Here is a 55,449-nt window from a genome sequence, read left to right as displayed (position 1 = left end):
GCCCGCATGGCCGCCGTCCTGCGCAAGGCCCTTCGCTCCCATGTGAGCATGCCGACCGAGCCCGTCGTCGTCGTGCGCGGATCCCGGCGCTGGCGCGTTCCCGCCTACGAACTCGAAGAGATCGTCGGGGAGTTGCTCGCCCGCGACATTCGGTACGGGGCCGCCCGCGACGCCCTGCCTCAGCGCATCGCCCACGCCGTGCTCGTCCGCATGGAGCAGGCCGGAGAGGCCCCGGACGACCGCGTGCAGGATGCCGTCGCCCGCAACGCCGCCGTGAAGGCCGCCGTCAAGGCCGTGTGGCCGCCCGTCGATCCCGCCAAGCTCGTGCTGCGGCTGCTCTCCGATGCCGATTTCCTCGCCGTGCACGCGGAGGGGATCCTCGACGCCGACGAGCAGAAGCTCATCGTCTGGGCCAAGCCCGCGCGGAGCCTGAAGGCCGTCAAGTGGTCCGCCGCGGATGCGGTGTTGATCGACGAGGCGAGCGATCTCGTCGCCCGGACGCACTCCCTCGGGCATGTCGTCCTGGACGAGGCGCAGGACCTCTCCCCGATGCAGTACCGCGCCGTCGGGCGCCGCTGCACCACCGGATCCGCCACCGTGCTCGGCGATCTCGCACAGGGCACCACCCCTTGGGCCACCCGCAGTTGGGAGCAGGCCCTCGGCCATCTGGGGAAGGGCGACGCCGTGGTGGAGGAGCTCACCGCGGGGTTCCGTGTGCCTCGGGAGGTGATCGCGTTCGCCTCCCGGCTGCTCCCCTCCATCGCCCCCGGCCTCGCCGAGGTCAAGTCCGTTCGTGAGTCGGCGGGTTCACTCGTGGTGCGGCCCGTGGAGGACCTCGACGCCGCCTCCCTCGAAGCCTGCGTCGATTCGCTGCGGCAGGAGGGGTCCATCGGGCTGATCGCCGCCGACGCGCGCGTACCCGCGCTCGCCGAAGCCCTCGACGCCGCCGGGATGACGTACCTCTCGCCCGGTGCGGAGACCACCCCCGACACCCGGCTCACCCTCGTGCCCGCCTCCCTCGCCAAGGGACTTGAGTACGACTATGTGGTGCTCGACGAACCCGCGGCCGTCGTCGACGGCGAGCCCGACGAGCGGACCGGGCTCAGGCGGCTCTACGTCGCCCTGACCCGTGCCGTCTCCGGACTCACCGTCGTGCACTCGGCCGCACTTCCCGAGCAGCTCGCCCTCGCCCGCTAGGCGAGCGGGGCGCGGGTCACTCGCTTGCCTTGGACCCGTCCGCCGGGGCGCCGGCGGACGGCAGGTGCGTGACGACGAGCACGAGGCCCGCGAGTGTCACGACCCGCGTGGCCGCGTCCAGGCCGTTCCAGTCCTCCGACTGCCACATGGCGAACCATTCGCCGCCGATCCCGATGAACCCCGCCCCGAACAGGACGAGGAGCATCAACAGGCCTATGGTGCCGACCCGTTGGGCTCTGCGCAGTCCCTGCGGGCGGCGCAGGGCACCGGCCCACAGGGCCGTCGCCGTGAGGAGGACCAGCGCGGCCAGGGTCTCCCAGACGATGATCCCGACGTACGCGGCGTCCTGGAGCGCGGTGGATCCCACCGCGCGCCACATCAGGTCGTCGTCCTTGAAGGTGGTGTCCATCGCGAGGACATGGCGGACGAACTGTTGGTTGCTGTCGAAATCGGTGATGTTCCCGAACGCGACGAGCGTGATGTAGAGCGCCACCGTCCCGGTGAGCAGCGTCGCGGCCACGGGCAGCGCCCCGGCCGCGAGCATCCGCTCCGCGGGACGCGCCTTTTCTGCTGGTGTCGTCATGAAGTTCTCTCCCCGTGAGCCCGGTTGTATCGCGTCCCGCGGAGAATACGATCAAGCGGCCCGCGGGACGAGATCAGGCGTCCACCGCTGTCCGCCACTGAGCGACGGCCTCGGCGGAGACCGGTGCCGTCCAGCCGTGCGGCCGCGATGCCCCGCCGATGTGGAACGCGTCGACTCCGGCGGCCTTGAGCCGCGGGAGGTGGTCGAGGCGGAGGCCGCCGCCGACCAGGATCTGCTGCTCGTAGCCCGGTTCGCCGGACCGTGCCGCCTCGGCGAGCAGCGTGGGCAGGCCGTCGTCCACGCCCGTCGCCGCGCCCGCGGTGAGGTAGGTGTCGAGTCCCGGCAGGTCCGCGAGCTGCTTGCGCAGGGCGTCGCGGTCGGGGGTCCGGTCGACGGCCCGGTGGAACGTCCAGCGGCAGCCGTCGAGCGCGCCCACCACCGACTCGACCGCGGCCAGGTCGGGGCCGCCCGTCTCGTCGAGGAAGCCGAGTACGAACTCGTCGGCGCCCGCGCTCCTGAGCTCGCGCGCACGGCGTACGAGATCGGCCACGTCGCCCGCGGCGAAGCCGTCCGCCAGGCGCAGCATCACGCGCAGGGAGATGTCCACGGCGGCGCGGATCTCGGCAAAGGTCTCGCGGGACGGGGTCAGGCCGTCCGCGGCCATGTCGGTGACCAGCTCGAGGCGGTCGGCGCCTCCGGCCTGGGCGGCGACGGCGTCCTCGGCGTCGAGGGCGATCACCTCCAGGACTGCACGCTTGCTCATGGATGTCTTCCTTCGGGTCCGGGGCCGCGGGGGCGGGCATCGCAGAAGTCTCCGAAGCCGCCGCACATAGGTCTAGTCCAATTACCCAGCCTACGCGCAGATCACCCCGGCGCGACCCAAGCGCACCGGGGTGATCGTAGAGACATGTACACGTCGGCCTTGCCGCAGGTTCGGGCAAGCGGCCCCTCGGCGTTCAGCTCAGCGGCTTGAACCCCCTCAGGCGCAGGCTGTTGCCGACCACGAAGACCGAGGAGAAGGCCATCGCGGCGCCCGCGATCATCGGGTTCAGGAGGCCCGCGGCGGCCAGCGGCAGCGCGCCCACGTTGTAGGCGAAGGCCCAGAACAGGTTCGACTTGATCGTGCCCAGGGTGCGGCGGGAGAGGCGGATGGCGTCCGCCGCCGCCCGCAGGTCTCCTCGTACGAGCGTCAGGTCGCCCGCCTCGATCGCGGCGTCCGTGCCCGTGCCCATCGCAAGACCCAGGTCGGCCTGGGCAAGCGCCGCCGCGTCGTTCACACCGTCGCCGACCATGGCCACGCTGCGGCCCTCCGACTGGAGGCGCTTGACGACGTCCACCTTGTCCTGCGGCATGACCTCCGCGATCACGTCCTGCGCGGCGATGCCGACCTCGGCCGCCACCGATGCCGCGACCGCCTTGTTGTCGCCGGTCAGGAGGATGGGCGTGAGGCCGAGGTCACGGAGGCGGCGGATCGCCTCCGGGCTCGTGTCCTTGACCGCGTCCGCCACCTCCAGGACCGCGCGGGCCTCGCCGTCCCAGGCGACCGCGATGGCCGTACGTCCCGCCGCCTCGGCCTTGGCCTTCGCGCGCTCCAGCTCCACGGGGAGGCCGATGGCCCACTCCGCGAGCAGCGCCTCGCGGCCGACCAGGACCGCGTGCCCCTCGACGATGCCCTGGACGCCCAGGCCCGCCACGTTCGCGAAGTCCTCGGGGACGGGGAGCGTGCCGACCTGCCCGGCCGCGCCGGTGGCCACCGCCTGGGCGATGGGGTGCTCCGAGGAGTGCTCCAACGCCCCTGCGAGGCGCAGGACTTCGGCCTCGGTGGTGCCGTCCGCGACGTGCGTGGCGAGCAGCGTCATCTTGCCCGTGGTGACGGTGCCGGTCTTGTCCAGGACGATCGTGTCGACCTTGCGGGTCGTCTCCAGGACCTCCGGGCCCTTGATCAGGATGCCGAGCTGGGCGCCGCGTCCGGTGCCGACCATGAGCGCGGTCGGCGTCGCGAGGCCCAGGGCGCAGGGGCAGGCGATGATCAGTACGGCGACCGCGGCGGTGAAGGCGGCCGTCAGGCCGGAGCCGTTGCCGAGCCAGAAGCCGAGGGTGGCGACGGCCAGGGCGATGACGACCGGCACGAAGACGGCCGAGATCTTGTCGGCGAGGCGCTGGGCCGCCGCCTTGCCGTTCTGCGCGTCCTCGACGAGCTTGGCCATCCTGGCCAGTTGGGTGTCCGCGCCGACACGGGTGGCTTCGACGACCAGGCGTCCGCCCACGTTCAGGGTGGCCCCGGTGACCGCGTCGCCCTTGGCGACCTCGACCGGCACGGACTCGCCGGTGAGCATGGAGGCGTCGACGGCGGACGCGCCCTCGACGACCTTGCCGTCGGTGGCGATCTTCTCGCCGGGCCGGACGAGGAAACGGTCGCCGACCTTCAAGTCGCCCACAGGGATGGTCTCTTCACGCCCTCCGTCCCGTAGGACCGTGACGTCCTTGGCGCCCAGCTGGAGCAGCGCCTTCAGGGCCGCACCCGCCTTGCGCTTGGAGCGTGCCTCGAAGTACCGCCCGGCCAGGATGAAGGCGGTGACGCCCGCCGCGGCCTCCAGGTAGATGTTCCCGGCGCCGTCCGTGCGGGAGATGGTCAGCTCGAAGGGGTGCGTCATGCCGGGCGTGCCGGCCGTGCCGAGGAACAGCGCCCACAGCGACCAGATGAACGCGGCCGACGTGCCGACCGAGATCAGCGTGTCCATCGTCGCCGCGCCGTGCCGCGCGTTCGTGAAAGCGGCCTTGTGGAAGGGCCAGGCCGCGTACGTCACGACCGGCGCGGCGAGGGTCAGCGAGAGCCACTGCCAGTACTCGAACTGCAGGGCCGGGATCATCGCCATCGCGACGACGGGCACGGAGAGCAGGACCGCCGTGATCAACCGCTCGCGCAGGGGCCGCAGTTCGTCGTCGGCCCGCCGCTCGTCGTCGCCCGGGTCCGACTCCTCGGCGCGGGCCGGGGCGGGCTCCTGCGCGGTGTAGCCGGTGGCCTCGACGGTGGCGATCAGGTCCTGTACGGCGATGTCCTGGCCGCGGTAGCTGACCTTGGCCTTCTCGGTGGCGTAGTTGACGGTCGCCTCGACGCCGTCCATGCGGTTGAGCTTCTTCTCGATACGGGCGGCGCACGAGGCGCAGGTCATGCCACCGATGGCGAGCTCTACTTCGGCGGTGGAGGCCACCTCTGGGGTGCCGGGTGTGGTGGACATGTCTGCGGGCTCCTCATGTCGTGGGCGGATGGATACCTGGGGCGGGTACCGGTGACGAGATCCATATATACCCCTGGGGGGTACCGAGCGCAAGAGGGGCCCCGGGCTTGACTTCATACCCTAGGGGGGTATCTTCGGAGGCGTAAGGAGAGACCGCTCGCACCGGTCGCCTCTCCCGCCCCTTCGCCTCATGGGAGTCGTCATGAACACCGGACTGAAGATCACCGCCTTCGCCGCAGCCGTCGCCGCGACCTTCGGCACCGCGTACGGCGTGGGCCAGGGCGTCGACCCCGTGACCGCGGAGAAGAAGCCCGCGAGCGAGCACGGCGGGCACACGGGCGAGAAGGAGAAGCCAGGAGGGACGGAGACCGGCACCGGGCACGCGGACGCCGTGCCCGGCGGCCTGCAGATCTCCGAGCGCGGCTACACGCTCGACCTGAAGACCTCGCGCGTCGACGCCGAGAAGCGCGAGGAGCTGCGGTTCGCGGTGGTCAAGGACGGCGCAGGCAAGGACGGCCGGGGCAAGAACGTCACGGCGTACGAGACGGAGCACGACAAGGAACTGCACCTCATCGTCGCCTCACGCGACCTGACGACCTACCGCCACCTGCACCCGACCCGCGCGGCGGACGGCACCTGGTCGACGCCGGTCGAGCTCCCGGAGGCGGGCGGCTACCGCGTCTTCGCCGACTTCAAGCCCGAGGGCGCGAAGGAGGGCCTGACACTGGGGGCCGATCTCGCGGTGGCGGGGAAGTACGAGCCGAAGGGCCTCCCCGAGCGCAGCGCGAAGGCCTCGGTCGACGGCTACGAGGTGAGCCTCGACGGCGAGCTGAAGCCGGGGAAGTCCGCCGACCTGACCCTGAACGTGGCGAAGAACGGCAAGCCGGTCACCGACCTCCAGCCCTACCTCGGTTCGTACGGCCACCTGGTCGCCCTGCGCTCCGGCGACCTGGCCTACCTCCACGTGCACCCCACCGGCGAACCGGGCGACGGCAGGACGAAGCCGGGGCCGGGCGTCTCCTTCGCGGCGACGGCTCCGAGCCCCGGGTCGTACCGCCTGTTCCTGGACTTCAAGCACGAGGGGAAGGTGCGGACGGCGGCGTTCACCGTGACGGCGGGCAGCGCGGGCGAACCCGCGTCGGAGCACGACGGCGCCTCCGAGTCCGGCGAGCACGGGCACTAGGCCTGGGCGGGGGCGGACCGGGCCCCCGCCGACCCCCGCCCAGGGTGCTCGGCTTCAGCTGAAGATCGTGGACAGCTCGCTCTCCCTCGCGCCCGCCAGTTCATAGCGTGTCCCCGTCAGCGGGCGCCCCGCGTAGAGGCGGATCAGGGTCGGGGCGTCGCCGATGTAGCGGGCCGGGGGGTTGGTGCCGCCGGGCGTACCCAGGAGCAGTGGCTCGTCGCGGCCGTCGATGTCCGCGTGCAGCGGCACCGCTTTCACCACCCTGCTGCGCTCCGCGAGCAGCACCAGCGCGTCCGGGAGCCCCGCACCTCCGTAGGCCCCCGGCCTCCCCCACGCCGCGCGGACATCGCCCGCGTGCACCCACTCGCCGAGCGCGATCCCGTCCATGCGCCCCTTCGCGCGGGCCATGATCGCGCCCGCCTCCGTCATCCCCCGCTCCAGCTCGTCCACCACACGGGAGTTGGACCAGTCGGCGCGCTCGGCGATGTCGCGGTCGTTGGACTCCGGCGAGTACACACCCTCCTCGAAGCGGTTCTCGACCACCCGCATCAGCGCGGAGCCGCAATGCGCGAGCACATGCCGCACCGTCCAGCCGGGACAACAGGTCCTGATGTCGAACGCGGAGTCGTCGGCTTCCCTCAACAGCGGTATCAGGGCGTCGCGTTCGGTGCGCAGGAGGCGCTCCGGGCGCTCGGGGTCGTACGTCTCGTCAGTCCTCGTGGTCGTCATGTCGGCAGCCAATCGCGCACTGCCGCACATGGCAACGGCGCAACATCCACGCCATACCCCCAAGGGGTATAGCGGCATCTAGAGTCACCCCATGGCCGACAACGACAACGACGACAAGGAACTCCGCGCCCGCTGGCAAGCGACCCTGCTCCGCGCGAGCGACGGCGCCCCCGACCCCGCGCCCTACGCGGACAACCTGCTCGCACGCTGGGCCGAGCCGCAGCGGCGGTACCACACCACCGCCCACCTGACGGCGGTCCTCGACCACATCGACGTACTGGAAGAGCACGCGGACGACCCCGATCTCGTGCGGCTCGCGGCCTGGTTCCACGACGCGGTGTACGCGCCGGACCGCTCCGAGAACGAGGAGCGCAGCGCCCGCCTCGCCGAACGCGCCCTCCACGAGGCCGGGTTGGCGCCCGGGGCCACGGCCGAGGTGGCCCGCCTCGTCCGTCTCACCGTCACTCACGACCCCGCCGACGGCGACCACAACGGCGAGGCGCTGTGCGACGCCGACCTGGCGATCCTGGCCGCGGCCCCGGACGCGTACGCGGCGTACGCCGCCGCCGTCCGCGAGGAGTACGCCTTCGTGCCGGACGAGGACTTCCGCGCGGGCCGGGCGGCGGTGCTCCGCCAACTCCTCGCCCTGCCGCGACTGTTCCGCACCCCGCACGGCACGGCCGAGTGGGAGGGCCCCGCGCGCGCGAACCTGGCGACGGAAATGGACCTGCTCGGCGCCTGACGCTCCCGTACGCTCGGCCCATGCTTTCCATGGGTGGGGACCAGCTGGACGAGGCCGTGGCACACGCGGCGAAGGTGCTGCGTACGGCGGTCGGGCTCGACTGGAGCGCCAAGGCGGGCGGCCTCGACTGGAGCTGCCTGGAGACGGCCGAGCACATGGCGTGCGATCTCGTCTCGTACGCGGGGCAGCTGACGGGCCGGGCGACGGACGGGTGGGTCCCCTTCGAGATCTCCTTCGACGAGGGCTCGGGCCCCAAGGACGCGGTCAGCGTCATCGAGTCGACGGGCGGCCTGCTCTCGGCGGTGGTGCGGACCACTCCGCCCGGGGTCAGGGGCTACCACCCCTACCCCTCAGGCAGCGCGGACGCGGTGGGCTTCGCGGCGATGGGCGTCGCGGAGATGCTGCTCCACACGTACGACATCGCGCAGGCGCTCGGCGTCGAGGCGGAGCCGCCTGCCGCGCTCTGCGAGGCGGTGCTCGCCTGGCTCTTCCCGGAGGTCACGCCCGCGCGTACGCCCGCGGACCAGTGGGCGACGCTGCTCTGGGCCACGGGCCGCGGCACTCTGGCGGGGCGCCCGAAGCGGGAGCGCTGGCGCTGGCACAACTCCCTGTCGATTCCCGCGGGGCGGATCGTCCTGCGGGAGGTGTCCCCCGCGGCGGCGGCCGATCTCGCCGCGGGCGGCACGGGTGGTCTGACGTGGATCGAGGGCGGGCCCTTCGACGGGACGCGGACGGCTGCGGAGATGGTGACGAAGGCGTACGCGTCCGGGGTCCACCGGCCCGAGTGGGGGATGTTCGCGCTGGTCCGCGCGGAGGACGAGGTCGCCGTCGGCGGGATGGGGTTCCATGGGCCGCCGGACGAGGAGGGTGTGGCGGAGGTCGGCTATGACCTGGTGCCTGCGGCGCGGGGCCGAGGTTATGCCTCGGCGGCTCTGGACTCCCTCTCCGGGCTGGCTCTGGCCCGGCCCGGGGTGACGGCGCTCCTGGCCGTGGTCGAGCCCGAGAACACGGCCTCGCAGCGGGTGGCCCTCCGGGCGGGGTACGTCCGTGCCTCTGACCGCGAGGACCTCCAGGCGTACCTGCGCCGAGCCTGAACCGCCGCTCCGCGCCGGCCCCTTCCCACCCGATCACCCCGCATCCACCCCTGGACGAACAAACCTTTCCCGCCCACCCACCCGTGATCCCGCATCCGACCCTGCACGAACAAACCTTTCCCGCCCACCCGCCCGTGAGCCCGCAGCCGACCCTGGACGGACCAGCCTTTCCCGCCCGTGATCCCGCATCCGACCCTGCACGAACCAGCCTTTCCCGCCCGTGAGCCCGCAGCCGACCCTGCACGAACCAGCTTTCCCGCCCACCCGGCCGTGAGCCCGCAGCCGACCCTGGACGGACCAGCCTTCCCGCCCACCCGGCCGTGAGCCCGCAGCCGACCCTGCACGGACCAGCGTTCCGCCCTCCCGGCCGTTGCCCGGTAGCCGGGAGCGCACGCGAGGGGACGTGGCGGTATGTCCGCCCGGAGCACGGCTCCCGACACTCCAGCAGCGAAGCAACCCCGCGGCCACCGGACGATAGCGAGGACGGACATACCGGCACGGCCCCGCACCCAAAGACGGAGCAGCACCGCAGCAGCCCCACGCACCCGCAGACGGCCACGCACCCAAGGGGACGGGCCAGCATGTCCACCCGGAGCACGGCTCCCAGCACTCCCCCACCCACGGACCAGACCCGCAGCCCGCCAACCGGTGCCGCACCACCGGCCCAGGAATGCCAGCCCCACCCCAAGCGTTCACCACGTTATGCCGACACCTGACCCAAAGGCCCCCGCCCCCAAGGCCCCCCGGCCAGCGACCCGCATGCCCATAGCCGTCTACATCCTCGGCCTGGCCGTCTTCGCCCTCGGTACGAGCGAGTTCATGCTCTCGGGGCTCCTGCCCCCCATCGCGGACGACATGGACGTCTCCATCCCCCGCGCCGGCCTCCTCATCTCCGCCTTCGCCATCGGCATGGTCGTCGGCGCCCCCCTCCTCGCCGTGGCGACCCTCCGCCTCCCCCGCCGTACGACCCTCATCACCCTCATCACCGTCTTCGGCCTGGGCCAGGTCGCCGGTGCCCTCGCGCCCACCTACGAGATCCTCTTCGCCTCCCGCGTCGTCAGCGCGTTCGCCTGCGCCGGGTTCTGGGCGGTCGGCGCGGCCGTCGCCATCGCGATGGTGCCGGTCAACCAGCGCGCCCGCGCCATGGCGGTGATGATCGGCGGACTGTCCATCGCGAACGTCCTCGGCGTACCCGCAGGCGCGTTCCTCGGCGACAACTTCGGCTGGCGGTCCGCCTTCTGGGCGGTCGGTGCCGCCTCCGCCATCGCCCTCGTCGGCGTACTCACCCTCATCCCCCGCATCCCTCTCCCCGCCGAAAAGCCCCGCCTGAAGCAAGAGCTCTCCATCTACCGCGACCGCCAGGTCTGGCTCTCCATCGCGATCACCGCGCTCGCCGCGGGCGGCGTCTTCTGCGCGTTCTCGTACCTCTCCCCGCTCCTGACGGACGTCGCAGGCCTCGACAAGGGCTGGGTCCCGACCGTCCTCGGCCTCTTCGGCGCGGGCGCGCTCCTCGGCACGGCGATCGGCGGCCGCATCGCGGACGCGCACCTCTTCGGCGTCCTCCTGAGCGGCATCGCGGCGTCGACGGTCTTCCTCGTGGCCCTCGCCCTCTTCTCCGGCACGGCGGCCGTGGCGATCTCCCTCTCGTTCCTCCTCGGCGTCTCCGCCTTCTACACCGCCCCGGCCCTCAACGCCCGCATGTTCAACGTCGCGGGCGCCGCGCCCACCCTCGCGGGCGCGACCACCACGGCCGCGTTCAACCTGGGCAACACCGGCGGCCCCTGGCTCGGCGGCACGGTGATCGACCTCGAGCTGGGGTACGCCTCCACGGCATGGGCGGGCGCGGCCATGACGGCGATCGCGATCGCGGCGGTCACCGTCTCCCTGCGGCTGCACCGCAGGACACCCAGCCGCGTGGTCACGACCTCTTCAGTCGAAACCGAGGCCCAAGCCCACGCCGAAACCGAAGCCCACGCCGTAACCGAAGCCCAAGCCGAAGCCACCCCCCAAGCTCAGGCCCCCTCACTCCAGGGGCCTTAGGAACCGCCGCTCGTAGCGCCGGATGCACCCCGTCCGGCGAGCGAGCTCGATGGCCTCCTGGCACTCGGCGTCGGTCGCGCTGTCGGTGCGGTACCGCTCGTACGCGGCGAAGCTCGGGAAGGAGAAGAGGGCGTACGCTATGTCGCTGTCGCCCTCGCTGGGCAGGAAGTAGCCGTGGTGGTCGCCGCCGAAGCGGTTGACCAGGACGACCCAGCGGCGGCCGTACTCCTCGAAGTCGTCGATGCGGTCGGGATCGATCTCGTACTTCAGGTGAATCGTGATCATGCGGGTCACCCTAGGGTCGCCCAGGGCTCAACTCACCCCAGGCTCAACTCACCCTAGGCTCAGCTCACCCTAGGCGGGCCTGCCCTTGGGCCTCCGCAACCCCGCATCCGTCAGCCTGCGCACCAGCTCCTTGGAGCCGATCTCGACCGCGCCCGCGCGCACCGCGTCGTCGTAGCGGTGCGAGGGCAGGTCGTAGTGGTCGCGCTCGAAGGCGCGCCTGGGAGCGCCGATGCCCGCCGCGAACGCGTGCAGTTCCTCGTACGAGGCGTCGCTGACCAGGTGCGACCACATCCGGCCGTGGCCAGGCCAGGTCGGCGGGTCGATGTAGACCGTCATGCCGGGCCACCCTGCGGCCGTCCCGCGGCCTTCCGCGCCCCGCGAGGACCCCTCACGTCAGGCCGCCCACCGGCGCAACCACCACGCCCGCCTTGCCGCACACCCAGTGCGGGTCGGGGCCCAACTCCGGTTCCACGTCCAGGGCGTGCGGGTCGCCCGTGCCGCAGACCGGGCACAGCGGCCAGCGGCCGTAGCGCTCCAGGAGCGCGTCCTGGACGTCCTGGGCGACGAGCCCCGCGACGTACTCGACGCCCTCGGGCCACTGCTCGGCCCACCAGCGGCGGTGCGCCACCGACTCCTCGACCAGCGAGACGACCTCGGCCTGGGCGACCTCGCGGGTCACCAGGTCGGCGAGGACAAGTGCACGAGCGGCGTGCAGCGCCTGCTCCAGGGGGTCGATCGCGTCCATGCAGCCATTGTCCACCCCACACGCAACTCACCCGAAGATCCATCCGAGATCGGACCAGAGCTCCATCCGAGATCGGACCAGAGCCCCACCCGAGATCGGACCGGAGCGCGTCCGAACCGGGCCAGAAGATCATCCGAGATCGGGACCAAAGGGCTCTTGACCCATCACGCGTCCGAAAATATCTTTCAAGCGTGACCAACAACGTGAAGGAAATTTTCGCGGGCGCGGCGCCCCCCGCCCCGGCCGCCCTCGCGGCCAAGGTGCGGACCCTCGCGCCGTCCATGACCCGCTCCATGCAGCTCGTCGCCGAAGCCGTCGCCGGCGATCCCGCGGGCTGCGCCGCCCTCACGGTCACCGGCCTCGCCGAGCTCACCGGCACCAGCGAGGCCACGGTGGTCCGCACCGCCCGCCTCCTCGGCTACCCCGGCTACCGCGACCTTCGGCTCGCCCTCGCCGGACTCGCCGCCCAGCAGCAGTCGGGCCGCGCGCCCGCCGTCACCGCCGACATCGCCGTCGACGACCCGATCGCGGACGTCGTGGCGAAGCTCGCGTACGACGAGCAGCAGACCCTCGCCGACACCGCGGGCGGCCTCGACACCGTCCAGCTCGGCGCCGCCGTCGCCGCGCTCGCCGTCGCGCCCCGCGCCGAGATCTACGGCGTCGCCGCCTCCGGCCTCGTCGCCCAGGACCTCGCGCAGAAGCTGCTGCGCATCGGCCACATCGCCCATGCGCACTCCGACCCGCACCTGGCCGTCACGAACGCCGTCACGCTGCGCTCCAAGGACGTGGCGATCGCGATCACGCACTCCGGGTCCACCGGTGACGTCATCGAGCCGCTGCGCGTCGCCTTCGAGCGCGGGGCGACGACCATCGCGATCACCGGGCGCCCCGGCAGCCCCGTATCGCAGTACGCGGATCACATACTGACCACCTCCACCGCCCGCGAGAGCGAGCTCAGGCCCGCCGCGATGTCGTCCCGCACGAGCCAGCTGCTCGTCGTGGACTGCCTGTTCGTGGGCGTCGCCCAGCGGACGTACGAGACGGCGGCCCCCGCCCTCGCCGCGTCGTACGAAGCGCTCGCGCACCGGCACAGCCCGCGCGGCGGCAGCCGCTGACCTCCCCGCCCCCAGGGCGCCCAGCGACCAGGGCTCCCCGCGACCGACCGCCACCCCCGCCGCACACGAAAGAGCCGCACCTCATGACCTCCACGACCGACGCCACCCCCTCCCCCGCCCCCGGAAGCGGATCCGGGTCAGGGTCCGGGGACACGTACGGCGAACTCCGCGCCCAGCTGGACACCCTCACCACCGAGGCGTTCCGGCCCGAGCTCTCCGAGATCGACCGGCAGCCCACGCTGGAGATCGCGAAGATCATGAACGGCGAGGACGCCACGGTGTCCGCGGCCGTCGCCGAGCAGCTCCCGGCGATCGCCGCCGCCATCGACGGCACCGCCGAGCGCATGGCCCGCGGCGGACGGCTCATCTACGCGGGCGCGGGCACGGCGGGACGCCTCGGAGTGCTCGACGCATCCGAGTGCCCGCCCACCTTCAACACCGACCCGGCCGAGGTCGTCGGCCTCATCGCGGGCGGCCCGAGCGCCATGGTCACGGCGGTCGAGGGCGCGGAGGACAGCAAGGAGTTCGCTGCCGAGGACCTGGACGGGCTCCGGCTCACGGCGGACGACGTGGTCGTCGGGATCTCCGCGTCCGGCCGCACCCCGTACGCGATCGGCGCGGTGGAGCACGCGCGCCGCAAGGGCGCGCTCACCATCGGGCTCTCCTGCAACGCGGACAGCGGGCTCGCGGCAGCCGCCGACCACGGCATCGAGGTCGTCGTCGGGCCCGAACTCCTCACCGGCTCCACCCGCCTGAAGGCGGGCACGGCCCAGAAGCTCGTCCTCAACATGCTGTCGACGATCACCATGATCCGCCTCGGCAAGACCTACGGAAACCTGATGGTGGACGTACGCGCCTCGAACGAGAAGCTGCGCGCCCGCTCGCGACGGATCGTCTCCCTCGCCACCGGTGCCTCCGACGAGGAGATCGAGACGGCCCTCGCAGCCACCGACGGGGAGGTGAAGAACGCCATCCTCACCATCCTCGGCGGAGTCGACGGCCCCACGGCCGCCGACCTGCTCGCCTCCTCGGACGGCCACCTCAGGGCCGCCCTCGACACCTCGCGCACGACCAGCACGACCCGTACGACCAGCACGACCAGCACGACCAGCACCCGTACCACCTGACCCCGAGCCGCTGGAAGAACAGCGCCACCCCGCACGCACAGCAAGGCACCCCGCACCATGGCAACTGACAAGAACCGCGCCACAGCCGCCGCGATCCTTCCCCTCGTCGGCGGAGCCCAGAACGTCACCTCCATCGCCCACTGCATGACGCGCCTGCGTCTGAGCCTCGCCGACCGCTCCCTGGTCGACGACGACGCCCTGAAGGCGCTGCCCGCCGTGATGGGCGTGGTCGAGGACGACACGTACCAGATCGTGCTCGGCCCCGGCACGGTCGCCCGTGTCACCCCGGAGTTCGAGGCACTGGTGGAGGAAGGCAGGTCGCAGGCGCCGGCAGCGGCCCCCGAACACGTCCTGACCGCCGACGAGTTGGCGGCGCAGGGTGCCGAGATCAGGGCGGCGAGGAAGGCGAAGAACTCCACCCCCTTCAAGCTCTTCCTTCGCCGCATCGCGAACATCTTCGTGCCGCTGATCCCGGCCCTGATCGGCTGCGGCATCATCGCGGGCATCAACGGCCTGTTGATCAACCTGGAGTGGCTGCCGGGCATCACCCCGGCGCTCGCGGCCATCGCCTCCGGGTTCATGGCGCTGATCGCGGTGTTCGTGGGCTTCAACACGGCGAAGGAGTTCGGCGGTACGCCGATCCTGGGCGGCGCGGTCGCGGCGATCATCGTGTTCCCGGGTGTCGCGAACATCGAGGCGTTCGGCCAGAAGCTGTCGCCCGGCCAGGGCGGCGTGCTCGGCGCACTCGGCGCGGCGGTCCTGGCGACCTACATCGAGAAGTGGTGCAGGAGGTGGGTCCCGGAGGCGCTCGACGTCCTGGTGACCCCCACCATCACGGTCCTGCTCTCGGGCCTGGTCACGATCTTCGGCCTGATGTTCCTGGCGGGCGAGGTCTCGACGGGCATCGGCACGGCGGCGAACTGGCTCCTGGACAACACGGGCGCGTTCGCGGGCCTGGTCCTCGGCGGTCTCTTCCTGCCCCTCGTCATGCTGGGCCTGCACCAGGCGCTGATCCCCATCCACACCACCCTCATCGAGCAGCAGGGCTTCACCGTCCTGCTCCCCATCCTGGCGATGGCGGGCGCGGGCCAGGTCGGCTGCGCGATCGCGGTCTACAAGCGCCTCAAGCACAACAAGTCGATCCGTACGACGATCAAGTCGGCGCTCCCCGCAGGCTTCCTGGGCGTGGGCGAACCCCTGATCTACGGCGTCTCGCTCCCCCTCGGCCGCCCCTTCATCACGGCGTGCGTGGGCGGCGCGGCGGGCGGCGCGTTCATCGGCTTCTTCTCGATGATCGGCGAAAAGGTCGGCTCCACGGCCATCGGCCCGTCGGGCTGGGCCCTGTTCCCCCTCCTCGACGGCAACAAGGGCCTTGGCCTGACGATCGCGATCTACGGCGGCGGCCTGCTGGTCGGCTACGTGGTGGGCTTCTTCGCCACGTATTTCTTCGGCTTCAGCAAGCAGATGCTGACCGAGCTGAACGTCGACTCGACCGCCCACGAGCAGGTCGTCGCGGGTTCCCCCGCCGCGACCGCGGACCCGGCCGACCCGGCCAAGTCGCCCGCGGCGGTCTGAGACCCCGGCACCGACAGGCGGCACCCCGCACGACGGGGTGCCGCCTACGCCGTTCCCCCCACCGGCCGCCGCAGCAGATAGACCCCCGCGGACGAGACCAGCACCGCCATGCACGCGATGAACACGAGCCCCGCCCCCTCAAGGCCCATCGGACCCGTCAGCAGCCCCACCCCGATGACCGGCAGCGAGATGCCCGTGTACGCCACCACGAACAGCGTCGAGATCACCGCCGCACGCCGGTCCGCGGGAGATGCCTCGGCCACCGCCGACAGCGCCCCGCGGAACGCGAGACCCTGACCGCACCCGCCGACCACCGCGCTGAGCACCACCAGTGACAGCAGATCCCAGTGCAGCGCGCCCGCGAGCAGCGCCAGGCCGGCGAGGAGTCCGGCGCAGCCCAGTGGCAGTGACCGCCCCACCCCGACCCGGCCGGTCGCCAACTGCCCCGCGGTCGAGGCGAAGAAGGCCAGCGCGACGACAAGCCCGCTCACCGCGTGGTTCTCCACGTCCAGGGACTCCGCGAGGAACGCCGGGCTGACCGAGGTGAACACCCCGAACAGCGCGAACCCCACGAACGAGGCGATCCCCGCGGGCACGAACACCGCTCGCACCTGCGGGGGCACCCCGGGCCGCTGCGGCCGTACCGTGCTCAGCGGTCGCGTCTGCCGCACCGTCTCCGGAAGCCGCAGCAGGACGACGGCCGAGACGGCGACCAGTGCGAGGTGCACGACGAACGGCAGGTACAGCGGCCAGGCGGCGTACTGCGCGAGCACACCGGCGAGCAGCGGACCGCAGCCGAGGCCGCCCATGTTGGCGGCCGTCGCCACGAACGTGGCCCGGGATGCGCCCACGTCCGGCGCCCTGTCCATCACGTACGCCGTGGCGGCCCCGGTGAACAGCCCTGCGGACAGGCCCGAGAGCAGCCGACCCGCATACAGCCAGCCCATCCCGACGGCGCACAGGAAACAGACGGCGCTCGCCGCCGCGCACGCCAGGCCCCACAGCAGCACCGGACGCCGGCCCACGGCGTCCGAGACGTTGCCCGCGAGAAGCAGCACGCCGATGACCGCGAAGGCGTACACGGCGTACACGACGGTGACCGTCAGCTCGGAGAACCCGAACTTCTCCTGGTAGAGGCCGTAGAGGGGAGTCGGCAGCGTGGTGCCCGCCATGCACACGGCGAACACCGCCCCGCTGAGGAGGCACTGGCGCCAACGCCGTTGATCAACGTCCATGCCGCCGACGCTAACCCCGCACACCGCCCCGCCCCGGTCGCCGCTCGGAGTTGTCCGCGAACTTCCCCGGAATTGTCCTTGATCGGTAACGGACTCCGCTGGGGTGCATCCCCCGCCCCCCATTCCTCGTCCTGCCAGGTGGCCGCGAGGGACCGGAGCGCGGCAAGGGACGGGACGCAAAGGGGCGGACATGGCGCGGCACAGCGGTGGGCGTGGCTGGTACGGCAAGTTGATCGGGGCCGCGCTCGGGGTGACGATGCTCGCCACCGGCGCCTCGGTGTGGACCGCACAGGCCTCGGGCGAATCGTCACCGGCGGCGAAGGCACCGGCCAAGGCCGTCAAGCCGGTCTCGGCGACCATCGCCCACTCCTCGGAGGCCGGGGAGCGCGGCATCAACCTCACCATCGACGACGGCCCCGACCCCAAGTGGACCCCCGAAGTCCTCGCCGTCCTGCGGGAGTACGACGTGAAGGCCACCTTCTGCATGGTGGGGACGCAGGCCGAGGCCCACCCGGACATGGTGAAGAAGGTCGTCGCGGCCGGGCACCGGCTGTGCGACCACTCGGTGTCGCACAACACCGGCATGGACAAGGACACCAAGGCCTACCAGTCCAAGCAGATCCTCGACGCCGAACGCATGATCACCAACGCGTCCGGCGGCGTACGACCGATGTACTACCGCGCACCCGGCGGTGCCTTCACCCCCTACAGCCGCAAGCTCGCCGCCGACCGGGGCATGCGCCCGCTCGGCTGGAACGTGGACACCAAGGACTTCGAGCGTCCGGGCACGGACGCCATCGTCGCCACGGTCGAGCGGGAGCTGCCCAACGGCCCGACGCTCCTCTTCCACGACGCGGGCGGCGACCGTACCCAGACCGTCGAGTCCCTGCGCACGCTCATCCCCCGGCTCAAGAACCAGGGCTACACCTTCGGCTTCCCGGTGCGCTGACCTTCACGGCAGCCGCCGCTCCCGGTTGAGCTGCCGCACCTTCTCCCGCAGCACCTCGCCCGGTGGCGCCTGCCCGACCGACTCCGGCGGGCAGTCCCACTCCCGGCCCCCGCACAGCGGCCTGAGCTGTACGAGACCGCCCTCGCACCCCATGACCTGTCCGACGCTGCCGTCCCGGAAGTCGACGGCGTACGTCCCCGCCTCCGGCACGCTCGGGTCGTCGTTCACCGCGTGCCCTCCAGTACGGCGGCCAGCCGCAGCGCCGTGTCGAGGTTGCAGCGCCCCAACTCGACCAAGGGAAGCGCCCCTTCGGCCGCCGCCGTCAGCGGGTCCATCCGCAGGGACGGCAGCCTGACGCCGACCTCTTCGAGCCCCGCTCTCAACTGCCGCACGGCCTCCTCCGCCGCCCGCACTCGTTCCTCCGCCGTCAGCGCCATGGTCTCTGCCTCTCACACTGGGTGTTGCTGATTCCTCACCCAGAGTGGTCGGCTGTGCGTAGCCTTGGAAGCACCGTCGACCCAACAACCCCTCGTGTTCACTGGAGGAGTTGCCCATGACCCGCCCCAAGGACCTCGACCCCTCGTCCAACCCCCGAGCCCTCCTCGGCTGCGAACTGCGCCACGCCCGCGAGCGAGCGGGCCTCACCCAGGAGGCACTCGGGGCGCCGCTGTTCGTCAGCGGCTCCTTCATCGGCCAACTGGAGGCTGGTACGCGCAGGATGCACTTGGAGTACGCCCATCACTTCGACGAAGTCCTCGGCACGGGGGGCTTCTTCGCCCGCAACTGCAAGGCGGTCGCGAAGTCGAAGTACCCGGATCACTTCGCGGAGGCGGCGGAGGCGGAAGCCGCCGCCACGGCCATCAAGCAGTACACGACCCTGCTGATCCCTGGGCTGCTCCAGACGAAGGCGTACGCGAAAGAGATCTTCCGCGCCTACCACCCGACAGCGACGGACGACACGATCAACTCCCAGGTGGAGGTGCGGCTCGAACGCGCCCATCTCCTCGACGACCCAACAACGCCGCTGTTATGGGCGGTTGTTGACGAGGCGGCCCTCAGGCGGGTGGTGGGCAGCGGCGCAGTGATGGCAGAGGCCCTGCGCCACGTCGCAGCCCTCGCGCGGAAGCACCGCATCATCGTGCAGGTGCTGCCGTTCGGCGCCGGGGCGCACGCATCGATGGCCGGAACGCTGAAACTCATGGAGTTCGCCGATGCACCACCGCTCTGCTTCGTCGAGGGTCCGGACATGGGGAAGCTACTCGACGACCCGGCCACCATCGCCCGTCACACTCTGATGCTCAATCTCCTCCAGGCGGCAGCTCTCTCCCCTCCGAAATCCCTGGCCCTGATCGAGTCGGTGGCGCAGGATTACGAGCATGGAGAACAGCACCCGTGAGTACGAGTACGAGCTGAGCACGGCGGTCTGGCACAAGTCCAGCTACAGCGGCGGCGATGGTGGCAACTGCCTGGAGGTTGCCACCTGGCGCAAGTCCACGTACAGCGGCGGCAGTGGCAGCGACTGCCTCGAAGTGGCCGACGGGCACCCGGAGATCGTCCCCGTACGCGACTCCAAGAACCCCGAAGGACCACGGCTGACGTTCCGCGCCGCCGCCTGGTCCGCATTCGTCGCGGATCTCAAGAAGGCCGACTAACCCATCCTCCGGTCACCTTCGCGACATACTTCCGCGCCCGCGGCACGCGAAGGCTGACCGAGTTGGACGCTGACACGGCCCACGAGGCCCCGCACTCGTAGGCCCCCGGCCGGGCCCTCGCCGGTCGGGGGCCCACCCCCGGAACACGCATGTCCCGGAAGGCGACGGGCGGCGGACGAACCGGCCACCGCGCCCCTGTCCGAAAGGCCCCCGCTCCCCGAGTGGAAAGCCGGGACCACCTACCGGCCGCTACCCGACGTATCGAAGATGACACCGAACGTCATCGGAGTGCATGTCATCGAAGTCGGAGTCGCACCCCCGGAGGGGACCCTCATGACCGAGCCCAACGAACAGCAGATCGCCGAGGCCTTGCGCGCCCACCCGCCGATCACCCTGGCGCCTGGCCCCAGGGAAGCCGCCACAGCCGCGCCCGAGCCCGACCAGACCTGGGAGCTGCCGGGCGGCACCGCGTGGGTGTATCTCGCGGATGCCGAGCAGGGCCTGCGCCGACCGGTGATCCTCGCGGACGGCTTCAACATCGGGCCGAGCGATCTCGACTTCTCGTGGGAGACCCTGGAGCGCGGCCCGTACGCGTTCATCAGCGCACTGCGGGCCCGCGAGAGGGACGTCATCCTGCTCGGCTTCGACGAGCGCAGTGCCTCGATCCTGGACAACGCGGCGGTCGCCAGGGCCGCCGCCCAGGAGGCGATCCGGCGGCGCACGGGCGAGCACCGGCTGACCGTCGGCGGCTTCAGCATGGGCGGCCTCGTCGCGCGGTACGCGCTCGCGAAGATGGAGCACGACGGCGAAGAGCACGAGACCACGCTGTACTTCTCCTACGACAGCCCGCACCGCGGTGCCTGGATCCCCATCGCGCTCCAGGCCTTCGCGCACTACATCCGGCGCCTGAACGACTCGTTCTCGACGCAGATGAACAGCCCGGCGGCGCGGCAGTTGCTGTGGCAGCACATCGCGGAGTGGGACGACACCCCGGAGACCGACAAGCAGCGCACCGAGTTCCTCGCGGAGTTGGAGCGGGTCGGCGGCTGGCCGCGGCACCCGCACAAGATCGGCGTGTCCAACGGTGTGCGCACCGGTGAGAGCAACGGCGTCCCCGCGGGCGAGCGGGCGTTCCGCGGCAAGGGCCTGACCATCACGGGCACCAACCTCTACACCCAGTCCGCGGGGGTGGACCAACTGGTCGCCCAGCTGCGGGTGGTGACCCTGCGCAAGCCGAAGATCCATACCTCGGCCCTGCCCGAGATCGACGGCGCACCCGGCGGCACCCTGGAGGGCTTCGGCATCCTCGCCGACGAGCTCGACAAGATCCCGGCGTTCATCGGCCTCGGCTCGGAGGCGGAGATCCGCGAGCACTGCTTCGTCCCCGCGGTCAGCGCCATCGCCCTGCGCGAGATCGACGACCACAGCAAGCTGTACGACCCGGTCGCGGACTCCGAGGACAGTGAGCTCGACGAGTACCTCTGCGCCGCGCAGAACGAGGGCCACACCCTGGTCACCGAAGACCTCTGCACCTGGATCCTGGACCGCCTGCCGTAGTCCGCACGGCTCCCGGCGCCCGGCTCCCGGCTCCCGGAAAACGCCCGAGGGCGGCACCCCTTCGTGAGAAGGAGTGCCGCCCTCGGTTCGCGTGAAGCGATGAACCACCGAGCCTGCGAAGAGGCTCAGAAGTCCATGTCACCGCCCGGCATGCCGCCGCCGGCCGGGGCAGCGCCCGCCTTCTCCGGCTTGTCGGCGATGACGGCCTCGGTGGTGAGGAACAGCGCGGCGATGGACGCGGCGTTCTGCAGGGCAGAGCGCGTGACCTTCGCCGGGTCGAGGATGCCCTCGGCGATCATGTCGACGTACTCACCGGTCGCGGCGTTCAGGCCGTGGCCGACGGTCAGGTTGCGCACCTTCTCGACGACGACACCACCCTCAAGGCCGGCGTTGACCGCGATCTGCTTCAGCGGGGCCTCGAGGGCCAGCTTCACAGCGGCGGCACCGGTGGCCTCGTCGCCCTCGAGCTCAAGCTTCTCGAAGACAGCGGCGGCCTGGATGAGGGCCACGCCACCACCGGCGACGATGCCCTCTTCGACGGCGGCCTTCGCGTTGCGAACGGCGTCCTCGATGCGGTGCTTGCGCTCCTTGAGCTCGACCTCGGTCGCGGCACCGGCCTTGATGACCGCAACACCGCCGGCGAGCTTCGCCAGGCGCTCCTGCAGCTTCTCGCGGTCGTAGTCGCTGTCCGAGTTCTCGATCTCGGCGCGGATCTGGTTGACGCGACCCTGGACCTGGTCGCTCTCACCGGAGCCGTCGACGATCGTGGTCTCGTCCTTGGTGATGACGACCTTGCGGGCACGGCCCAGGAGGTCGAGGCCCGCGTTCTCCAGCTTGAGGCCGACTTCCTCGGAGATGACGGTGCCACCGGTGAGGATGGCGATGTCGCCGAGCATGGCCTTGCGGCGGTCACCGAAGCCCGGGGCCTTGACGGCGACGGACTTGAAGGTGCCACGGATCTTGTTGACGACCAGGGTCGACAGGGCCTCGCCCTCGACGTCCTCGGCGATGATCAGCAGCGGCTTGCCGGACTGCATGACCTTCTCGAGGAGCGGAAGGAGGTCCTTCACGTTCGAGATCTTCGAGTTGACGATCAGGATGTACGGGTCGTCGAGCGACGCCTCCATACGCTCCATGTCGGTGGCGAAGTACGCCGAGATGTAGCCCTTGTCGAAGCGCATGCCCTCGGTGAGCTCAAGCTCGAGCCCGAAGGTCTGCGACTCCTCGACGGTGATGACGCCTTCCTTGCCGACCTTGTCCATCGCCTCGGCGATGAGCTCGCCGATCTGGGTGTCGGCGGCGGAGATGGAGGCGGTCGAAGCGATCTGCTCCTTGGTCTCCACGTCCTTGGCCTGCTCGAGCAGGGCGCCCGAGACGGCCTCGACGGCCTTCTCGATGCCACGCTTGAGGGCCATCGGGTTGGCACCGGCGGCTACGTTGCGCAGGCCCTCGCGGACCAGCGCCTGCGCCAGGACGGTCGCGGTCGTCGTGCCGTCACCGGCGACGTCGTCCGTCTTCTTCGCGACCTCCTTGACCAGCTCGGCGCCGATCTTCTCGTACGGGTCCTCGAGCTCGATCTCCTTGGCGATGGAAACACCATCGTTGGTGATCGTGGGGGCACCCCACTTCTTCTCGAGGACGACGTTGCGACCCTTGGGGCCCAGGGTCACCTTGACGGCGTCGGCGAGCTGGTTCATGCCGCGCTCGAGGCCGCGCCGTGCCTCCTCGTCGAACGCGATGATCTTGGCCATGTGAAGTGGTCCTCCCGGACAGGGGTGGCATGCTCCGGATCGCGCCAGTGCCCGCGACGGACGGCCTGCAAACCGTGTGGTTCCTTGCCCCACCCGGCCTGCGGGCCTCACCGACCCGATCCAAGTTCTGTCACTCTCACTGGGAGAGTGCTAAGCCCAATGATTAGCACTCGACCCCTACGAGTGCAAGCGCCTCTTACGGATCCCAGACGTACGAGGGGTGCCTGCCCCGATGACGTTTGAGGGGCGCGCGCCCCGTGACGCACGAGGGGCCCGTACCCCTGTCGGGATACGGGCCCCTCGTCACTCGCTAAGTCGCTGGCCGATCGCGCCGAGATCAAACGGCGAGCTTGACCATGTCCGCCTGCGGACCCTTCTGGCCCTGCGAGATCTCGAACTCAACTCGCTGACCTTCTTCAAGGGTGCGGTAGCCGTCCATCTGAATCGCGCTGTAGTGGACGAAAACATCCGCACCACCGTCGACCGCGATGAAGCCGTACCCCTTCTCCGCGTTGAACCACTTGACGGTGCCCTGAGCCATGCCTAACTCCCCTATTACTGGCCCTTGCACGGACCCGCACTTCGCGGACCCGGGTCAGACCTCACCCCCCCAATGGGTTGTGGAGGCGTGCGCCGGAACGCGTCGACCGCGGCTGAATGTATCTGTCCAACTGCCCTCTGCAACAGGTCAATCGGACGAGAATTCTGGGCACGCCTGATCGGAAATATGCGGAGGATTTACCGGAGTTCAGGGCAAGTCGGGCCAGACAAATGCCACGAGAAGGGCAAATGGGCAGTGCACTTTGGCTACTTCTTGTCGCCCTCGGGGCGACTTCGTATATGCGCTCGGCACAAACGGGGAAGCTCGCTTCCCAACTGTACCGCGCTCAACCACATGGAATTGCCCCCTCCACTTCTCTCGCGGAGGGGGCAATGAAGATTACGCAGGGTGTTTCTTTAAAGGATCAACCACCGGCGACGGCGGGAATGATCGAGACCCCCGCGCCGTCCGGCGTCGCCGTCTGAAGGCCCTGCTCGAACCGGACGTCGTCGTCGTTCACGTACACGTTCACGAAGCGCCGCAGCTTGCCCTGGTCGTCCAGGACACGGGCCGCGATACCGGCGTGCTTGGCCTCCAGGTCGGCGATGACCTCGGAGAGGGTCGCCCCCTCGGCGGCGACCTCGGACTGACCGCCGGTGTAGGTGCGAAGAATGGTGGGGATGCGGACCTTGACGCTCATGAATTCACCTCGGTAGTTCAGGAGGGGCGCCCGTCTGGGGCGCCCCTTCAGGGGCGCGGGGAACTGCGCGACCAGCCACAGCCGGCTCGCAGTCAAGCGAACAGGCTCAGCCTGCAAGCCCTGCGGCGCGGAACGCGTCAAGGCTGGGCCGGATGGTAGCGGTGGCCTGCGAAGTCTCAGCGACAGCGTCAAGCGTCTTGAGGCCGTCACCGGTGTTCAGGACCACCGTGGTCAGCGAGGGGTCGATGAGCCCCGCCTCGATCAGCTTCTTCGTGACGCCCACGGTCACACCACCGGCGGTCTCCGCGAAGATCCCCTCGGTCCTGGCGAGCAGCTTGATCGCGTCGACGACCTGCTCGTCGTTCACGTCCTCCACCGCACCGCCCGTGCGACGCGCGATGTCCAGGACGTACGGCCCGTCGGCGGGGTTGCCGATGGCCAGCGACTTGGCGATGGTGTCCGGCTTCTGCGGGCGTACGACGTCGTGCCCGGCCTTGAAGGCGGTCGACACCGGGGAGCAGCCCTCGGCCTGGGCACCGAAGATCTTGTAGGGCTTGTCCTCGACGAGGCCGAGCGCGATGAGCTCCTTGAGCCCCTTGTCGATCTTCGTGAGCTGCGAGCCCGAGGCGATCGGGATGACCAGCTGGTCGGGAAGGACCCACCCCAGCTGCTCGCAGATCTCGTACGCGAGGGTCTTGGAGCCCTCGCCGTAGTACGGCCGCAGGTTGACGTTCACGAAGCCCCAGCCCTCGCCCAGCGGGTCGCCGATGAGCTCGGAGCAGAAGCGGTTCACGTCGTCGTAGTTGCCCTCGATGCCGACGAGCTCGCCGCCGTAGACCGCGGCCATGACGACCTTGCCCTGCTCCAGGTCGTGCGGGATGAACACGCAGGAGCGGAAGCCGGCGCGGGCTGCGGCGGCGCCCACGGCACCGGCAAGGTTGCCGGTGGAGGAGCAGGAGAGGGTGGTGAAGCCGAACGCGCGCGCCGCCTCGATGGCCTGCGCGACGACACGGTCCTTGAAGGAGTGCGTCGGGTTGCCGGAGTCGTCCTTGACGAACAACTTGCCCTGTGCGACGCCGAGTTCACGCGCGAGGTTGTCCGCCTTGACGAGCTTGGTCCAGCCGGGGTTGATGTTCGGCTTGGACGCCACGTCCGCAGGGACGGGCAGCAGGGGCGCGTAGCGCCAGATGTTGTCGGGGCCGGACTCGATCTGCTTCCGGAGCGCCTCGGGGTCACCGGTCGGCAGGTCGTACGCCACTTCGAGCGGGCCGAAACAGGCCTCGCAGGCGAAGATCGGGCCGAGGGCGTACAGCTCGCCGCACTCGCGGCAGGAAAGGCCCGATGCGGGGCCGAGGTCCACAGAACCCGTGGTGGAGGGGGTGTTTTCGTTCGTTGCGACAGTCTGCGCAGCCATGGAGGCGAGGCCCTTTCTCCTCATCTTCCCCGTGACGCATCTCGTCACGAGACGGAATTGGCACCTTCCCCACCGAGACCTCGCGTGCGCGGTCGGCGGGATGGTTGCCGGGGCTTCAACGGGCCGTATCCCTCTGCCCCTCTGGATGAGCGGTATGGCGCCGGGGCTTCAGGGGCCCAGGGCATTTGTTACGCGTCGACCCCCGACATGCGATGGTCATCCGCGTTGTTCAAGACTGTAACCGACGGCCTGGACCCTTGAGATAGTCGTCCGAACCGCGAGATGGATCACATGTAGGCCACACACAGGAGGAGCAACCCGTGCTGGAAGAGGCCGAGCGCTGGCTGACCAGGCGTTCCTGGTCCGTTGCCGACCGTCCGCTCAGCGCACTCGTCGCCGCCAAACGGGCGTCGGGAGCCTCGGTGAGTGTCGTCCTGCCCGCGCTCGACGAGGAGGAGACGGTCGGGGAGATCGTCGCCGAGATCCGCCGCGAGCTGGTCGAGAAGGCCTGCCTGGTGGACGAGCTCGTGGTGATCGACTCCGGGTCCCGGGACCGCACGGCCGAGGTCGCGCGCGATGCGGGCGCGCGGGTCGTGCACAGGGACGGGATCCTGCCGCGCATCCCGGCCGTGCCCGGCAAGGGCGAGGTCCTGTGGCGCTCACTCCTGGTGACCGGCGGTGACATCGTCGCGTTCGTCGACGCGGACCTCAGGGAGTTCTCGGCGGACTTCGTCACCGGCATCGTCGGCCCGCTCCTGACCGAGCCCGACGTGGACTTCGTGAAGGCGATGTACGACCGCCCGCTGGCCGGAACCGCAGGTCAGGGAGGCCGGGTCACCGAGCTGATGGCGCGCCCGCTGCTGAACATGCACTGGCCCCAACTGGCCGGGTTCGTACAGCCGCTGGGCGGCGAGTACGCGGCACGCAGGTCCCTCCTGGAGCGGCTGCCGTTCCCCGTCGGTTACGGAGTGGAGCTGGGCCTGCTCGTCGACGCGCTGCACACGGTGGGCCTGGACGCGCTCGCGCAGGTCGACGTCGGCGTGCGCAAGCACCGTCACCAGGACGGGCAGGCGCTCGGCCGGATGGCGGCGGCGATCTACCGGACGGCGCAGCTGCGGCTGGCGCGCGGCCATCTCGTACGCCCCGAGCTCACGCAGTTCGAGCGGGGCGAGGACGGGTTCGAGCCGCGTACCCATTCGGTGGACACCGAGGAGCGGCCGCCGATGGCCGACATCGCGGAGTACACGGCTCGCCGCGTGGCGTAACAGCCCAAAGCCGGGCGTTTTGTCTACATTTCCCATTTATGTGGGTCAGACAGGTAATGGGAAGCGCGCGACGCATCGGCGGTGTGGCCATGGCCACGGCCGGACTCGCGGCAGGGGCGCTCGGCGCCGTGGCCGCACCCGCCGCCGCGGATGTGATCGAGCCCTTCGCCAAGCGCTACGACGAATCGCTGTACGGCGACTTCAGGACCATCGGCAACACGGTCATGGGCTGCCCGACAACGCCCGCGGACATGGCGGCGCGCTGCGCCACCGCCGCGGACGGCGAGGGCCGCGACAACAACAACACCTTCGTCATGCAGCGGATCAACGCCGCGGGCATGGACCCCGACCACGGATCGAGCACCGGCCAGGTCGCGATCCCGCCCGGCGCGAAGGTCGCGTACGCACGCCTCTTCTACGGCGGCAACGACGGAACGTACAAGGGCCCCAGCGGCGCCCAGCTCAAGCGCTGCGACATCTCGGGCGCCGACGTGCAGCCCTCCCCCGGCGACCCGCTGGACGCGGTGCCCGCCGTCGGCGTGAACGGCGGACCTCCCTCGAAGGTCACCCCGGCGAACCTGGTCAAGGACCCGGCGTCGACCAACGGCCCGCACTACTACACCGGCGAGGCCGACGTCACGGGCCTCTTCAGCGGCGTCACCGGCACCGGAGACCCCGTCCCGGTCGCGGTCGGCGACATCTGGGCGCCCACCGGCAAGGGCTGCGTCGCGGGCTGGTCCCTCACGGTCGTCTACAAGTACGACGGCCCCAACGACGACCACGCCCCCGACCGCCGCAACGTCTACGTCTACGGCGGCCACGTCCTGCAGCGCTCCACGTCGCCCGCCACCAGCGTCACGGTCGACGGCTTCTACCGCACGGACGGCAAGCCGCGCGCCAGCGTCACCGCGTACGAAGGCGACTGGAACACCCCCGGCGACCGCTTCCAGGTCGGCGGCCAGAACATGACCGAGCAGCACACGGGCAACACCAACAACTTCTTCATCAGCGAGGACGACGGTGCCCTCGACCCGAAGATGACCAACAACCTCTCCATCGACGCCAAGGAGTTCGACGTCACGGGCAGCGGGACCCGCGCCCCGGCCGCCGAGCCGATCCCGGTCGGCGCGACCTCCACGACGCTGAGCTTCTCCACGAAGGGCGACACGTACGTCCCCTCGGCGTTCGCGCTCTCCGTCCCGGTCCCCGACCTGGAGGTGACGAAGACGGCGAGCCCCAAGACGATCAAGCCGGGCGGCACCCTGACCTACACGGTCAAGGCGAAGAACATCAGCAAGCTCGACTACCCGAACGCCAAGTTCAGCGACGACCTGACGGACAACCTCGACGACGCGACGTACAACGACGACGCGAAGGCGAGCACCGGCGACGTCTCGTACACCAAACCGAAGATCAGCTACACCGGCGACATCCCGGCCGGTGAGACCGCGACGGTGACGTACTCGGTCAAGATCAAGGACCCGGTCAGCGGCGACGGCAAGCTGCTCAACAACGTCGACGTCGAGACCCCGCGCTCCAACTGCGACGCGGGCAGCACCGACCCCAAGTGCGGTGCCGCGCCGGTCATCGAGCGGAAGCAGCCGCCGGTCAAGATCACCAACGTGCCCGCACGGCGGACCGCGCCGGTGTGCAGCAGCGTCAAGAACACCATCACCATCAAGAACCCCTCGGGCAGCACGCGCACCGGAGCCACCGCGTCCTGGCAGGTGACGCCCGGCTCGAAGCCCGTCGCGAGCAGCGGCAAGGTCACCAAGCAGGGTTCGAAGTACGTCTGGAAGGGTGACGTCCGCCCGCACGGCAAGGTCACCGTCACCCAGAAGCTGAAGGTCTCCTGCACGGCGGGCCAGGTCAGGGTGGTCACCGTGACGGCGCCCGGCAGCAACTGCCCCGCATCCGTCCGGGGCGGCGACGACCCGTGCACCTCGGCGATCCTCGCCCAGCGGGTGCAGGCACGTCCGGCGCCGCAGGAGCCCCAGGAGCCGCAGAACGGCCCCGTGGGAAGCGCGGACGCCCAGCCTCAGCTGGCCGACACCGGCAGCGACTCGGGCACGATGCTGTACGCGGGTCTCGCGATCGCCCTGTGCGCACTGGGCGCGCTGGCGGTGGCGGCGGCGAGGAGCAGGCGGGACCAGGACTAGCCGCAGGTCTCTGAATTCGCCGAATGCGCCGAATGTATACGGCCGGGCCCGCCACGGGTCCGGCCGTACGTTTGAGCGCTTCCGGGAAGGGCTAGGTTCGGCACATGGTCTCCGAGCACGCTGCCGCCCAGGTCCTCGTCGCGTCCAACCGCGGCCCCGTCACCTACGCCCTGGAGGAGAACGGGGAACTGACGGCCAAGCGGGGCGGCGGAGGACTCGTCTCCGGGCTGAGCGCGATCGGGGACTCCGACGGTTCCGACCCTGCTGCCCTCTGGGTCTGCGCGGCGCTGGGTGACGGCGACCGGGAGGCCGTGCGGCGCGGGGTGGGCGAGCCCGGGGTCCGGATGCTCGACATCGACGCGGGCTCGCACGAGGGGGTGCACGCCGACGCGTACAACGGCATCGCGAACTCGGTGCTGTGGTTCGTCCACCACATGCTCTACCAGACGCCGCTCGAACCGGCCTTCGGACCGGAGTTCCGGGCCCAGTGGGCGTCGTACGAGACCTACAACCGGGCCTTCGCCGAGGCGCTCGCGGAGAGCGCGGCTCAGGGTGCGGCGGTCCTCGTCCAGGACTACCACCTGGCCCTGGTGCCGGGGATGCTGCGCGAACTCCGCCCGGACCTGCGCATCGGCCACTTCTCGCACACGCCGTGGGCGCCGGTGGACTACTTCCGGATGCTGCCGGACGACGTCGCGGAACAGCTCCTGCGGGGCATCCTGGGCGCCGACCGGGCGGCGTTCCTGACGGGTCGGTGGGCGGACGCGTTCACGGAGTGCTGCGTGGCGGTCCTCGGCGGTACGTCGGGTACGCGGATCGGGGTGCACGGGCTCGGGGCGGACGCGGATTTCCTGCGGGAGCGGTCGCGGCGGGCGGACGTGGAGGAGCGGCTTGTCGCGCTGCGGGAGCAGGTGGGGGCGGGCCGAAGGGTGATCGTCCGGGTGGACCGGACGGAACTGTCGAAGAACATCGTGCGGGGGCTGCAGGCGTACCGGGAGCTGCTGGCGTCGTGGCCGGAGTGGCGGGAGCGGGTGGTGCACGTCGCGTTCGCCTACCCGTCGCGGCAGGACCTCGCGGTGTACCGCGATTACACGGCTGAGGTGCAGCGGGTCGCCGACGAGATCAACTCGGAGTACGGCGTGGAGGGTTGGACCCCGGTCGTGCTGCACGTGAAGGACGACTTCGCGCGGTCGCTGGCGGCGTACCGCCTGGCGGACGTGGCGCTGGTGAACCCCATCAGGGACGGGATGAACCTGGTGGCCAAGGAGGTGCCTGTCGTCTCCGACGAGGGGTGTGCGCTGGTGCTTTCGCGGGAGGCGGGGGCGTACGAGGAGCTGGGCGAGGACGCGCTTGTCGTGAACCCGTATGACGTGACGGGGACGGCTGCCGCGTTGCACGCGGGGCTGACGATGCCGGTGGAGGAGCGGGCGGAACGAACGAAACGCCTCGCTGCGGCGGCTACGGCCCTTCCCCCGGCCCAGTGGTTCCTGGACCAGCTGCGGGCGCTGGAGAACTGACTTTCTCCCCCACCCCGCCCCTTCCCGAAAACTCGCTCGGCGCGAGGGCCTTGTCCTCAAACGCCGGACGGGCTGAAAGATTCAGCCCGTCCGGCGTTTGAGGACGAACTCGGCGAAGCCGGTGATGACGGCAACCAAGGCCCCCGCGCCAGAGCGGGTTTTCGGGAAGGGGCGGGGTTGGGGACAGAAAAATCCGTCCAACCTCACCCCACGTTTGTCCATGGGCCCGCGAGGCCCCGCCTCGCTACCTTCCCCCGCATGCCCCTACGCCGCACAAGCATCGTGGCCCTCACCGCCCTGGCCCTGGCAGGGGCCACGGCCCCGCACGCCACCGCCGCCAGAGCGGCCACGTACTACGTCGACTGCCAGAAGGGCAGCGACAACGCGACCGGCACCTCCGCCGGAACGGCCTGGCGCAGCCTGGAGAAGGCCAGTTCCCACACCTACGCCCCCGGCGAGAAACTCCTCCTCAAGCGAGGCACAAGCTGCACGGGGGTGCTGGCTCCCAAAGGTGCGGGTGCGGCCGGCGCCCCCGTGCTGATCGACGCCTACGGGAACAAGAGGGCCGCCAAGCCGCACATCGAGGCGAACGGCGCCCGCGCCGCCCTCCACCTCGTCAACACCGAGCAGTGGGAGATCAGGAACCTCGATCTCTCCAACACCGGCCCAGCCACCACCACCGACCGCCGCGCAGGCCTCTACGTCCAGCTCACCGACTACGGCACCGCCGACCACTTCCTCGTCGACGGAGTGGACGTCCACGACGTGAACGGGGCCGACTTCAAGGACCCCGACCCCTCCGGCGGCATCCTCTTCGTCGTCCAGGGCGACACCACCCCCACCCGCTTCAACGGCCTCCGCGTCGAGGACTCCACCGTCCGCCGCGTCGACCGCACCGGCATCGGCACCATGTCGACCTGGGGCAGCGGCACGGACGCCGACGCCGAACTCCTCTCCAGCGGCGTCGAGTTCGTGCGCAACAAGGCGTACGACATCGGCGGCGACGGCATCGTGATCCACGAGACCCGCAAGGCCCGCGTCGAGCACAACTACGTGGACGGCTTCAACATGCGCTCGGCCGGCTACAACGCGGGCATCTGGGCCTGGGAGTCGCAGGACGCGCTCTACCAGTACAACGAGGTGACCGGCGGCCACGGAACGCGCGACTCGATGGCGTACGACATCGACGGCGGCAATGTCCGCAACACCTACCGCTACAACTACAGCCACGACAACGAAGGGGGATTCCTCCTCGTCTGCAACGGCGAGGGGAAAGCCAGCGACGGCAACCGCATCCACGACAACATCAGCGTCAACGACCGCAACACGGCATCCCCTTACGCCGTGATCTCCGTCGTCTGCGGGGCCGCCACCGATACTCAGGTCTATCGGAACACTGTCGTGACCGACCGCGCCGACACCGCTCTCGTCTCCAACAACGGACCCACCGGTGTCACCTTCCGCGACAACATCTTCGTGGGCGCGCCCGGTGCCGGGTCTCCCATCAAGGACACCGTCAGCACCTTCAGCAACAACCTGTACTGGCGCACCTCTCAGCCCCGCGACACCGGCGGCGTCAACGCCGACCCGCGGTTCGTCTCCACGGCCCCCGGCTCCCCCGGCGACGTACGGCTCAAGCCCGGATCGCCCGCCCGCGGGCTCGGCACCGCCGTCGACGACGGGACCGTCCGCGACTACTTCGGGAATCCCATCCCCGACCCGCCCAACCTCGGCGCAGATCAGGGGAGTTGAGCCGCCACAGCGGCCAGCAGCTCCACCACGCCCGGCGGGCCGTCCACCACCAGGTCGGCCCGCTCGGCCAGTTCCGCCACCTCCCCGCTGCCGCTGCACACCAGGAGGCCCTTCACCTGGTCCGAGCGGAGCTTCTCCACGGCCGCGAAGGCGGGCAGGTCGCCCAGGTCGTCGCCCGCGTACAGGACGGTCTCGGCGCCCACCTCGCGTACGTAGTCGGCGAGGGCCACGCCCTTGTCGATGCCCGGTGGCCTCAACTCCAGGACCAGGCGGCCCGGTTCGACGATCAGGCCGTGGCGGGACGCCAGCTCGGCGAGGGGCTCGCGCAGTGCGTCGAAGGCGGCCTGCGGGTCCTGTGCGCGGCGGGTGTGGACCGCGACCGCGCGGCCCTTCTCCTCGATCCACGTGCCGCGCCAGGCGCCGATCGTGTCCAGGAAGCCGGGCAGTTCGGCGCGCACGGACGCCACGCCCGGGTGCGGCTCGGCCGCGTGCACGGTGGCGGAGACGGCGTCCCAGCGCTCGGCTCCGTAGTGCCCGAGCACGACGAGGTGTTCGAGGGCAGGGACGCCCGCGAGGCCGCCGTAGCGCACCGCCACGCCCGCGGGGCGCCCGGTGACGACGGCGACCGACAGCACCTTCGGCGCGAGCGCGGCGAGTGCGGGGACGGCGTCGGGGTGGGCGCGGGCCTGCTCGGGGTCGGGCACGATCGGGGCGAGCGTGCCGTCGAAGTCGAGCGCGATCACGGCCTTCTCGGGCCGCGCGAGGAGCGCGGCGAGGCCCTCGCGCCCCGCGGGAGTCACGGGCTCGGGCAGCTCGGGAGCGTTCACAAGGTCACCCATGGGCCTGACCCTACGCTCAACGCTCCCCGCGCCGGGACTCCCGAACCCGCCGAAGCCGGTTGACGGTCACCGGATCGTGGGCGAGGGCGCGGGGGTCGTCGAGCAGGGCGTTCAGGAGCTGGTAGTAGCGCACCGGCACCAGGCCGAGCTGCTCGCGCACGGCCCGCTCCTTGGCGCCGGGACCACTCACCCAGTCGCGGCGCTCCAGGGCGAGGATCGCGCGGTCGCGCTCGGATAGGCCGGTGCCGTCCGGGGTTCCGCCGTCCGGGGTTCCGTCGTCCGGGGTTCCGTCGTCCGGGGTTCCGTCGTCCGTCGGGCTTCCAGCGTGCGCGTCCGTCATGCCGGCCACGCTATTCCGCGTTCTCCTCCGTCGCCGCCTTGGTCTGGATCTGACCGAGGATCGACGCCGGATTGCCGTTCTCGTCGACGGTCTTGCCGATGTACTTCTTGACGTCGACGGAGACCTGCGCCCAGGACGTCTTGCCCACGGGGTACAGCTGTGACGTGGGCAGCTCGTCGAGGAACTCGGCGAGCGCCTTGTCGTTCTTGTCGCCCGTCATCTCCTGTGCGGCGGAGGTCGTCACGGGCAGCAGGTCGTACTCGCGCGAGAAGTCCAGGACGTTCTTCGTGCTGTAGGCGAAGTCGAGGAACTTGCCGACCTCCTCGCGGTGGCCCTTCTGCTTGAAGGCCATCATCCAGTCGGCGACGCCCATCGTGGCCTGCGCCTTGCCGTTCACCCCGGGCATCGGCACCATGCCGTACTTCACGCCCTTCTTCGCGGCCATCTGCATCAGCGTGGGGTGGCCGTTGAGCATGCCCACGTCGCCGCGCGTGAAGGCGGCGAAGGCCTCGGCGCGGTCGAGCTTTGCGGGGGGCGTGGGGCCCGTCAGGCCCTTGCCGACGAGCTCGTCCTTCAGCCAGGTGAAGGTCTTCACGTTCTGGGTGGAGTCGATGTCGTACGTGCCGACGTTGTCGGTGTAGCCGCCGCCTCCGCTGAGCAGCCACTGCATCGTCTCGGCCTGCGCCTCTTCCTTGCCGAGCGGCAGGGCGTAGGGGATCTTCACACCGCGTGCCTTGAGCGTCTTGGCGGCGGCCGCGAGGTCGGTCCAGCTCTGCGGCGGGGTGAGGCCGGCGTCCTTGAAGATCTTCTCGTTGTAGAAGAGCAGGCGCGTGGAGGAGGCGAACGGCATGCCGTACTGGACGCGCTTGACCTCGCCCGCCTCGGAGAGGGGCGCCATGAAGTCGGCCTGGGTGGAGATGGAGACCAGGTCCTCGGTGCGGTACAGCTTGTCCTGCGCGGCGTAGTCGGCGTAGGCGCCGATCTGGGCCATGTCAGGGGCGTCGCCCGCCTTGACCATCTCCTTGACCTTGCGGTCCACGTCGGTCCAGGAGTAGACGTCGACGTCTACCTTGATGCCGGGGTTCTTGGCCTCGAACTTCCCGGCCAGCTCGTCCCAGTACTTCTGGGAGCTGTTGGCCTTGGAGTCGCCGTAGTCGGCGGCCACCAGCTTGAGGGTGACGTCGCCGGAGTCGCCCGGACCGCCGCAGCCGGCGAGTACCGCCGCCATGCCCAGTGCGGCTATCGCCGCGGTCAGTCCTGTCGCGCGCCGCTGCACAGCTGTTCCCACCCTCGATGATCTACGTGAACTGCGATTTTCCCTCGCGTATGGACACGAGGTCTACACCACCTCAGTATCGCTTGTGCAACGGCGTACCAATGACGTCCCACCGGCAAGGAGCCTTGACGCATGTCGCGTACCGCAGCAGAGATAGCAACTCAGCCCGCCTGCTGGCACCGGGCGGCCGAGGCCGCATCGGCCTTCGACGGACTGCCGAAGCCGGGCGAGCGGGTCGCCGTCACCGGATGCGGGACGTCGTGGTTCATGGCCATCGCGTACGCGGCGCTGCGTGAGGCCGCCGGGCAGGGCGAGACGGACGCGTTCGCGTCGTCGGAGTTCCCCGCAGGGCGGTCGTACGACCGGGTGGTCGCGATCACCCGCTCCGGTACGACGACGGAGGTCCTCGAGCTCCTCGGCGAGCTGAAGGGCGTGGTCCCGACCACGGCTCTGACCGCGGACCCGAAGACGCCGGTCATGGACGCGGCCGACGCGGTGGCGGTCCTTGACTGGGCGGACGAGGAGTCGGTCGTCCAGACCCGCTTCGCCACGACCGCGCTCGCCTTCCTGCGGGCCGGGCTCGGGGACATCCCCGGCGTGAAGTCGATCGCCGATGCGGCGGTCGACGCGGAGCTCGCGGTGACGGAGCCGTTGCCTCCGGCGGTTGTGGCCGCTGAGCAGTGGACGTTCCTGGGGCGCGGCTGGACGTACGGGCTCGCCCTTGAGGCCGCGCTGAAGATGCGGGAGGCGGCGGGGGCGTGGACGGAGTCGTACCCGGCGATGGAGTACCGCCACGGGCCGATCTCCATCACCGGCCCCGGCCGGGTGGCGTGGATGTTCGGCGTGCTTCCTGAGGGGCTTGCGGGGGATGTGGCCCGGGTGGGCGGCGAGCTCGTCGCCCGCGAGGAGCTGGATCCTCTGGCGGATCTCGTACGGGCCCAGCGGCTGGCCGTGGCCCTGGCGGAGTCCCGGGGCTTCGACCCGGACCGGCCCCGGAACCTGACGCGGAGCGTCATCCTGAGCTAGTCAGGTCTCCTCGGCTGGTCGCCCACCCACCCGATTGCCCCGAAGCAACGGGTGGGCGGGCGGAGAGATCCGCCGCACAAAGGGGCACCCCACCCCGAAAGGGACCTTTGGCCGGGCGTAATCCCCCGAAGTGGACTAGACCTCTCGCGGCCGACGCGCGAGACTGTCCCCCGTGAGACACGTCATCGCCCTCGATGTGGGCGGCACCGGAATGAAGGCCGCCCTGGTCGGGGCGGACGGCGCGCTCCTGTACGAGGCGCGCCGGGCCACCGGCCGGGAGCGCGGGCCCGACGCCGTGGTCGAGTCCATCCTCGACTTCGCCGCCGACCTCCGCGCCCACGGGATCAAGGAGTTCGGGGAACCCGCCGCCGCGGCAGGCGTCGCGATCCCCGGAATCGTCGACACCGAGCGCGGCATCGCCGTCTACGCCTCCAACCTCGGCTGGCGCGACGTCCCCATGCGCGAGCTCCTGAGCCGCAGGCTGGAAGGCGTACCCGTGGCCCTGGGCCACGACGTGCGCACCGGCGGCCTCGCCGAGGGCCGGATCGGCGCGGGGAAGGGAGCCGACCGGTTCCTGTTCGTGCCGCTGGGCACGGGCATCGCCGGGGCCATCGGCATCGGCGGCGGCATCGAGCCCGGCGCCCACGGCTCGGCGGGCGAGATCGGGCACATCATCGTGCGCCCCGGAGGGCCACTCTGCGGCTGCGGCCAGCGCGGCTGCCTGGAGCGGCTCGCCTCCGCGTCCGCGGTGAGCGAGGCCTGGGCCGCGGCGAGCGGTGACCCCGACGCGGACGCCGCGGACTGCGCGAAGGCGGTGGAGTCGGGCGACCCGCGGGCACGGGAGGTCTGGCAGAACGCCGTCGACGCGCTCGCCGACGGCCTCATCACGGCCCTCACCCTCCTGGACCCGCACACTCTGATCATCGGTGGCGGTCTGGCCGAGGCCGGGGAAACCTTGTTCACACCCCTGCGGGCGGCCATGACGGCACGCATCGTCACGTTCCAGACCCAGCCCCTCATCGTCCCGGCCGCCCTGGGGGACACCGCGGGGTGCCTGGGCGCGGGCCTGCTCGCCTGGGATCTGCTCGAAGGAACCGACCCCGCCCCCGACCCCACCCAATCCACGGAGGTAACCGCCTGATGGCCACTAGCAAGGTCCTCGCCGGTGCTCAGGTGGTCCTGCCCACCGGGACCCTTTCCAACGGCCGCGTGATCGTCGACGGCACGCGCATCGTGGGGAGCGCTCCCGCGGACGCGGAGGTCGTCGATCTCGACCCCGGCCACTGGGTGGTCCCGGGCTTCGTCGACATCCACAACCACGGCGGCGGCGGTGCCTCCTTCACCTCAGGCACGGTCGAGGACGTGCTCAAGGGCGTCCACACGCACCGCCTGCACGGCACCACGACCGTCGTCGCCTCGACCGTCACCGGCGAGATGGACTTCCTCGTCCAGCGGGCCGGGGTGCTCTCCGAGCTCGCCGAGCAGGGCGACATCGCGGGCATCCACTTCGAGGGTCCCTTCATCTCGCCGTGCCGCAAGGGCGCGCACAGCGAGGCGCTCCTGCGCGATCCCGACCCCGCCGACGTCCGCAAGCTGATGGACGCGGCACGCGGGCAGGCCAAGATGTTCACGCTCGCCACCGAGCTGCCGGGCGGCATCGACTCCGTACGCCTCCTCGCCGAGCACGGCGTGATCGCTGCCATCGGCCACACGGACGCGACGTACGAGCAGACGCGGGAGGCCATCGACGCGGGCGCCACCGTCGCCACGCACCTCTACAACGCGATGCCGACGCTCGGGCACCGCGCGCCGGGCCCGATCGCCGCGCTCCTGGAGGACGAGCGGATCACGGTCGAGCTGATCAACGACGGCACGCATCTGCACCCCGGCGCCTTCCAGCTGGCCTTCCACCACGCGGGCGCGGCCCGCGCCGCGCTCATCACGGACGCGATGGACGCGGCGGGCTTCGGCGACGGCAAGTACATGCTCGGCCCGCTGGAGGTCGAGGTGAAGGACAGCGTCGCGCGGCTCGTCGAGGGCGGCTCGATCGCGGGCTCGACCCTCACGCAGGACCGTGCGTTCAAGCGCTCGGCGACCGTCGACGGCCTCCCGGTCGAGGACGTCGTACGGGCGATCTCCGCCAACCCGGCCAAGCTCCTGGGGATGTACGACACGGTCGGCTCGCTGGAGCCCGGCAAGGACGCCGACCTGGTGGTCCTGGACGCGGAGTTCGAGCTGAAGGGCGTCATGCGCAAGGGTGAGTGGATCGTCGCGCCCAATTAGCCCAAACTAGTCCCAACTGGGGTGATTTCAACACCCGTTGCCACCCCGTTGAAGTGGCAACAAACAGCAGGCGGTTGGCCCTCACCTCTGGGCCAACCGCCTTCTGTTTGGCATGATCAGACCCCGGAAGAGGCCGACAGCAAGCGCGTTCTCACGTGATCTCGGGGGTGAGTGACAAGTGATCCTCACAGTGACGCTGAACGCCGCCCTGGACATCACCTACCGCGTCCCCGCCCTCGTCCCGCACGCCTCGCACCGCGTCACCGAGGTCATCGAGCGCCCCGGCGGCAAGGGCCTGAACGTCGCCCGTGTCCTCGCGGCCATCGGCCACGAGGTGACGGTGACGGGCTTCGCGGGCGGCGACACGGGCCGCGTCCTGCACGAGCGCCTCGCGCACGAGCCCCGCGTCACGGACGCGCTCGTGCCCGTGGAGGGCGCCACCCGCCGCACGCTCGCCGTGGTCGACGCGGCCACCGGCGACACCACGCAGCTGAACGAGCCGGGCCCCGCGATCTCACCCGCGGAGTGGTCCGCGTTCCAGGAGTCGTACGAGGATCTGCTGCGCCGGGGCACGTCGGCGGTCGCGCTCTGCGGGAGCCTGCCGCCGGGCGTCCCGGTCGGCGCGTACGCGACGCTCGTACGGGCGGCGCGCGCCGCCAAGGTCCCCGTCCTCCTGGACACCAGCGGCGAGGCGCTGCGCCGTGGCGTCGCCGCCCGCCCCGACATCGTCAAGCCGAACGCCGACGAGCTCGCCGAGCTGACCGGCTCCCACGAGCCCGCCCAGGCGGCCCGTGACGCCCGCCGCAGGGGCGCGCACGCGGTGGTGGCATCGCTGGGCGCGGAGGGCCTGCGTGCCGTCACTCCGGACGGCACCTGGCAGGCGGCCCCGCCCGCCCTGGTGCGCGGCAATCCGACCGGCGCCGGTGACTCGGCGGTGGCTGGCCTGCTCTCCGCCCTGGTGGAGGAACTCCCGTGGCCCGAGCGCCTCGCACGGGCCGTGGCGCTTTCGGCGGCGACGGTGTCGTCCCCCGTGGCGGGCGAGTTCGTGCCCTCTGTGTACGAAGACCTGCTCACGCGGGTCGCGGTGACCGGGGAGGCCACCGCGGCGTGACGGCACGCGTCACCGCGTGGGCGACGCACAACGGGCCGTACCGGCCCAGGAATTGGGGACATTCATCGTGCCACTCGTATCCACCGGCGACCTGGTAGCCGACGCGCGCGCCGCGGGGCGCGGAGTCGCCGCGTTCAACGTGATCACGCTGGAGCACGCGGAGGCGATCGCGGCGGGCGCCGAGCAGGCGGGCAGCCCCGCGATCCTCCAGATCTCCGAGAACGCCGTGAAGTTCCACGGCGGCAACCTGTCCGCGATCGCCGCGGCGGCCGCGGCGGTGGCGCGGGGATCCTCGTCCCCGCTCTCCCTGCACCTGGACCACGTCACGGACCCGGACCTCATGCGGGCCGCGCACCCCGAGGGCTTCAGCTCGGTGATGTTCGACGCGTCGAAGATGACGTACGACGAGAACGTCAAGGCGACGGCGGAAGCGGTGCGTTGGGGCCACGAGCGCGGCATCTGGATCGAGGCGGAACTGGGGAAGGTGGGCGGCAAGGAGGGCGAGGCCCCGCTGGACGCGCACGCGCCCGGCGTCCGTACGGACCCTGCCGAGGCGGCGTCCTACGTGTCGGACACAGGGGTGGACGCCCTCGCGGTGGCGGTCGGCTCCTCGCACGCGATGACGTCCCGCACGGCAACGCTGGACCACGAGTTGATAGCGGCGCTGACGGCGGCCGTCCCGGTACCGCTGGTGCTCCACGGCTCAAGTGGCGTACCGGACACGGAGATCCGGGCGGCGATCGCGGCCGGCATGGTGAAGATCAACGTGGGCACGGCCCTGAACACGGCGTTCACGGGAGCGGTACGGGAGTACCTCAGCGCCCACGGGACGGGCGTCGACCCCCGGAAATACCTCGCCCCGGCTCGCGAGGCGATGGCCGGGACGGTGGCGGGGTTCCTGGGGCTCCTGAAGCAGCCCCAGGAGTGACCCCGGGCGGGCGGTGGAGGGTCAGCCGTTGCTGCCCTCCACGAGCCACATCTGGTCGATGTTCGCCCCGGTCGTCCCGCACAGGTCGCTCTGGGCGCAGGTGAGCGTGACCGCGTTGGTGCCCTTGTTGAGCTGGACCACCGCCCAGGTGTTGGTCCAGCCCTTCTCCCAGTCCCCTTCCTCCGCATGGGCGAAGTTCTTCATGTTCAGGGGACGGGTCTGCTTCTTGCCGTTCACGAGGATCGTGGCGTTGGAGTCCTTGCCGGGGACGCCGTACTTCACGTGGAGGCTGTACGAGCCTGCCTTGGGGATGCCGTTGACGGTCCACGTCACCTGGGCGCCGACCTTGTCGAACCCGGCCACATAGGCACCGCCCGCGGACTCGGCGCCCTCTATGTCCGAGGCCGTCGTCGTGCCGCCCTCCAGCTTCAGCGCCTTCGCGTCCGTCTTCGGGAGCTCGACCGGGTCCGCCGGGTCCTTCGTCGGCTTCTCGCTGGGCTTGACCGTCTCGCCCTGCGTCGAGCCGCCGCCCGCTTCCTTTCCGTCGCCCTCGTCGCCGCCGCCGGTCAGCATCGCCGCGGCGATCCCGATGGCGACGACCGCGACGACCGCGATCGCCCCGATCAGGAGGCCCTTGGTGTTGGGTCCGCCGCCGCGACCGCCTGAGCCGCGGGACGCCGGGGTGTACTGCGGTCCCGCGGGGGCTCCGCCGGGCTGCGTCTCCGGGGCGGCGTAGTGCGCGTTCGGCTGGCCGTAGGCCTGCTGCTGCGGGGGCACCTGCTGGCCGTACGTGGGCGCGGCCTGCGTGCCGTACGCGTTCGGGCGGCGGTCGCCGACCGCGCGCACCTGGTTGTACGAGGACCGGGAGCCCGGGTATCCGTAGCCGCCCCCGCCGCTGGGCGGGGTGGCGCCGGCCGCCTGTCCGTCTTCGTACAGATAGCCGAACACATCGTCGTCGCCCTCTGGCGCGTTCGGCGTAGGTTCGCCGTTATTGCCGGGCGTCATTCCCAGGTCACTCCCTCATATCGCTGACCGGGGGAGCCTACCCGCTCCGGGTGAGGTCACGGGGTGGCGTTGACCTCATCCGGACCCTCAGCCCGCCCGCCTGTGCTGCTTGGCACGGGACCGTTTCTCCACGTACATCCGCTGGTCAGCGGAGTGCAAGACTTCGTCCGCCGACATCCCGCAGTGCGCCCAGCCGATGCCGAAACTGGCCCCCACACGGACCGCACGCCCGTCCACCCGGATCGGCGGGATGATCGCGTTCCGCAGCCGCACCGCGAGGTCCTGCGCGTCGGCGCGCCCGAGCCCGTCCGCGAGGACGACGAACTCGTCGCCGCCGAGCCTGGCGACCGTGTCCCCGTCGCGGACGCCGCTGGTCAGCCGCCTCGCCACCTCTATGAGGACGGCGTCACCGGTGTGGTGCCCGAAGCGGTCGTTGATCGACTTGAAGCCGTCGAGGTCGCAGAAGAGCACCGCGAGGCCCTTGGTGCCGTCGTCCGTGTCGCCTTGCCCCTCGGGCGGCGCGACGGTGTGCACGTGGTGGTCGAAGCCTTCGCCGCCCTGCTGCAGGGCGTGCGCGTTGTTCGAGCCGTAGTCGAAGCTGTGCTGCCCGTCCGCGTCGTACACGCCGTCGTACGCCGCATCCAGCGAGTCCACCGCGCTCGGCTGACCCGCGTGCGGCCTGCGACAGAGACGGGCGCTGAGGCGCGAGCGCAGCTCGGCGGAGTTCGGCAGGCCGGTGAGGGAGTCGTGCGAGGCGCGGTGCGCGAGCTGGAGCTCGCGGCGCTTGCGCTCCTCTATGTCCTCGACGTGGGTGAGCAGGAAGCGCGGGCCGTCGGCGGCGTCCGCGACCACGGAGTTGCGCAGGGACACCCAGACGTACGTCCCGTCGCGCCGCGCCAGGCGCAGCTCGGCGCGGCCGCCCTCGGCGGAGGTCCGCAGGAGCGTGCCGATGTCCTCGGGGTGGACCAGGTCGGAGAACGAATAGCGGCGCATCGCGGACGCGGGGCGGCCGAGCAGGCGGCACAGGGCGTCGTTCGTGCGCAGGATCCGCCCGTGCTGGTCGCCGCCCATCTCGGCGATGGCCATGCCGGACGGGGCGTACTCGAAGGCCTGCCGGAAGGACTCCTCGCTGGCCCGCAGCGCCTGCTGCTCGCGTTCAAGGCGGACCAGGGCGCGCTGCATGTTGGCGCGAAGTCGTGCGTTGCTGATCGCGATGGCGGCCTGGAAGGCGTACATCTGCAGGGCCTCGCGGCCCCAGGCGCCGGGCCTGCGGCCGTTGCGGGGCCGGTCCACGGAGATCACGCCGAGCAGTTCGCCGCCGGCGGCGCCGGTCGCGTACATGGGGGCGAAGAGGCGGTCGGCCGGATGCCACTCGTCCTCGAAGCGGGGCTCGGGGCCGTCGGTGTACCACTGCGGGACGTCGTCCTCGTCCAGGACCCAGCCCTCGGTGTACGAGATGAACCTCAGGGCGCCCCAGGCCTCGCCCATGGAGAGCCGCTTCTCCCAGGCGTCACGGGAGCCGACCCGGCCGGTGATGAGCGCCTCGGCGGCGGTGTTGCCCGCGAAGGCGGCGACGACGAGATCGCCGTCAGGGCGCACGAGATTGACGCACGCCAGCTCATAGCCAAGGCCGTTGACCACGCCGTCGGCGACGGTCTGCAGCGTGTCCGCCAGGCTCCGGGCCGTGTTGAGATCCGCCACCACCTGATGCAGCTGCCGCAGGGTCGCAAGACGGACGTACGGCTCCGACTCGGTCTCCATTGCTCGCTCTCCCCGAGACCTCGACAGCAACTCCAGGATTCGCAGCGCCCTTACTGTTCTCTCAGTACCTGAGTTCTCTCAGTGTCTGATTGCCACCGTCACTGAATCACAGCGAGCAGCTCACTCGGTACACAGGGTCAACAAAATATGGGTCCTGTGACTCAAGTCACAGATGGGAAGCCTTCGTTGGTCCAGTCCACTCGCCCGGAGCGCGCCCGGCGAGAGCCCCGAAGGCCCCCTCGGCCATCGGTCCTAGGCCTGGTCTCCGCCCAGGGCCCGATGTGGTGACGGGTGCCGCGGGGCTAGCGTCGCTCCCGTGGTTCCCGTACTGAAGACATCCCCGGAGAGCGCTCCAGCGACTCCCCCAGCACCTCCCTCCCCACGTGTCCCGTCCCCCGACGGGCATCCTGTGGGGGTGAGCAACGAAGAGTTCCGCGCCGCCATGTCCCGGCTCGCCGCGGGGGTGGTCCTGGTGACCGCCTGCGAGCCGTCCCTCGACGCGGACGACCCGCAGGCACCGGTCGGCGAGGACGTCGGCATGACCGCGACGGCCTTCCTCTCGGTGTCCCTGGACCCGCCGCTCGTGCTGGTCAGCCTGCGTGAGGGCTCCCGGATGGACGACCTGCTCGACGAGCAGCCGCTGTGGGGCGTCTCGGTGCTCTCCGAGAGCCAGCGCCACATCGCGGGCCGGTTCGCGATGAAGGGCAGGATCAGCGACCGGCTGCTCTTCGAGGACATCCCCTACGTAAGGGGAGAGACGTCAGGGGCGCCCTTGGTCGGCGGCGCGCTCGCGACGCTGGAATGCAGGACCGAACAGACAGTGACAGCGGGTGATCACACCCTTGTCATCGGGCGAGTACTTTCGGCTGATCTGCCGAGCGCCGACGGGGGCCCGCTGATGTATTTCAAGGGGAAGTACCGACAGCTGGGCTGACGCATCCGGGCTGCGCGGTCTTTGCTCGCGCACCTTTGCCGGGCGGGCCGGGGGCTCAGCCCCAGCCCTCCCCCGCGCGGCCGCGTTTGGTCTGGCTGCGCTGCTTCTTCTCGCGCAGCCGCCGCTCGTTGATCCCCCGGGGGATCTTCGTGGCGCGGCGCGGCCGGGGCGGCGGCGCGGTGGCCTCGGCGAGCAGCGAGGCGAGGCGGCTGGCCGCCATCTCGCGGTTGCGCCACTGGGAGCGGTGCTCGGAGGCGCGCACGCTGACGACGCCGTCGACGAGCCGGCTCGCGAGCCGCTCCAGGGCGCGTTCCTTCCATACCGGGGGCAGCGCTTCCGTGCCCGCCAGGTCGAATCTCAGCTCCACCTGCGTATCGCTGGTGTTGACGTGCTGACCGCCCGGCCCTGAGGACCTGGAGAAGCGCCACATGAGCTCGGCCTCGGGCAGGCAGACGGAGCCGCGGATGACATAGGGACCGGACATGAGTCCTATGGTCCCGCGTCTGTCCGGTCCACGTCACCCGTATTTACGGCGCGCCCCGCTTGTGGCGGGAGGGGCGCAAGAGACGAGTAAAGAAAGTAAAAGGACCTGGAACCTCTGGGACCCCGGTCGACGTTCATAGGGGTGACGGTAGCTTCGTCCCCAGTACGAAGCCCGTTCGTACGCAACGAGGGAAGGGACTCCCAACAATGGCAGTAAGCCTGTCCAAGGGTGGCAACGTCTCGCTCACCAAGGAGGCTCCGGGCCTGACCGCCGTCACCGTGGGCCTCGGCTGGGACGTCCGTACCACCACTGGCACCGACTTCGACCTGGACGCCTCGGCCATCGCGGTGAACCCGCAGGGCAAGGTCTTCTCGGACCAGCACTTCGTCTTCTTCAACAACAAGGCGACGCCGGACCAGACCATCGTGCACACCGGTGACAACGTCACGGGTGAGGGCGAGGGCGACGACGAGCAGATCAACGTCAACCTGGCCGGCCTCCCGGCCGACGTCGACAAGATCGTCTTCCCGGTCTCGATCTACGACGCGGAGAACCGCTCGCAGAACTTCGGCCAGGTGCGCAACGCCTTCATCCGCATCCTCAACCAGGCCGGCGGCACGGAGATCGCCCGCTATGACCTGAGCGAGGACGCCGCCACCGAGACCGCGATGGTCTTCGGCGAGCTGTACCGCAGCGGCGCGGAGTGGAAGTTCCGCGCGGTGGGCCAGGGCTACGCGTCGGGCCTCGTCGGCATCGCGCAGGACTTCGGCGTCAACGTCTGAGGTTCATAGACCCGTTCACGAGGGCCCCCGGCGGAGTCTCCGCCGGGGGCCCTCGTGTGTCCGGCGCCCCCGTCGACCGGCCCTCCGGTCATTGCTTCCGCGCGGCGGCGGCAGCAGGATCGGCAGCACCACCCACCACTTGAGGGAGTGTGAGGGCCATGGCGACCGTGGTGCTGGTCGGGACGCTCGACACCAAAGGCGCGGAGTACGCCTGGCTGCGCGAGCGGCTCAGGGAGTACGGCAGCGACACCCTGCTCGTCGACACCGGCATACTGCCCCCGCCCGCACAGTCCCCCGCCCCCGACGTCACGGCCGACGCCGTGGCCCGCGCGGCCGGGCACGACCTGGCGAAGCTGCGGAGCACCGGCGAACGGGGCACGGCCGTCGCGGCGATGGCGGACGGCGTGACCGAGGTGGTCCTCGACCTGCACCGGAAGGGCAAGCTGCACGCGGTGCTCGCCGCAGGGGGCAGCGGCGGCTCGGCGATCGCCGCGCAGGCGATGCGCGCGCTGCCGATCGGGGTGCCGAAGGTACTCGTCAGCACGATGGCGGGCGGTGATGTGGCGCCGTACGTCGGCAGCAGCGACATCACCCTCATGTACAGCGTCGTGGACATCTCCGGCATCAACGCGGTCTCCCGGCAGGTCCTCGGCAACGCGGCGGCGGCAGCCGCGGGCATGGCCCGGCGCTTCGAGCGCAACCACGACGAACTGGCGGGCCAGGGCCGCAAGGTGGTCGCCGCGACGATGTTCGGCGTGACGACGCCCGCGATCGACGCGGCCCGCGCCCGCCTCGACCAACTCGGGTACGAGGTGCTCGTCTTCCACGCGACGGGCGCGGGCGGCCGGGCGGTGGAGAAGCTGGCGTCCGACGGCCTCCTGGACGGCGTACTGGACCTGACGACCACCGAACTCGCCGACGAGCTGGTCGGCGGCGTCCTCTCCGCGGGCCCCGAGCGCCTCACCGCGGCGGGCCGCGCGGGCATCCCGCAGGTGGTCGCCCCCGGAGCCCTCGACATGGTCAACTTCGGCCCCGCCCCGACGGTCCCGCCCCGCTTCGCGGACCGCACGCTCCTCGTGCACAACCCCACGGTCACCCTGATGCGTACGACGGCCGAGGAGATGGCCGCGCTCGGCACCACCCTCGGCCACCGGCTCGCCGCCGCGCGCGGCCCCGTGGAGTTCTTCTGGCCGCTGCGCGGGGTCTCCGCGGTGGACACCGAGGGCGGCCCCTTCGAGGACCCGGCGGCGGACGCGGCCGGGCTGAGCGCGCTGCGGACGACGGTGCGGGGCAGCGGCGTACGGCTCCATGAGGTGGACGCGCACATCAACGACGCACAGTTCGCGGTGGCGATGGCGGACCGCCTGGACGAGCTGATCGGCGCCCGCGCGCCGAAGCAGACGCCGTGACGCACGACTCGCCGTCACCACGACCCGCCGTCACCCACGACCCACCCGAGGAGAAGCCGATGACACAGATCACCCGCGAGGAAGCCCTGGCGCGCCTCAACTCCCAGGTGGCCAAGGGCAGTCCGGTGATCGGAGCGGGAGCGGGCACGGGCCTGTCCGCCAAGTGCGCGGAGGAGGGCGGCGTGGACCTCCTGATCATCTACAACTCGGGCCGCTACCGCATGGCGGGCCGCGGCTCCCTCGCGGGACTGCTCCCGTACGGCGACGCGAACGCCATCGTGGTGGACATGGCCAGGGAGGTGCTCCCGGTGGTGAAGGACACCCCGGTCCTCGCCGGGGTCTGCGGCACCGATCCGTTCCGGGACATGGGCCGCTTCCTGGACGAGCTGAAGGGCATGGGCTTCACCGGCGTACAGAACTTCCCGACGGTCGGCCTCTACGACGGCACGTTCCGCACCAACCTCGAAGAGACGGGCATGGGGTACGGCCTGGAGGTCGACATGATCCGCGAGGCCCACGCCCGCGATCTCCTGACGACCCCGTACGTCTTCGACCCCGACCAGGCGGCGGACATGGCACGGGCGGGCGCGGACGTCCTGGTCCCGCACGTGGGCCTGACGACGAAGGGCGCGATCGGCGCGGGCACGGCCCTGACCCTGGACCAGGCGGCGACGGCGGTCCAGGAGATGCACGACGCGGCCAAGCGCGTGAACCCCGACATCCTGGTCCTGTGCCACGGAGGCCCCATCGCGGAGCCTCAGGACGCGGCCCACGTCCTGTCCCGCACCACAGGAGTCGTCGGTTTCTTCGGGGCGTCGTCGATCGAACGTCTCCCCACGGAGCGCGCGATCGTGGACCAGACGCGGGCCTTCAAATCCCTGAAGGCGTAGGCCCGAATGCGGCTAGCCTGCGCCGCATGATCCTCGAAACCCTCACCTCCGCGGAGGACGGCGCGCTCCCGGGCGAGCTGCTCACCGAGCTCACCGCCCTGTACGCGTCGAACCACGTCTTCCACGCGCTCTCCGGGGACTTCCCCGACCCCCACGACATCCGCCCCGAACAGGTCGCCGCCGCACTCGCGGACGATCTGGCCGAGCCGCGGGCGCGCGTGCTCGTCGCCCGCTCCGAGGGCCGGGCCGTCGGGATCGGCATCACGCTCGACCGGCACCCCGACCCCGCCGACCCGGACCCGTGGATCGGCCTGCTCATGGTCGACGCCGGGCAGCAACGCAAGGGGTACGGGCGGGAGTTCGTGACCCGGATCGAGGAGTACTTCCGCCAGGAGGGTCGCGAGGGGGTGCGTCTCGCGGTCCTGGACGGGAACGACACCGGGCTCGCCTTCTGGAGCGGGCTCGGGTACGAGGTCATCGGCCACCGGCGCGACATCGACGCGGGCCGCCCCTGCGCGGTGCTGCGCAAGCAGCTGCCGCAGCCGCTCTGACCACGCCTTACGGGCGCTCCGGCTTCCCGTCCCCGTACAGCCACGGGCCCCAGATCGCGCGGACCTTCTCGCGCGCCGCATCGCCGCCCGCGTGCTTCTCCACGTACCGCGTGAAGTCCTCGGTGTCCGCGTTGCCGTGGCGGTGTGCCTTCGTCCAGCCCCGCACGATGTCGTAGAAGGTGTCGTCGCCCACCGCCTGGCGGATCTTGTGGATGACCATGCCGCCGCGCTCGTACACCGGGCTGTCCGAGATGTTCGCGGCGGACGGCGGCTTCGCGGGCGGGAAGGCCCAGATGGCGTCGTTGTCCTCTTTGTCCTCGTAGTAGTCGTCGGCGTAGATCTGGTCGAAGGTCTCCTGCACGCTGTCGCCGTCGTGGTCCTCCTCCCAGAGCCACTCGGCGTAGGTGGCGAAGCCTTCGTTGAGCCACATGTCCTGCCAGGACTTGGGCGTCACGGAGTTCCCGAACCACTGGTGCGCAAGCTCGTGGACGACGAGTCCGGTGTCGGGGGCGCCGGGGAAGGTGGGGCGCGTCTGGGTCTCCAGGGCGTACCCCGCGTCCCCCTCGCGGGCGACGATCGCGCCGGTCGACGAGAAGGGGTAGGGGCCGAAGTTCAGCTCCTGCCACTCCATGATCTCGGGGATGCGGGCGAGCGCCTTCGCGCTGTCCTTGGCCTCGGACGGCTCCACCGCCGTGAGCACCGGGATGCCGGACTTCGTCGTCGACTTCTTCACCTCGTACGGCCCGATGGCGACGGTCGCCAGATAGCTCGCCATCGGCTCCGCGCTGTGCCAGGCGAAGGTGGTGCGGCCGTTCTTGGTCGACTCGCGCGTCAACTCGCCGTTGGAGATGGCCTTGAGGCCCTTGGGGACGGTGAGGCGTATGTCGTACGAGGCCTTGTCCGAGGGGTGGTTGTTGGAGGGGAACCAGGCCATGGAGCCCGTCGGCTCGCCAAGGGCGAGGGAACCTTCCTTCGTCCGCAGCCAGCCCTCCTGGGAGTCGTCCGGGTCGGTGATGGTCTCCGGGTCGCCGGAGTAGCGGACGGTCGTGCGGAACGTCTCGCCCTTGTCGAGGTCGTCCGGCGGGCGGATCGTCAGCTCCTGCCCGTCACGGTGGAAGGAGGCGTCCTTCCCCTCGACACTCACGCTCCGCACGTCCAGACCCTTGAGGTCGAGGTTGAAGGCGCTCAGGTCCTGGGTGGCGCGCGCCGTGACCTCCGCCGTGCCGGTGAGGCGGTGCGCGTCGGGGTCGTACCCGAGGGTCAGGTCGTAGTGCGCGACGTCGTAGCCGCCGTTGCCCAGTTTCGGGAAGTACGGGTCGCGCAGGCCGTCGGCTCCGGGCGTGCCGTGCACTCCGGAACCGCTGCAGGCGGTGAGGGCGAGGGCGGTGAGGGCGGCGACGGACGTGCCGCGGAGCGCCATGGATCGTGGGTGCACGCCTGTGATCTTATGCGGCATATGTTCGGTGGGGCAGCGTCGGCTTCCGGCTTCACCCGGGGGCGGCCTGCGGCAGGGCGGGCCAGTAGTGGTCGGTGAAGAGCCGGGCGACCAGCTCGCCCCTGCTGGAGACGCGGGCCTTGGTGAAGACGGTCTTGAGGTGGTCGCGGACCGCGTGCGGGGAGATGAACAGCGTCGCGGCGATCTCGGCGGTGGTCGTCCCGCGCGCACGCGGGCTCGATGACGAGGGCCGGCGGCCTTCGGTGGTCCGGATGCGCACACGGGCGTTGCCGAAGTGGTCGGCGGGCTGATGCCCGCCGACCCGCGCGTGCATGTGGTCGGAGGCCTCACCGGCGGCGGCTCGTTCATCACGTCGAGCGTCCCCGGCATCGCGTCCCAGGCCTCCCGCACGGCCCAGGCGCACCGTACTGCCCAGGCACTCCGTGCGTGGTGCGAAGGAAGTGCCTAGAGAACGGCGATGCCCAACGGGCGTTCCCCTGCCGGGAGTCGACGCGTGTCGCCGCTCTCCAGGTCGATGACGGTGATCCCGTTCCAGAACCCGTCGCGGGTGAAGCCGCCGGAGACGTAGGCGGTGCCGCCGTCCTCGGAGACGGCGACGTCCTCGTGCGGGCCTTCGAGCGGGAAGACCTTCTCCTTGCCGTCCTTCGTACGCATGGTCAGCGAGGGGCCCTTGTCCTCCGAGGGGTCGATGGGTCCCGTGCCGACCGCGAACAGGGTGCCGTCCTCGGTGATCCGCGCGCCGTGCTGGTGGGTGTTGGCCGTCATCGGCTCGATGTCGGACTCGCCGGTGCGCGGATCGACCACGACGAGCTTCTCGCCCTCGAAGGGGAACAGGAGCTTGCCGTCCGAGGGGCGTACGGCGGCGTAGTGCGGCTTGAGCCAGGAGCCGAGGCCGCCTTCGGTGCCGTAGGGGGCGACTTCGATGCGGCGGGGCTTCAGGGAGTCGGCGCGTACGACGGTGACGTCGAAGGAGTCGTGATTGGTCGCGTAGACCTCGCGGCCGTCCTTCGAGACGTCCACGTCGAAGGGGCGCCTGCCCACCGGAACGGTGTCGGTGACCTCGCGCTTCTCCGTGTCGATGACCTCCAACGTCCCCTTTCCGTCAGGGACATTGACCCCTACGTAGACGTGCTCGCCGTCCGGGGCGATGGCGATGCCCATGCCGCCGCCGCGGTACTCGCCGGTCGTCGCCGGGCCGCTGTCCGTCTCGTACGGGATGCGGTCGACGATTTCGCGGGTGCGGGTGTCGACGACCGCGACGGCGTCGGCGGTGGCGACCCAGGCGCGGCCGTCATCCCCCACGGTGAGCCCGTAGGGGGCGGTGCCGACCTTCACGGAGTCGATGGGGCCACGCTCGGGGTCGACGAAGGTGACGGTGTCGGAGCCGAAGTCGGCGACCAGGAGGGTGCCTTCGGGGGTGCGCTGCTCGGCGGGGAGGGTGGACGTGGCGGCGGCGGGCTCGGGGCCGCCGGACGGGGCCGACCCGCCGCCGCCGGCACCGCAGCCCGCGAGGGCAGCGGCCCCCAGGAGAGCGATGACCACCGTCCGGGAGGGCTTCACGAGGCAGCACCGCCCAGCAGCGCGGCGATCTCCGCGAATCCACGGCGCTCGGCGTGCGCGAGGGGTGTGACGCCGTCCCGGTCGGCGAGGCCGGGCGTGGCGCCCGCGGCGAGCAGCAGCTCCACGATCTCTCGATGAGCGCGCCCGCCGTCGCCGAGGATCACGGCCTCCAACAGGGCGGTCCAGCCGAGGTCGTTGACGTGGTCGACGTCGATGTCCGTGACGCGCAGGACTTCCCGTACGTACGCGACATGTCCGCGCTCCGAGGCCGGGATCACGGAGATCCCGCCGAAACGGTTGCGCAGCTTCAGGTCGGGCCCCGCGGGAAGCAGGACGTGCAGCATGGCGACGCTGCCCGTCACGCCGGTGGCGAGCCAGGGGCTGTCGGCGCGGTGATCCTGCGCGTCGACGTCGGCGCCTGCGGCCACCAGGACCCGGGCGGCCTCCACGTGGTCGCCGAGTGCGGCGAGCAGCAGGGGCGTGCGCAGCTCGGTGTCGCGGGCGTCGACGCGGGCGCCCGCGTCGAGGGCCGCCCTCACACCGGCGGCGTTCCCGGCCCGTGCGGCGTCGAGCAGCCGCTGGTCGTCAGCGGTCCTTGTCATGATCGTTCTCCTCGTCGTCGTACGGACCGGGAACAGCCTCAGCATGATGAGATCCGGCGGCTTCGGCAGCTCAGCGTCTCGGCTTCAGCGCTTTCAGCGGCTTCAGCGGCCGAGCGCCGCGACGCCCGCCTTCGCGAACTTCTCGTCCAGGTCGCCGGACGGGGCGCCCGCGACACCGATGCCCGCGATGGGCGCGCCCTTGGCGGTCACCGGCGCACCGCCCGCGAGGAACAGGGTGCCGGGGATGTCCTTCAGGTTCGGCGTCTTCTCCAGGTTCTTGGCCAGCTCGGAGGTGGGCGCGTTCCAGGAGACGGCGGTGTACGCCTTCTTCTCGGCGGACTCGTACGACTGCGGGCCCGCGCCGTCGCCGCGCAGCGTGACGATGGTGTTGCCGTTGCGGTCGACCACGGCGACCGTGACGCGCTGGTTCTCCTTCTCGGCGGCGTCGAGGGTGGCCTGGGCGGCCTTCGTCGCGGCGTCGATGTTCAGGTGCGTCGACTGCGTGAGGTTCTTGTTGCCCGCGTCGGCGGTGACGGCGGCCTTCGCGGCGGCGGCCGGGGCCTCGGCGCTGGCGGAGACGGCACCGAAGGTACCGGCGCCGAGGACGGCGGCGGTCGCGGCGATGGTCAGGACACGGGTGCGGCGGGAGATCTTCTGCATCGGAGGCTCCTTGAGATGAGGCGGGGATCGGGAGGGAGGGAGGTTGTTGTTTCCTCTGCCATCGATCCTCCGGCCGTTTCCGGCCCGAACCCCTCGGCGTACCGGCTGGGAGCCGCGCGCGACTCGGCCGACACCAGGGTCAACCGATCGGTTGACCCTCCCGTGGCCCCACCGGGTCACAATGAGGGTGTTTGCCCAGTTCAGCGACCGCGTGACGGCAGTACGAGAGGAGGCGCCCAGTGAAAAGGGAACACGGGCAGGGACGAGACGGACACGGACGGGGTCAGGGTCAGCGCACGCCCGGCCTGGCCCCCCGGACGCCGGACCCGGACGCCCGCTGGCTCGCGGCCGTCATGCACACGACGTTCTACCTGCTCCTGGGCGCCTCGCTGGCCCGCTTCCTGCTGCGCCACCCCGGCGGCGCGCGCGTCCCGTGGATCATCGCGCTCTCCGTCGTCCTGGCCGTCCTCTACGCCCTGCCCCTGCTGGGCAGAGGCTCCGCACCCCGCTCTCCCGGCGGCCCGGCACCCGGCATCCGCCGCACCCCACGCCGCCTTGCCTGGCTCGCCCTGGTCGTCGCGGTCTGGCTGGTCCTCGTGATCCTCGCGCCGAGCTTCGGATGGTGCGCGGTGCCGCTCTTCTTCACGGGCATGCGGACGCTGCCCCTGCGCGCGGCCCTGGTTCTGGTGGCCGTCCTGACCGGCTGCGTCATCGCGTCCCAACTGCGGCTCGCGGGCCGCTACGACCCCGACCTGATCCTCGGGCCGCCCGCCGTGTCGGCGATCGCGACAGCCGTCTTCGCCTACATGCAGCGCCAGGCGGCCCGCCAGCGCGAACTGATCGACGACCTCATCCGCACCCGCCGCGAACTGGCGGCCACCGAGCGCCGCGAAGGCACCCTCGCCGAACGTCAGCGCATCTCCATGGAGATCCACGACACCCTCGCCCAGGGCCTGTCCAGCCAGCAGATGCTGCTCCAGGCCGCCGACCGCGTCTGGGACACGGACCCGGCCAAGGCCCGCACCCATGTCCGTACGGCCGAGTCGATCACCGAACGCGGCCTGGCCGAGGCGCGCCGCTTCGTGCACGACCTGGCACCCGCCGACCTCGCCGACGGCGGCGGCCTCGACGAGGCGCTGCGGACGCTCGCCGCACGCACCGCGCAGGACGCGGGCCTCACGGTCCGCTTCCACTCCGAGGGCACGCCCGCGCCGCTCCCCGACCAGACGCAGTCCGCGCTCCTGCGCATCGCGCAGGGCGCCCTCGCCAACGTGACGGAGCACGCCTCCGCGACGACGGCGGCGCTGACGCTCACGCACCTGGACGACCAGGTGGTGCTCGACGTCGCGGACGACGGCCGCGGCTTCACGCCCGCCGAGCAGCCGCCCGCCGCGGACCGGCGGGGGCACGGCCTGCCCGCGATCCGCGCCCGTGCGCGGCAGCTCGGCGGCACACTGACGATCGAGTCGGCACCGGGCGAGGGCACGGTCCTCTCGGTCTCGATCCCGCTGACCCCCCAGGAGTCCCCATGACGCCCCCCGCACCCCCGGTCCGCCTCCTGGTCTGCGACGACCACATCGTCGTACGCGCCGGACTGCTCGCCCTGCTCGGCAGCGCGCCGGACATCGAGGTGGTCGGCGAGGCGGGCACGGGCGAGGAGGCGATCGCGCTGGCCGCGAAGCTGACCCCGGACGTGGTCCTGATGGACCTGCAGCTGGGCGAGGGAATGGACGGCGTGGAGGCAACGCGCCACATCACGTCGTCCGCCACGCCCTCCCCACCCCACGTCCTGGTCCTGACGACGTACGACACGGACGCCGACATCACCCGCGCCATCGAGGCGGGCGCGACGGGCTACCTCCTGAAGGCCGAACGCCCCGAGGAGCTCTTCGCCGCGATCCACGCCGCCGCGCAGGGCCGCACCACGCTCTCCCCGCCGGTCGCGTCGCGCGTGATGGCCCGCATGCGCAAGCCGCTGCCCACGCTCACCGAGCGCGAGCTCGACATCCTCGCGCAGCTCTCCCACGGGCTCGGCAACCGGGACATCGCCCGCGCGCTGTTCATCAGCGAGGCCACGGTCAAGACGCACCTGGGCCGGATCTACGACAAGCTCGGCGTGGACACGAGGGCGGGAGCGGTGGCGGTGGCGAAGGAACAACGCCTGCTGCCCTGAGCAGCGTCTCGCCCTCCCGGGCCATGACACCATCAATCACGTGCTCGACATCGGCTACGCCCTCTCCCACCGCTTTCCCGACCCCCCGCAGTTCGACTACCGCCGCGCGGACGTCCACGCGCTGCGGCACGACCTGTTCTGCGGGGACGTGTATCTCGCGGACACGAAGGCGGACCGGGAGCTGTCCACAGCCTGGGGATGGGTTCCCGTCCTCGACTTCGCGTGGGCGCTGTGCGACATCGTCGAGCAGGTGGACCAGGACCCGCGCGGCAGCCGCGCCTCCCGCCCCCAGTACGCGGAGCTCGACTTCACGGAGTCGACGGACCGCATGCTGTTCACGCGGCGGTTCGGCTGGGTGGACATCGAGGCGGACTGGATGCGGGCGGAGGACCCCCCGCTGACCTTCTCCCACTCCGAACTCCGCCGCGAGGCCCGGGACTTCCTCCAGGACCTCCTGGCAGACCTCACGGACCTCCACGAGCCCTTGGCGGACAACCCGGCCATCTGGTCCCTCCAGTCCCGCTTTCCCCGGGCGTAGGCGCCCAACAGCTCCCCACAGCCCCAACCGCACCGAACAAACCTCTCCCACCCACCCACCCGATTACCCCGCGGCGCCAGGGAGCGCGTAGAGCAGCGGGGTTGGGTGGGGACGTACGGCCGGGGGCCCGGGAGCATCCCACTGAGGTGGGCCGGTGAACGTAAAACGCGGGTGGGCCGAAGTGCCCCACAGCCACGACTCGCCCCAGCCATGAGGGACCGCCCAAGACGCACCCGCAGTCGGCGACGCACGCGAGGGGACGTGCCGGTATGTCCGCCCGGAGCACGGTTACCGGCACTCGGGAGCCGAAGTGGCCCGGCGGCCACCGGACGATAGCGAGGACGGACATACCGGCACGGCCCCGCACCCACAGACGAACCAGCACCGCAGCCCACACGCACCCGCAGTCGGCGACGCACGCGAGGGGACGTGCCGGTATGTCCGCCCGGAGCACGGTTACCGGCACTCCGGAGCCGAAGTGGCCCGGCGGCCACCGGACGATAGCGAGGACGGACATACCGCCACGGCCCCGCACCCACCGACAGACCAGACCCGCAGCCCACACGCACCCGCAGACGGCCACGCACCCGAGGGGACGGGCCGGTATGTCCGCCCGGAGCACGGTTACCGGCACTCCGGAGCCGAAGTGGCCCGGCGGCCACCGGACGATAGCGAGGACGGACATACCGCCACGG

General features: G+C 71.0%; 54 protein-coding genes and 1 riboswitch (1 of these 55 only partly in view). Of the genes, 29 read left to right on the top strand and 25 right to left on the bottom strand.

Translation table 11 applies throughout. The features are described from left to right. Positions 1-1,197: the 3' portion of a HelD family protein gene (locus tag AC07AG_RS20415; RefSeq protein WP_478756467.1), read on the top strand. It extends 852 nt beyond the left edge of the window; the window shows 1,197 of its 2,049 coding nt (coding positions 853-2,049); its start codon lies off the left edge, out of view; the stop codon is at positions 1,195-1,197. A 16-nt stretch (positions 1,198-1,213) separates the two neighbouring features. Here AC07AG_RS20415 and AC07AG_RS20410 read toward each other — a convergent pair whose 3' ends face one another. The 3 genes from AC07AG_RS20410 to AC07AG_RS20400 all read right to left on the bottom strand — a co-directional run bounded on the left by AC07AG_RS20410 (position 1,214) and on the right by AC07AG_RS20400 (position 5,019). Further along, positions 1,214-1,780: a DUF2165 domain-containing protein gene (locus tag AC07AG_RS20410; protein ID WP_478756466.1), complete on the bottom strand. Its 567-nt coding sequence runs from the start codon at positions 1,778-1,780 to the stop codon at positions 1,214-1,216. Positions 1,781-1,853: 73 nt separating this feature from the next. Then, positions 1,854-2,543, bottom strand: coding sequence for a copper homeostasis protein CutC (locus tag AC07AG_RS20405; RefSeq protein WP_478756465.1), 690 nt, complete (start codon positions 2,541-2,543; stop codon positions 1,854-1,856). Between the two features lie 193 nt (positions 2,544-2,736). Continuing rightward, entirely contained in the window at positions 2,737-5,019 is a 2,283-nt protein-coding gene (locus AC07AG_RS20400; RefSeq protein ID WP_478756464.1) for a heavy metal translocating P-type ATPase, read from the bottom strand. Positions 5,020-5,221: 202 nt separating this feature from the next. Here AC07AG_RS20400 and AC07AG_RS20395 point away from each other — a divergent pair, with 202 nt between their 5' ends. Further along, positions 5,222-6,202, top strand: a complete 981-nt coding sequence (locus AC07AG_RS20395) for a hypothetical protein (RefSeq protein ID WP_478756463.1) — start codon at positions 5,222-5,224, stop codon at positions 6,200-6,202. 54 nt (positions 6,203-6,256) lie between these two features. On the opposite strand, the gene AC07AG_RS20390 is transcribed toward AC07AG_RS20395, so the two are convergent. Further along, positions 6,257-6,931, bottom strand: coding sequence for a maleylpyruvate isomerase family mycothiol-dependent enzyme (locus AC07AG_RS20390; RefSeq protein ID WP_478756462.1), 675 nt, complete (start codon positions 6,929-6,931; stop codon positions 6,257-6,259). Between the two features lie 91 nt (positions 6,932-7,022). Here AC07AG_RS20390 and AC07AG_RS20385 point away from each other — a divergent pair, with 91 nt between their 5' ends. The 3 genes from AC07AG_RS20385 to AC07AG_RS20375 all read left to right on the top strand — a co-directional run bounded on the left by AC07AG_RS20385 (position 7,023) and on the right by AC07AG_RS20375 (position 10,807). After that, complete coding sequence (locus AC07AG_RS20385; protein WP_478756461.1) at positions 7,023-7,673, top strand: HD domain-containing protein; 651 nt, start codon at positions 7,023-7,025, stop codon at positions 7,671-7,673. A 29-nt stretch (positions 7,674-7,702) separates the two neighbouring features. Continuing rightward, positions 7,703-8,767 carry a GNAT family N-acetyltransferase gene (locus AC07AG_RS20380; protein ID WP_478757042.1) on the top strand — a complete coding sequence of 355 codons (1,065 nt, stop codon included), beginning with the start codon at positions 7,703-7,705 and terminating at the stop codon, positions 8,765-8,767. A 759-nt stretch (positions 8,768-9,526) separates the two neighbouring features. After that, a complete protein-coding gene (locus tag AC07AG_RS20375; protein ID WP_478756460.1) occupies positions 9,527-10,807 on the top strand; it encodes a Cmx/CmrA family chloramphenicol efflux MFS transporter in 1,281 nt (426 codons plus the stop codon). On the opposite strand, the gene AC07AG_RS20370 is transcribed toward AC07AG_RS20375, so the two are convergent. The 3 genes from AC07AG_RS20370 to AC07AG_RS20360 form a co-directional block, all read right to left on the bottom strand. Continuing rightward, on the bottom strand, positions 10,790-11,092 hold the full coding sequence (locus AC07AG_RS20370; protein ID WP_478756459.1) for an NIPSNAP family protein: 303 nt from the start codon (positions 11,090-11,092) through the stop codon (positions 10,790-10,792). The two genes, AC07AG_RS20375 and AC07AG_RS20370, sit on opposite strands and share 18 nt — an antisense overlap. A gap of 69 nt (positions 11,093-11,161) precedes the next feature. After that, on the bottom strand, positions 11,162-11,428 hold the full coding sequence (locus AC07AG_RS20365; protein WP_478756458.1) for a DUF4031 domain-containing protein: 267 nt from the start codon (positions 11,426-11,428) through the stop codon (positions 11,162-11,164). A gap of 52 nt (positions 11,429-11,480) precedes the next feature. Then, the gene (locus tag AC07AG_RS20360) at positions 11,481-11,837 is read right to left on the bottom strand and encodes a hypothetical protein (RefSeq protein WP_478756457.1); all 357 of its coding nucleotides are present in this window, start codon (positions 11,835-11,837) and stop codon (positions 11,481-11,483) included. A 191-nt stretch (positions 11,838-12,028) separates the two neighbouring features. On the opposite strand from AC07AG_RS20360, the gene AC07AG_RS20355 reads away from it, so the two are divergent. The 3 genes from AC07AG_RS20355 to AC07AG_RS20345 all read left to right on the top strand — a co-directional run bounded on the left by AC07AG_RS20355 (position 12,029) and on the right by AC07AG_RS20345 (position 15,654). Beyond that, positions 12,029-12,952, top strand: a complete 924-nt coding sequence (locus AC07AG_RS20355; RefSeq protein WP_478756456.1) for a MurR/RpiR family transcriptional regulator — start codon at positions 12,029-12,031, stop codon at positions 12,950-12,952. An 83-nt stretch (positions 12,953-13,035) separates the two neighbouring features. Next, positions 13,036-14,079 (top strand): N-acetylmuramic acid 6-phosphate etherase, encoded by a 1,044-nt coding sequence (gene murQ / locus AC07AG_RS20350; RefSeq protein ID WP_478756455.1) that lies wholly within the window; start codon positions 13,036-13,038, stop codon positions 14,077-14,079. A gap of 57 nt (positions 14,080-14,136) precedes the next feature. Continuing rightward, positions 14,137-15,654, top strand: a complete 1,518-nt coding sequence (locus AC07AG_RS20345) for a PTS transporter subunit EIIC (protein ID WP_478756454.1) — start codon at positions 14,137-14,139, stop codon at positions 15,652-15,654. 44 nt (positions 15,655-15,698) lie between these two features. On the opposite strand, the gene AC07AG_RS20340 is transcribed toward AC07AG_RS20345, so the two are convergent. Continuing rightward, positions 15,699-16,889 (bottom strand): MFS transporter, encoded by a 1,191-nt coding sequence (locus AC07AG_RS20340; RefSeq protein WP_478756453.1) that lies wholly within the window; start codon positions 16,887-16,889, stop codon positions 15,699-15,701. A 190-nt stretch (positions 16,890-17,079) separates the two neighbouring features. On the opposite strand from AC07AG_RS20340, the gene AC07AG_RS20335 reads away from it, so the two are divergent. Next, positions 17,080-17,838, top strand: a complete 759-nt coding sequence (locus AC07AG_RS20335; protein ID WP_478756452.1) for a polysaccharide deacetylase family protein — start codon at positions 17,080-17,082, stop codon at positions 17,836-17,838. A gap of 3 nt (positions 17,839-17,841) precedes the next feature. On the opposite strand, the gene AC07AG_RS20330 is transcribed toward AC07AG_RS20335, so the two are convergent. Together AC07AG_RS20330 and AC07AG_RS20325 are read right to left on the bottom strand one after the other, a co-directional pair. Then, positions 17,842-18,066, bottom strand: coding sequence for a hypothetical protein (locus AC07AG_RS20330; RefSeq protein WP_478756451.1), 225 nt, complete (start codon positions 18,064-18,066; stop codon positions 17,842-17,844). Beyond that, the gene (locus tag AC07AG_RS20325; protein WP_478756450.1) at positions 18,063-18,275 is read right to left on the bottom strand and encodes a hypothetical protein; all 213 of its coding nucleotides are present in this window, start codon (positions 18,273-18,275) and stop codon (positions 18,063-18,065) included. Before AC07AG_RS20325 ends, AC07AG_RS20330 begins: the two co-directional genes overlap by 4 nt. Positions 18,276-18,391: 116 nt before the next feature. On the opposite strand from AC07AG_RS20325, the gene AC07AG_RS20320 reads away from it, so the two are divergent. The 3 genes from AC07AG_RS20320 (at position 18,392) to AC07AG_RS20310 (ending at position 21,047) form a co-directional block, all read left to right on the top strand. Beyond that, complete coding sequence (locus tag AC07AG_RS20320; RefSeq protein WP_478756449.1) at positions 18,392-19,234, top strand: helix-turn-helix domain-containing protein; 843 nt, start codon at positions 18,392-18,394, stop codon at positions 19,232-19,234. After that, positions 19,215-19,490 (top strand): DUF397 domain-containing protein, encoded by a 276-nt coding sequence (locus AC07AG_RS20315; protein WP_478756448.1) that lies wholly within the window; start codon positions 19,215-19,217, stop codon positions 19,488-19,490. Before AC07AG_RS20320 ends, AC07AG_RS20315 begins: the two co-directional genes overlap by 20 nt. 333 nt (positions 19,491-19,823) lie before the next feature. Next, positions 19,824-21,047, top strand: coding sequence for a lipase family protein (locus tag AC07AG_RS20310; RefSeq protein ID WP_478756447.1), 1,224 nt, complete (start codon positions 19,824-19,826; stop codon positions 21,045-21,047). Between the two features lie 125 nt (positions 21,048-21,172). On the opposite strand, the gene groL is transcribed toward AC07AG_RS20310, so the two are convergent. The 4 genes from groL to thrC all read right to left on the bottom strand — a co-directional run bounded on the left by groL (position 21,173) and on the right by thrC (position 25,453). Further along, a complete protein-coding gene (groL, locus tag AC07AG_RS20305; protein ID WP_055551550.1) occupies positions 21,173-22,798 on the bottom strand; it encodes a chaperonin GroEL in 1,626 nt (541 codons plus the stop codon). A gap of 337 nt (positions 22,799-23,135) precedes the next feature. After that, positions 23,136-23,339, bottom strand: a complete 204-nt coding sequence (locus AC07AG_RS20300; protein WP_005315736.1) for a cold-shock protein — start codon at positions 23,337-23,339, stop codon at positions 23,136-23,138. A gap of 424 nt (positions 23,340-23,763) precedes the next feature. Further along, positions 23,764-24,039, bottom strand: coding sequence for a MoaD/ThiS family protein (locus AC07AG_RS20295; RefSeq protein ID WP_249589202.1), 276 nt, complete (start codon positions 24,037-24,039; stop codon positions 23,764-23,766). Between the two features lie 106 nt (positions 24,040-24,145). Further along, positions 24,146-25,453, bottom strand: coding sequence for a threonine synthase (thrC, locus tag AC07AG_RS20290; RefSeq protein ID WP_478756446.1), 1,308 nt, complete (start codon positions 25,451-25,453; stop codon positions 24,146-24,148). Positions 25,454-25,470: 17 nt separating this feature from the next. Then, a riboswitch (SAM riboswitch) is annotated at positions 25,471-25,605 on the bottom strand. A 168-nt stretch (positions 25,606-25,773) separates the two neighbouring features. Here thrC and AC07AG_RS20285 point away from each other — a divergent pair. The 4 genes from AC07AG_RS20285 (at position 25,774) to AC07AG_RS20270 (ending at position 32,146) form a co-directional block, all read left to right on the top strand. After that, positions 25,774-26,718 (top strand): glucosyl-3-phosphoglycerate synthase, encoded by a 945-nt coding sequence (locus AC07AG_RS20285; protein ID WP_478756445.1) that lies wholly within the window; start codon positions 25,774-25,776, stop codon positions 26,716-26,718. Positions 26,719-26,807: 89 nt separating this feature from the next. Then, a complete protein-coding gene (locus AC07AG_RS20280; RefSeq protein ID WP_478756444.1) occupies positions 26,808-28,877 on the top strand; it encodes a DUF7927 domain-containing protein in 2,070 nt (689 codons plus the stop codon). Positions 28,878-28,981: 104 nt separating this feature from the next. Continuing rightward, positions 28,982-30,394 carry an alpha,alpha-trehalose-phosphate synthase (UDP-forming) gene (locus tag AC07AG_RS20275; protein WP_478756443.1) on the top strand — a complete coding sequence of 471 codons (1,413 nt, stop codon included), beginning with the start codon at positions 28,982-28,984 and terminating at the stop codon, positions 30,392-30,394. Between the two features lie 258 nt (positions 30,395-30,652). Further along, a complete protein-coding gene (locus AC07AG_RS20270; RefSeq protein WP_478756442.1) occupies positions 30,653-32,146 on the top strand; it encodes a right-handed parallel beta-helix repeat-containing protein in 1,494 nt (497 codons plus the stop codon). Here the strand turns inward: AC07AG_RS20270 and otsB are convergent. Genes otsB through AC07AG_RS20255 form a run of 3 tightly spaced genes read right to left on the bottom strand, consistent with a single transcriptional unit; the run spans position 32,134 to position 34,601 of the window. After that, positions 32,134-32,985: a trehalose-phosphatase gene (gene otsB, locus AC07AG_RS20265; RefSeq protein ID WP_478756441.1), complete on the bottom strand. Its 852-nt coding sequence runs from the start codon at positions 32,983-32,985 to the stop codon at positions 32,134-32,136. The genes AC07AG_RS20270 and otsB overlap by 13 nt on opposite strands. A 16-nt stretch (positions 32,986-33,001) precedes the next feature. After that, complete coding sequence (locus AC07AG_RS20260) at positions 33,002-33,325, bottom strand: DUF3263 domain-containing protein (protein ID WP_478756440.1); 324 nt, start codon at positions 33,323-33,325, stop codon at positions 33,002-33,004. A gap of 10 nt (positions 33,326-33,335) precedes the next feature. After that, positions 33,336-34,601: an ABC transporter substrate-binding protein gene (locus AC07AG_RS20255; protein ID WP_478757040.1), complete on the bottom strand. Its 1,266-nt coding sequence runs from the start codon at positions 34,599-34,601 to the stop codon at positions 33,336-33,338. A gap of 132 nt (positions 34,602-34,733) precedes the next feature. Between AC07AG_RS20255 and AC07AG_RS20250 the strand changes: the two genes are divergently transcribed. From AC07AG_RS20250 to AC07AG_RS20230, 5 genes are all read left to right on the top strand, one after another. After that, positions 34,734-35,627 (top strand): SIS domain-containing protein, encoded by an 894-nt coding sequence (locus AC07AG_RS20250; RefSeq protein ID WP_478756439.1) that lies wholly within the window; start codon positions 34,734-34,736, stop codon positions 35,625-35,627. Between the two features lie 172 nt (positions 35,628-35,799). After that, a complete protein-coding gene (locus AC07AG_RS20245; protein WP_478756438.1) occupies positions 35,800-36,768 on the top strand; it encodes an ROK family protein in 969 nt (322 codons plus the stop codon). Beyond that, complete coding sequence (gene nagA / locus AC07AG_RS20240; protein WP_478756437.1) at positions 36,768-37,910, top strand: N-acetylglucosamine-6-phosphate deacetylase; 1,143 nt, start codon at positions 36,768-36,770, stop codon at positions 37,908-37,910. Before AC07AG_RS20245 ends, nagA begins: the two co-directional genes overlap by 1 nt. 178 nt (positions 37,911-38,088) lie before the next feature. Beyond that, positions 38,089-39,021: a 1-phosphofructokinase family hexose kinase gene (locus tag AC07AG_RS20235; protein WP_478756436.1), complete on the top strand. Its 933-nt coding sequence runs from the start codon at positions 38,089-38,091 to the stop codon at positions 39,019-39,021. Positions 39,022-39,088: 67 nt separating this feature from the next. After that, positions 39,089-39,949: a class II fructose-bisphosphate aldolase gene (locus tag AC07AG_RS20230; RefSeq protein ID WP_478756435.1), complete on the top strand. Its 861-nt coding sequence runs from the start codon at positions 39,089-39,091 to the stop codon at positions 39,947-39,949. 21 nt (positions 39,950-39,970) lie between these two features. On the opposite strand, the gene AC07AG_RS20225 is transcribed toward AC07AG_RS20230, so the two are convergent. Both AC07AG_RS20225 and cdgB read right to left on the bottom strand, forming a co-directional pair. Beyond that, a complete protein-coding gene (locus AC07AG_RS20225; protein ID WP_478756434.1) occupies positions 39,971-40,954 on the bottom strand; it encodes a CBM35 domain-containing protein in 984 nt (327 codons plus the stop codon). A gap of 87 nt (positions 40,955-41,041) precedes the next feature. Beyond that, positions 41,042-42,715 (bottom strand): diguanylate cyclase CdgB, encoded by a 1,674-nt coding sequence (gene cdgB / locus AC07AG_RS20220; RefSeq protein WP_478756433.1) that lies wholly within the window; start codon positions 42,713-42,715, stop codon positions 41,042-41,044. Positions 42,716-43,157: 442 nt separating this feature from the next. On the opposite strand from cdgB, the gene AC07AG_RS20215 reads away from it, so the two are divergent. Beyond that, positions 43,158-43,649, top strand: a complete 492-nt coding sequence (locus AC07AG_RS20215) for a flavin reductase family protein (RefSeq protein ID WP_478757038.1) — start codon at positions 43,158-43,160, stop codon at positions 43,647-43,649. A gap of 55 nt (positions 43,650-43,704) precedes the next feature. Here the strand turns inward: AC07AG_RS20215 and arfB are convergent, their stop codons facing one another. Beyond that, a complete protein-coding gene (gene arfB / locus AC07AG_RS20210) occupies positions 43,705-44,133 on the bottom strand; it encodes an alternative ribosome rescue aminoacyl-tRNA hydrolase ArfB (RefSeq protein ID WP_478756432.1) in 429 nt (142 codons plus the stop codon). A 206-nt stretch (positions 44,134-44,339) separates the two neighbouring features. Between arfB and AC07AG_RS20205 the strand changes: the two genes are divergently transcribed. From AC07AG_RS20205 to AC07AG_RS20190, 4 genes are all read left to right on the top strand, one after another. Continuing rightward, positions 44,340-44,915 (top strand): TerD family protein, encoded by a 576-nt coding sequence (locus tag AC07AG_RS20205; protein WP_453400713.1) that lies wholly within the window; start codon positions 44,340-44,342, stop codon positions 44,913-44,915. A gap of 158 nt (positions 44,916-45,073) precedes the next feature. After that, complete coding sequence (locus tag AC07AG_RS20200) at positions 45,074-46,324, top strand: Tm-1-like ATP-binding domain-containing protein (RefSeq protein WP_478756431.1); 1,251 nt, start codon at positions 45,074-45,076, stop codon at positions 46,322-46,324. 59 nt (positions 46,325-46,383) lie between these two features. After that, a complete protein-coding gene (locus AC07AG_RS20195; RefSeq protein ID WP_478756430.1) occupies positions 46,384-47,214 on the top strand; it encodes a phosphoenolpyruvate hydrolase family protein in 831 nt (276 codons plus the stop codon). A 26-nt stretch (positions 47,215-47,240) separates the two neighbouring features. Continuing rightward, positions 47,241-47,765, top strand: a complete 525-nt coding sequence (locus AC07AG_RS20190; protein WP_478756429.1) for an N-acetyltransferase family protein — start codon at positions 47,241-47,243, stop codon at positions 47,763-47,765. Between the two features lie 7 nt (positions 47,766-47,772). Here the strand turns inward: AC07AG_RS20190 and AC07AG_RS20185 are convergent, their stop codons facing one another. The 5 genes from AC07AG_RS20185 to AC07AG_RS20165 all read right to left on the bottom strand — a co-directional run bounded on the left by AC07AG_RS20185 (position 47,773) and on the right by AC07AG_RS20165 (position 52,043). Further along, the gene (locus tag AC07AG_RS20185) at positions 47,773-49,185 is read right to left on the bottom strand and encodes a M1 family metallopeptidase (RefSeq protein WP_478757036.1); all 1,413 of its coding nucleotides are present in this window, start codon (positions 49,183-49,185) and stop codon (positions 47,773-47,775) included. Positions 49,186-49,252: 67 nt separating this feature from the next. Beyond that, positions 49,253-49,534, bottom strand: a complete 282-nt coding sequence (locus AC07AG_RS20180; RefSeq protein WP_478756428.1) for a response regulator transcription factor — start codon at positions 49,532-49,534, stop codon at positions 49,253-49,255. Between the two features lie 131 nt (positions 49,535-49,665). Next, entirely contained in the window at positions 49,666-50,781 is a 1,116-nt protein-coding gene (locus AC07AG_RS20175; RefSeq protein WP_478756427.1) for a YncE family protein, read from the bottom strand. Then, positions 50,778-51,383, bottom strand: a complete 606-nt coding sequence (locus AC07AG_RS20170) for an ankyrin repeat domain-containing protein (RefSeq protein WP_478756426.1) — start codon at positions 51,381-51,383, stop codon at positions 50,778-50,780. The genes AC07AG_RS20175 and AC07AG_RS20170 overlap by 4 nt, the downstream gene beginning before the upstream one ends. Positions 51,384-51,485: 102 nt before the next feature. After that, on the bottom strand, positions 51,486-52,043 hold the full coding sequence (locus AC07AG_RS20165; RefSeq protein WP_478756425.1) for a GlcG/HbpS family heme-binding protein: 558 nt from the start codon (positions 52,041-52,043) through the stop codon (positions 51,486-51,488). A gap of 353 nt (positions 52,044-52,396) precedes the next feature. On the opposite strand from AC07AG_RS20165, the gene AC07AG_RS20160 reads away from it, so the two are divergent. From AC07AG_RS20160 to AC07AG_RS20150, 3 genes are read left to right on the top strand one after another with little or no spacing between them, the layout of a single operon-like run. Then, positions 52,397-53,575 carry a sensor histidine kinase gene (locus AC07AG_RS20160; protein ID WP_478757034.1) on the top strand — a complete coding sequence of 393 codons (1,179 nt, stop codon included), beginning with the start codon at positions 52,397-52,399 and terminating at the stop codon, positions 53,573-53,575. Further along, a complete protein-coding gene (locus AC07AG_RS20155; RefSeq protein ID WP_478756424.1) occupies positions 53,572-54,216 on the top strand; it encodes a response regulator in 645 nt (214 codons plus the stop codon). Before AC07AG_RS20160 ends, AC07AG_RS20155 begins: the two co-directional genes overlap by 4 nt. A gap of 40 nt (positions 54,217-54,256) precedes the next feature. Next, entirely contained in the window at positions 54,257-54,754 is a 498-nt protein-coding gene (locus tag AC07AG_RS20150) for a hypothetical protein (RefSeq protein WP_478756423.1), read from the top strand. Positions 54,755-55,449: the final 695 nt, after the last annotated feature.

Source organism: Streptomyces sp. NPDC044044, from assembly GCF_056434405.1.
This window is presented reverse-complemented; position numbering and strand designations above follow the sequence as displayed.

Excerpts from the sequence above, each read along its gene's own strand:
- groL (WP_055551550.1), bottom strand. The coding sequence starts at position 22,798 with ATGGCCAAGATCATCGCGTTCGACGAGGAGGCACGGCGCGGCCTCGAG.
- AC07AG_RS20345 (WP_478756454.1), top strand. The coding sequence starts at position 14,137 with ATGGCAACTGACAAGAACCGCGCCACAGCCGCCGCGATCCTTCCCCTC.
- AC07AG_RS20395 (WP_478756463.1), top strand. The coding sequence starts at position 5,222 with ATGAACACCGGACTGAAGATCACCGCCTTCGCCGCAGCCGTCGCCGCG.
- AC07AG_RS20320 (WP_478756449.1), top strand. The coding sequence starts at position 18,392 with ATGACCCGCCCCAAGGACCTCGACCCCTCGTCCAACCCCCGAGCCCTC.
- AC07AG_RS20300 (WP_005315736.1), bottom strand. The coding sequence starts at position 23,339 with ATGGCTCAGGGCACCGTCAAGTGGTTCAACGCGGAGAAGGGGTACGGC.
- AC07AG_RS20195 (WP_478756430.1), top strand. The coding sequence starts at position 46,384 with ATGACACAGATCACCCGCGAGGAAGCCCTGGCGCGCCTCAACTCCCAG.
- AC07AG_RS20160 (WP_478757034.1), top strand. The coding sequence starts at position 52,397 with ATGCACACGACGTTCTACCTGCTCCTGGGCGCCTCGCTGGCCCGCTTC.
- AC07AG_RS20165 (WP_478756425.1), bottom strand. The coding sequence starts at position 52,043 with ATGCAGAAGATCTCCCGCCGCACCCGTGTCCTGACCATCGCCGCGACC.
- thrC (WP_478756446.1), bottom strand. The coding sequence starts at position 25,453 with ATGGCTGCGCAGACTGTCGCAACGAACGAAAACACCCCCTCCACCACG.
- AC07AG_RS20390 (WP_478756462.1), bottom strand. The coding sequence starts at position 6,931 with ATGACGACCACGAGGACTGACGAGACGTACGACCCCGAGCGCCCGGAG.
- AC07AG_RS20260 (WP_478756440.1), bottom strand. The coding sequence starts at position 33,325 with ATGACGGACGCGCACGCTGGAAGCCCGACGGACGACGGAACCCCGGAC.
- AC07AG_RS20270 (WP_478756442.1), top strand. The coding sequence starts at position 30,653 with ATGCCCCTACGCCGCACAAGCATCGTGGCCCTCACCGCCCTGGCCCTG.
- AC07AG_RS20335 (WP_478756452.1), top strand. The coding sequence starts at position 17,080 with ATGGCGCGGCACAGCGGTGGGCGTGGCTGGTACGGCAAGTTGATCGGG.
- AC07AG_RS20340 (WP_478756453.1), bottom strand. The coding sequence starts at position 16,889 with ATGGACGTTGATCAACGGCGTTGGCGCCAGTGCCTCCTCAGCGGGGCG.
- AC07AG_RS20385 (WP_478756461.1), top strand. The coding sequence starts at position 7,023 with ATGGCCGACAACGACAACGACGACAAGGAACTCCGCGCCCGCTGGCAA.
- AC07AG_RS20275 (WP_478756443.1), top strand. The coding sequence starts at position 28,982 with ATGGTCTCCGAGCACGCTGCCGCCCAGGTCCTCGTCGCGTCCAACCGC.
- AC07AG_RS20405 (WP_478756465.1), bottom strand. The coding sequence starts at position 2,543 with ATGAGCAAGCGTGCAGTCCTGGAGGTGATCGCCCTCGACGCCGAGGAC.
- AC07AG_RS20410 (WP_478756466.1), bottom strand. The coding sequence starts at position 1,780 with ATGACGACACCAGCAGAAAAGGCGCGTCCCGCGGAGCGGATGCTCGCG.
- otsB (WP_478756441.1), bottom strand. The coding sequence starts at position 32,985 with ATGGGTGACCTTGTGAACGCTCCCGAGCTGCCCGAGCCCGTGACTCCC.
- murQ (WP_478756455.1), top strand. The coding sequence starts at position 13,036 with ATGACCTCCACGACCGACGCCACCCCCTCCCCCGCCCCCGGAAGCGGA.
- AC07AG_RS20155 (WP_478756424.1), top strand. The coding sequence starts at position 53,572 with ATGACGCCCCCCGCACCCCCGGTCCGCCTCCTGGTCTGCGACGACCAC.
- AC07AG_RS20200 (WP_478756431.1), top strand. The coding sequence starts at position 45,074 with ATGGCGACCGTGGTGCTGGTCGGGACGCTCGACACCAAAGGCGCGGAG.
- AC07AG_RS20170 (WP_478756426.1), bottom strand. The coding sequence starts at position 51,383 with ATGACAAGGACCGCTGACGACCAGCGGCTGCTCGACGCCGCACGGGCC.
- AC07AG_RS20205 (WP_453400713.1), top strand. The coding sequence starts at position 44,340 with ATGGCAGTAAGCCTGTCCAAGGGTGGCAACGTCTCGCTCACCAAGGAG.
- AC07AG_RS20360 (WP_478756457.1), bottom strand. The coding sequence starts at position 11,837 with ATGGACGCGATCGACCCCCTGGAGCAGGCGCTGCACGCCGCTCGTGCA.
- AC07AG_RS20400 (WP_478756464.1), bottom strand. The coding sequence starts at position 5,019 with ATGTCCACCACACCCGGCACCCCAGAGGTGGCCTCCACCGCCGAAGTA.
- AC07AG_RS20365 (WP_478756458.1), bottom strand. The coding sequence starts at position 11,428 with ATGACGGTCTACATCGACCCGCCGACCTGGCCTGGCCACGGCCGGATG.
- nagA (WP_478756437.1), top strand. The coding sequence starts at position 36,768 with ATGGCCACTAGCAAGGTCCTCGCCGGTGCTCAGGTGGTCCTGCCCACC.
- AC07AG_RS20380 (WP_478757042.1), top strand. The coding sequence starts at position 7,703 with ATGGGTGGGGACCAGCTGGACGAGGCCGTGGCACACGCGGCGAAGGTG.
- arfB (WP_478756432.1), bottom strand. The coding sequence starts at position 44,133 with ATGTCCGGTCCCTATGTCATCCGCGGCTCCGTCTGCCTGCCCGAGGCC.
- AC07AG_RS20375 (WP_478756460.1), top strand. The coding sequence starts at position 9,527 with ATGCCCATAGCCGTCTACATCCTCGGCCTGGCCGTCTTCGCCCTCGGT.
- AC07AG_RS20370 (WP_478756459.1), bottom strand. The coding sequence starts at position 11,092 with ATGATCACGATTCACCTGAAGTACGAGATCGATCCCGACCGCATCGAC.
- AC07AG_RS20280 (WP_478756444.1), top strand. The coding sequence starts at position 26,808 with ATGGCCACGGCCGGACTCGCGGCAGGGGCGCTCGGCGCCGTGGCCGCA.
- AC07AG_RS20250 (WP_478756439.1), top strand. The coding sequence starts at position 34,734 with ATGTCGCGTACCGCAGCAGAGATAGCAACTCAGCCCGCCTGCTGGCAC.
- AC07AG_RS20325 (WP_478756450.1), bottom strand. The coding sequence starts at position 18,275 with ATGGCGCTGACGGCGGAGGAACGAGTGCGGGCGGCGGAGGAGGCCGTG.
- AC07AG_RS20185 (WP_478757036.1), bottom strand. The coding sequence starts at position 49,185 with ATGGCGCTCCGCGGCACGTCCGTCGCCGCCCTCACCGCCCTCGCCCTC.
- AC07AG_RS20190 (WP_478756429.1), top strand. The coding sequence starts at position 47,241 with ATGATCCTCGAAACCCTCACCTCCGCGGAGGACGGCGCGCTCCCGGGC.
- AC07AG_RS20315 (WP_478756448.1), top strand. The coding sequence starts at position 19,215 with ATGGAGAACAGCACCCGTGAGTACGAGTACGAGCTGAGCACGGCGGTC.
- AC07AG_RS20180 (WP_478756428.1), bottom strand. The coding sequence starts at position 49,534 with ATGCACGCGCGGGTCGGCGGGCATCAGCCCGCCGACCACTTCGGCAAC.
- AC07AG_RS20295 (WP_249589202.1), bottom strand. The coding sequence starts at position 24,039 with ATGAGCGTCAAGGTCCGCATCCCCACCATTCTTCGCACCTACACCGGC.
- AC07AG_RS20215 (WP_478757038.1), top strand. The coding sequence starts at position 43,158 with ATGTCCCGGCTCGCCGCGGGGGTGGTCCTGGTGACCGCCTGCGAGCCG.
- AC07AG_RS20310 (WP_478756447.1), top strand. The coding sequence starts at position 19,824 with ATGACCGAGCCCAACGAACAGCAGATCGCCGAGGCCTTGCGCGCCCAC.
- cdgB (WP_478756433.1), bottom strand. The coding sequence starts at position 42,715 with ATGGAGACCGAGTCGGAGCCGTACGTCCGTCTTGCGACCCTGCGGCAG.
- AC07AG_RS20225 (WP_478756434.1), bottom strand. The coding sequence starts at position 40,954 with ATGACGCCCGGCAATAACGGCGAACCTACGCCGAACGCGCCAGAGGGC.